The 55,177-nt window shown below is 67.3% G+C and carries 54 protein-coding genes (2 of these 54 only partly in view); 21 read left to right on the top strand and 33 right to left on the bottom strand.

Annotation, left to right across the window (positions count from 1 at the left end; genetic code table 11):
- The 4 genes from AC1DKN_RS01575 to AC1DKN_RS01560 form a co-directional block, all read right to left on the bottom strand.
- Positions 1–847: the beginning of an alpha-galactosidase gene (locus tag AC1DKN_RS01575; RefSeq protein WP_476870287.1), read on the bottom strand. The gene continues 1,319 nt to the left of window position 1, outside the view; only the first 847 of its 2,166 coding nucleotides appear in the window; it begins with the start codon at positions 845–847; its stop codon lies off the left edge, out of view.
- A 126-nt stretch (positions 848–973) separates the two neighbouring features.
- Entirely contained in the window at positions 974–2,317 is a 1,344-nt protein-coding gene (locus AC1DKN_RS01570) for an ABC transporter substrate-binding protein (RefSeq protein WP_476859667.1), read from the bottom strand.
- 71 nt (positions 2,318–2,388) lie between these two features.
- On the bottom strand, positions 2,389–3,321 hold the full coding sequence (locus AC1DKN_RS01565) for a carbohydrate ABC transporter permease (protein ID WP_476870286.1): 933 nt from the start codon (positions 3,319–3,321) through the stop codon (positions 2,389–2,391).
- A gap of 12 nt (positions 3,322–3,333) precedes the next feature.
- Positions 3,334–4,290 (bottom strand): carbohydrate ABC transporter permease, encoded by a 957-nt coding sequence (locus tag AC1DKN_RS01560; RefSeq protein WP_476856738.1) that lies wholly within the window; start codon positions 4,288–4,290, stop codon positions 3,334–3,336.
- Between the two features lie 171 nt (positions 4,291–4,461).
- On the opposite strand from AC1DKN_RS01560, the gene AC1DKN_RS01555 reads away from it, so the two are divergent.
- Positions 4,462–5,712, top strand: coding sequence for a Gfo/Idh/MocA family protein (locus tag AC1DKN_RS01555; RefSeq protein ID WP_230006160.1), 1,251 nt, complete (start codon positions 4,462–4,464; stop codon positions 5,710–5,712).
- 1 nt (position 5,713) lies between these two features.
- Positions 5,714–6,802 carry a LacI family DNA-binding transcriptional regulator gene (locus AC1DKN_RS01550; protein WP_476870285.1) on the top strand — a complete coding sequence of 363 codons (1,089 nt, stop codon included), beginning with the start codon at positions 5,714–5,716 and terminating at the stop codon, positions 6,800–6,802.
- Between the two features lie 88 nt (positions 6,803–6,890).
- Here AC1DKN_RS01550 and AC1DKN_RS01545 read toward each other — a convergent pair whose 3' ends face one another.
- From AC1DKN_RS01545 to AC1DKN_RS01530, 4 genes are all read right to left on the bottom strand, one after another.
- A complete protein-coding gene (locus tag AC1DKN_RS01545) occupies positions 6,891–7,247 on the bottom strand; it encodes a hypothetical protein (RefSeq protein ID WP_476870284.1) in 357 nt (118 codons plus the stop codon).
- A gap of 96 nt (positions 7,248–7,343) precedes the next feature.
- Positions 7,344–8,255, bottom strand: coding sequence for a ribokinase (locus AC1DKN_RS01540; RefSeq protein WP_476870283.1), 912 nt, complete (start codon positions 8,253–8,255; stop codon positions 7,344–7,346).
- Positions 8,256–8,331: 76 nt separating this feature from the next.
- A complete protein-coding gene (locus tag AC1DKN_RS01535; protein ID WP_476870282.1) occupies positions 8,332–9,201 on the bottom strand; it encodes a substrate-binding domain-containing protein in 870 nt (289 codons plus the stop codon).
- A 208-nt stretch (positions 9,202–9,409) separates the two neighbouring features.
- Positions 9,410–10,102 (bottom strand): GntR family transcriptional regulator, encoded by a 693-nt coding sequence (locus tag AC1DKN_RS01530; protein ID WP_476870281.1) that lies wholly within the window; start codon positions 10,100–10,102, stop codon positions 9,410–9,412.
- Between the two features lie 106 nt (positions 10,103–10,208).
- On the opposite strand from AC1DKN_RS01530, the gene AC1DKN_RS01525 reads away from it, so the two are divergent.
- The 4 genes from AC1DKN_RS01525 (at position 10,209) to AC1DKN_RS01510 (ending at position 15,976) form a co-directional block, all read left to right on the top strand.
- A complete protein-coding gene (locus AC1DKN_RS01525) occupies positions 10,209–10,967 on the top strand; it encodes a LamB/YcsF family protein (RefSeq protein WP_223914816.1) in 759 nt (252 codons plus the stop codon).
- A 94-nt stretch (positions 10,968–11,061) separates the two neighbouring features.
- Entirely contained in the window at positions 11,062–12,402 is a 1,341-nt protein-coding gene (locus AC1DKN_RS01520) for an MFS transporter (protein ID WP_476859679.1), read from the top strand.
- 158 nt (positions 12,403–12,560) lie between these two features.
- A complete protein-coding gene (locus tag AC1DKN_RS01515) occupies positions 12,561–14,225 on the top strand; it encodes a 5-oxoprolinase subunit B/C family protein (RefSeq protein ID WP_476870344.1) in 1,665 nt (554 codons plus the stop codon).
- Positions 14,225–15,976 carry an acetyl/propionyl/methylcrotonyl-CoA carboxylase subunit alpha gene (locus tag AC1DKN_RS01510; RefSeq protein ID WP_476870280.1) on the top strand — a complete coding sequence of 584 codons (1,752 nt, stop codon included), beginning with the start codon at positions 14,225–14,227 and terminating at the stop codon, positions 15,974–15,976. The genes AC1DKN_RS01515 and AC1DKN_RS01510 overlap by 1 nt, the downstream gene beginning before the upstream one ends.
- 80 nt (positions 15,977–16,056) lie before the next feature.
- Here AC1DKN_RS01510 and AC1DKN_RS01505 read toward each other — a convergent pair whose 3' ends face one another.
- Entirely contained in the window at positions 16,057–17,328 is a 1,272-nt protein-coding gene (locus AC1DKN_RS01505) for a DUF1479 domain-containing protein (RefSeq protein ID WP_476870279.1), read from the bottom strand.
- A 95-nt stretch (positions 17,329–17,423) separates the two neighbouring features.
- Here AC1DKN_RS01505 and AC1DKN_RS01500 point away from each other — a divergent pair, with 95 nt between their 5' ends.
- The gene (locus tag AC1DKN_RS01500; protein ID WP_476870278.1) at positions 17,424–17,639 is read left to right on the top strand and encodes a hypothetical protein; all 216 of its coding nucleotides are present in this window, start codon (positions 17,424–17,426) and stop codon (positions 17,637–17,639) included.
- Positions 17,640–17,707: 68 nt separating this feature from the next.
- Positions 17,708–18,847, top strand: coding sequence for an ROK family protein (locus AC1DKN_RS01495; protein ID WP_476870277.1), 1,140 nt, complete (start codon positions 17,708–17,710; stop codon positions 18,845–18,847).
- Positions 18,848–18,968: 121 nt separating this feature from the next.
- Here AC1DKN_RS01495 and AC1DKN_RS01490 read toward each other — a convergent pair whose 3' ends face one another.
- The 7 genes from AC1DKN_RS01490 to AC1DKN_RS01460 form a co-directional block, all read right to left on the bottom strand.
- Positions 18,969–19,736: a GntR family transcriptional regulator gene (locus AC1DKN_RS01490; RefSeq protein WP_476870276.1), complete on the bottom strand. Its 768-nt coding sequence runs from the start codon at positions 19,734–19,736 to the stop codon at positions 18,969–18,971.
- A gap of 51 nt (positions 19,737–19,787) precedes the next feature.
- Entirely contained in the window at positions 19,788–20,477 is a 690-nt protein-coding gene (locus AC1DKN_RS01485) for a hypothetical protein (RefSeq protein ID WP_230012466.1), read from the bottom strand.
- 73 nt (positions 20,478–20,550) lie between these two features.
- Positions 20,551–21,372 (bottom strand): HAD-IIA family hydrolase, encoded by an 822-nt coding sequence (locus AC1DKN_RS01480; RefSeq protein ID WP_476870275.1) that lies wholly within the window; start codon positions 21,370–21,372, stop codon positions 20,551–20,553.
- A 226-nt stretch (positions 21,373–21,598) separates the two neighbouring features.
- Positions 21,599–23,008 carry an ethanolamine permease gene (gene eat / locus AC1DKN_RS01475; RefSeq protein WP_028278167.1) on the bottom strand — a complete coding sequence of 470 codons (1,410 nt, stop codon included), beginning with the start codon at positions 23,006–23,008 and terminating at the stop codon, positions 21,599–21,601.
- Between the two features lie 301 nt (positions 23,009–23,309).
- Entirely contained in the window at positions 23,310–25,061 is a 1,752-nt protein-coding gene (locus AC1DKN_RS01470; RefSeq protein WP_476870274.1) for a glycerol-3-phosphate dehydrogenase/oxidase, read from the bottom strand.
- Between the two features lie 131 nt (positions 25,062–25,192).
- Positions 25,193–26,563 (bottom strand): iron-containing alcohol dehydrogenase, encoded by a 1,371-nt coding sequence (locus AC1DKN_RS01465; protein ID WP_476870273.1) that lies wholly within the window; start codon positions 26,561–26,563, stop codon positions 25,193–25,195.
- Positions 26,547–28,049, bottom strand: coding sequence for a xylulokinase (locus AC1DKN_RS01460; protein ID WP_476870272.1), 1,503 nt, complete (start codon positions 28,047–28,049; stop codon positions 26,547–26,549). Before AC1DKN_RS01460 ends, AC1DKN_RS01465 begins: the two co-directional genes overlap by 17 nt.
- Before the next feature lie 434 nt (positions 28,050–28,483).
- Between AC1DKN_RS01460 and AC1DKN_RS01455 the strand changes: the two genes are divergently transcribed.
- Both AC1DKN_RS01455 and AC1DKN_RS01450 read left to right on the top strand, forming a co-directional pair.
- Positions 28,484–29,992 carry a CYTH and CHAD domain-containing protein gene (locus AC1DKN_RS01455; RefSeq protein ID WP_476870271.1) on the top strand — a complete coding sequence of 503 codons (1,509 nt, stop codon included), beginning with the start codon at positions 28,484–28,486 and terminating at the stop codon, positions 29,990–29,992.
- Between the two features lie 179 nt (positions 29,993–30,171).
- Positions 30,172–31,110 (top strand): 5'-3' exonuclease, encoded by a 939-nt coding sequence (locus tag AC1DKN_RS01450; protein ID WP_476870270.1) that lies wholly within the window; start codon positions 30,172–30,174, stop codon positions 31,108–31,110.
- An 80-nt stretch (positions 31,111–31,190) separates the two neighbouring features.
- Here AC1DKN_RS01450 and AC1DKN_RS01445 read toward each other — a convergent pair whose 3' ends face one another.
- From AC1DKN_RS01445 to AC1DKN_RS01400, 10 genes are all read right to left on the bottom strand, one after another.
- Positions 31,191–31,367 (bottom strand): CsbD family protein, encoded by a 177-nt coding sequence (locus AC1DKN_RS01445; protein WP_476870269.1) that lies wholly within the window; start codon positions 31,365–31,367, stop codon positions 31,191–31,193.
- Between the two features lie 237 nt (positions 31,368–31,604).
- A complete protein-coding gene (locus AC1DKN_RS01440; protein WP_476870268.1) occupies positions 31,605–32,210 on the bottom strand; it encodes a PadR family transcriptional regulator in 606 nt (201 codons plus the stop codon).
- A 162-nt stretch (positions 32,211–32,372) separates the two neighbouring features.
- Positions 32,373–33,287, bottom strand: a complete 915-nt coding sequence (locus tag AC1DKN_RS01435) for an alpha/beta fold hydrolase (RefSeq protein ID WP_476870267.1) — start codon at positions 33,285–33,287, stop codon at positions 32,373–32,375.
- 114 nt (positions 33,288–33,401) lie between these two features.
- Entirely contained in the window at positions 33,402–34,478 is a 1,077-nt protein-coding gene (locus AC1DKN_RS01430; protein ID WP_476870266.1) for a cation diffusion facilitator family transporter, read from the bottom strand.
- Complete coding sequence (locus tag AC1DKN_RS01425; protein WP_223914797.1) at positions 34,475–34,852, bottom strand: ArsR/SmtB family transcription factor; 378 nt, start codon at positions 34,850–34,852, stop codon at positions 34,475–34,477. The genes AC1DKN_RS01430 and AC1DKN_RS01425 overlap by 4 nt, the downstream gene beginning before the upstream one ends.
- A gap of 69 nt (positions 34,853–34,921) precedes the next feature.
- On the bottom strand, positions 34,922–35,515 hold the full coding sequence (locus AC1DKN_RS01420) for a DinB family protein (RefSeq protein WP_476870265.1): 594 nt from the start codon (positions 35,513–35,515) through the stop codon (positions 34,922–34,924).
- Positions 35,493–35,915, bottom strand: a complete 423-nt coding sequence (locus tag AC1DKN_RS01415) for an arsenate-mycothiol transferase ArsC (RefSeq protein WP_476870264.1) — start codon at positions 35,913–35,915, stop codon at positions 35,493–35,495. Before AC1DKN_RS01415 ends, AC1DKN_RS01420 begins: the two co-directional genes overlap by 23 nt.
- Positions 35,912–37,342, bottom strand: coding sequence for an FAD-dependent oxidoreductase (locus AC1DKN_RS01410; protein ID WP_476870263.1), 1,431 nt, complete (start codon positions 37,340–37,342; stop codon positions 35,912–35,914). Before AC1DKN_RS01410 ends, AC1DKN_RS01415 begins: the two co-directional genes overlap by 4 nt.
- 183 nt (positions 37,343–37,525) lie before the next feature.
- Complete coding sequence (locus AC1DKN_RS01405; RefSeq protein WP_476870262.1) at positions 37,526–37,948, bottom strand: arsenate reductase ArsC; 423 nt, start codon at positions 37,946–37,948, stop codon at positions 37,526–37,528.
- Between the two features lie 163 nt (positions 37,949–38,111).
- Positions 38,112–38,786, bottom strand: a complete 675-nt coding sequence (locus AC1DKN_RS01400; protein WP_476870261.1) for an arsenate reductase/protein-tyrosine-phosphatase family protein — start codon at positions 38,784–38,786, stop codon at positions 38,112–38,114.
- A gap of 45 nt (positions 38,787–38,831) precedes the next feature.
- On the opposite strand from AC1DKN_RS01400, the gene AC1DKN_RS01395 reads away from it, so the two are divergent.
- The 3 genes from AC1DKN_RS01395 to AC1DKN_RS01385 all read left to right on the top strand — a co-directional run bounded on the left by AC1DKN_RS01395 (position 38,832) and on the right by AC1DKN_RS01385 (position 40,559).
- Positions 38,832–39,572: an aquaporin gene (locus tag AC1DKN_RS01395; RefSeq protein ID WP_476870260.1), complete on the top strand. Its 741-nt coding sequence runs from the start codon at positions 38,832–38,834 to the stop codon at positions 39,570–39,572.
- A gap of 118 nt (positions 39,573–39,690) precedes the next feature.
- On the top strand, positions 39,691–40,041 hold the full coding sequence (locus AC1DKN_RS01390; protein ID WP_459383543.1) for an ArsR/SmtB family transcription factor: 351 nt from the start codon (positions 39,691–39,693) through the stop codon (positions 40,039–40,041).
- Between the two features lie 32 nt (positions 40,042–40,073).
- Entirely contained in the window at positions 40,074–40,559 is a 486-nt protein-coding gene (locus tag AC1DKN_RS01385) for an N-acetyltransferase family protein (RefSeq protein ID WP_476870343.1), read from the top strand.
- Here the strand turns inward: AC1DKN_RS01385 and AC1DKN_RS01380 are convergent.
- Positions 40,556–41,173 (bottom strand): MerR family transcriptional regulator, encoded by a 618-nt coding sequence (locus tag AC1DKN_RS01380; RefSeq protein ID WP_476870259.1) that lies wholly within the window; start codon positions 41,171–41,173, stop codon positions 40,556–40,558. The genes AC1DKN_RS01385 and AC1DKN_RS01380 overlap by 4 nt on opposite strands.
- A 71-nt stretch (positions 41,174–41,244) precedes the next feature.
- Here AC1DKN_RS01380 and AC1DKN_RS01375 point away from each other — a divergent pair, with 71 nt between their 5' ends.
- Positions 41,245–41,721 (top strand): DUF4188 domain-containing protein, encoded by a 477-nt coding sequence (locus AC1DKN_RS01375; RefSeq protein WP_476870258.1) that lies wholly within the window; start codon positions 41,245–41,247, stop codon positions 41,719–41,721.
- 21 nt (positions 41,722–41,742) lie between these two features.
- Here the strand turns inward: AC1DKN_RS01375 and AC1DKN_RS01370 are convergent, their stop codons facing one another.
- Positions 41,743–42,456, bottom strand: coding sequence for a TetR/AcrR family transcriptional regulator C-terminal domain-containing protein (locus AC1DKN_RS01370; protein ID WP_476849988.1), 714 nt, complete (start codon positions 42,454–42,456; stop codon positions 41,743–41,745).
- Positions 42,457–42,730: 274 nt separating this feature from the next.
- Between AC1DKN_RS01370 and AC1DKN_RS01365 the strand changes: the two genes are divergently transcribed.
- The 5 genes from AC1DKN_RS01365 to AC1DKN_RS01345 all read left to right on the top strand — a co-directional run bounded on the left by AC1DKN_RS01365 (position 42,731) and on the right by AC1DKN_RS01345 (position 48,949).
- Complete coding sequence (locus tag AC1DKN_RS01365; RefSeq protein WP_230010808.1) at positions 42,731–42,988, top strand: hypothetical protein; 258 nt, start codon at positions 42,731–42,733, stop codon at positions 42,986–42,988.
- Between the two features lie 745 nt (positions 42,989–43,733).
- Positions 43,734–44,798: an iron-containing redox enzyme family protein gene (locus AC1DKN_RS01360; protein WP_476870257.1), complete on the top strand. Its 1,065-nt coding sequence runs from the start codon at positions 43,734–43,736 to the stop codon at positions 44,796–44,798.
- A 30-nt stretch (positions 44,799–44,828) separates the two neighbouring features.
- Positions 44,829–45,077 (top strand): CDGSH iron-sulfur domain-containing protein, encoded by a 249-nt coding sequence (locus AC1DKN_RS01355; RefSeq protein WP_476870256.1) that lies wholly within the window; start codon positions 44,829–44,831, stop codon positions 45,075–45,077.
- A 520-nt stretch (positions 45,078–45,597) separates the two neighbouring features.
- On the top strand, positions 45,598–47,196 hold the full coding sequence (locus AC1DKN_RS01350) for a glycoside hydrolase family 68 protein (protein ID WP_476870255.1): 1,599 nt from the start codon (positions 45,598–45,600) through the stop codon (positions 47,194–47,196).
- 139 nt (positions 47,197–47,335) lie between these two features.
- The gene (locus AC1DKN_RS01345; RefSeq protein ID WP_476849984.1) at positions 47,336–48,949 is read left to right on the top strand and encodes a glycoside hydrolase family 32 protein; all 1,614 of its coding nucleotides are present in this window, start codon (positions 47,336–47,338) and stop codon (positions 48,947–48,949) included.
- Here the strand turns inward: AC1DKN_RS01345 and AC1DKN_RS01340 are convergent, their stop codons facing one another.
- The gene (locus AC1DKN_RS01340) at positions 48,950–49,825 is read right to left on the bottom strand and encodes a PhzF family phenazine biosynthesis protein (RefSeq protein WP_476870254.1); all 876 of its coding nucleotides are present in this window, start codon (positions 49,823–49,825) and stop codon (positions 48,950–48,952) included.
- 147 nt (positions 49,826–49,972) lie between these two features.
- Between AC1DKN_RS01340 and AC1DKN_RS01335 the strand changes: the two genes are divergently transcribed.
- Positions 49,973–50,773 carry a glycoside hydrolase family 25 domain-containing protein gene (locus tag AC1DKN_RS01335; RefSeq protein WP_476870253.1) on the top strand — a complete coding sequence of 267 codons (801 nt, stop codon included), beginning with the start codon at positions 49,973–49,975 and terminating at the stop codon, positions 50,771–50,773.
- Positions 50,774–50,814: 41 nt separating this feature from the next.
- Here the strand turns inward: AC1DKN_RS01335 and AC1DKN_RS01330 are convergent, their stop codons facing one another.
- A complete protein-coding gene (locus tag AC1DKN_RS01330; RefSeq protein ID WP_459383551.1) occupies positions 50,815–51,276 on the bottom strand; it encodes a hypothetical protein in 462 nt (153 codons plus the stop codon).
- A gap of 489 nt (positions 51,277–51,765) precedes the next feature.
- Between AC1DKN_RS01330 and AC1DKN_RS01325 the strand changes: the two genes are divergently transcribed.
- Positions 51,766–52,584 carry a GAF domain-containing protein gene (locus AC1DKN_RS01325; RefSeq protein WP_476870252.1) on the top strand — a complete coding sequence of 273 codons (819 nt, stop codon included), beginning with the start codon at positions 51,766–51,768 and terminating at the stop codon, positions 52,582–52,584.
- Between the two features lie 56 nt (positions 52,585–52,640).
- On the opposite strand, the gene AC1DKN_RS01320 is transcribed toward AC1DKN_RS01325, so the two are convergent.
- From AC1DKN_RS01320 to purU, 3 genes are all read right to left on the bottom strand, one after another.
- The gene (locus AC1DKN_RS01320) at positions 52,641–53,234 is read right to left on the bottom strand and encodes an NADPH-dependent FMN reductase (protein WP_476870251.1); all 594 of its coding nucleotides are present in this window, start codon (positions 53,232–53,234) and stop codon (positions 52,641–52,643) included.
- Between the two features lie 99 nt (positions 53,235–53,333).
- Entirely contained in the window at positions 53,334–54,599 is a 1,266-nt protein-coding gene (locus AC1DKN_RS01315) for an N-acetylglucosamine-6-phosphate deacetylase (protein WP_476870250.1), read from the bottom strand.
- Positions 54,600–54,609: 10 nt separating this feature from the next.
- On the bottom strand, positions 54,610–55,177 hold the 3' portion of the coding sequence (purU, locus tag AC1DKN_RS01310) for a formyltetrahydrofolate deformylase (RefSeq protein WP_243178245.1). It continues 308 nt past the right edge of the window; 568 of the gene's 876 nt are visible here — the last part of the coding sequence; its start codon lies off the right edge, out of view; its stop codon occupies positions 54,610–54,612.

Genomic DNA, 55,177 nt, shown 5'->3' with positions numbered 1-55,177 from the left:
AGTGGTAGAAGGCCTCGGTGATGCCGTCCAGGCCGCGGCCGGAGTAGGCGGCATAGAGCGACGGCGTCCGGTAGCTGCCGCCGGGGCGCAGCACCACTTCGGCGGAGCCGAGCAGCTCGGCGGCACCGAGCATGCGCCGGCCGTCCGCGAGGCTGTCGAGGTACTGCTCGTGGTTGCCGCTCCAGCCCAGGTGCGTGGCCCAGACCTGGCCTGTGCGGTTGGCGAAGCCGGCGGTCCCGGCTGCCACCAGCAGGGACGAGTCGTGGCCGGTCCGGCCGTGCCGGCCGGTGCGGACCCAGGTGCCCTGCTGGACGGCGTGCCGCTGCGGGTGGTTTTCGCGGCACCAGCGTCCGGTGAGGTCGAGCAGTTCCGTGGCGTCCCGCGGCACCGGCAGCACCGTGGCGAGTTCGTCGAGCTGGTATTCGGCCGTGCCGCTGTTGGTCAGCGTGTGAGCCAGCTCCAGGAGGCCGCCGGGGTGCAGGGTGAGTTCGGAACTGACCTCAAGTCCGGCCTCGGAGTCCCGGTGGATGATCACCACGGTGCGCCCGCCGTCCTGCATCTGGGCGGCAACGACCCGCAGGGCCGGCGAGAAGTCCAGGCCGGGGCCGCCGTCGACGTTCCGGTGTCCGCGCAGGCCCGGCCGCCCGGCCCAGCCGGAGGAGGCCTGCGGGAGCAGTCCGGCGGTGACGGGGAGGTCGAGGGCGGAGTGCTGGACGGCCCCGTGGAGGATCGCCAGATCGGGGAGGTTCTCCCCGAGGTCGGCGCCCCAATGGACGATCTCGGCCTCGCCGGAGTCGAAGGCCAGCAGGACGCTGGTGCCGGCAGAACGCAGGTGCACGGGGTGCATGGGGATTCGCTTTCAGTAGTGCGGAAGTCAGGTGCTGGTGCGCGGGATCCCGGGTTGGGGACCCCGCGCACCGGGCGCCGCCGTTGCGGGCGGCTGTGGCTTCAGGGGCTTACTTGTTGAACAGGCTTACTTGTTGAAAAGTGAGTTGACCTGCTCGTTGGCCTGCGAGAGGGAGCTGGCCGGCTGCTTGCCGGAGAGGACGGCGTCCATAGCCGGCTTCATGATGCCGTCCACCTTGGCCGCCTTGTCCGCGATCGGGAACAGGAACGTGGTTCCTTCCTTGACGTGGGTGGTGAAGGCGGAGACGTCGGTGCCCTTGGCCTTGAACGCTTCGGCTGCCTTCTCGGAGGAGCTGGTGAGAGCCGGGAACACGACGGCCTTGGAAGCTACGACGTCCTGGCAGGCGGTGGAAGCGAGGTATTCAACCCACTTGGTGGCTGCTGCGGGCTTCTTGGTGCCGGCCCAGATGGAGTCGGCCAGGCCGTTGAACATGCTTGCACGCTTGCCGTCCGGTCCTGTCGGGGTGGGTGCGAAGCCGGTCTGGATACCCTTGTATCCGGTGTACTGGCCGATCAGCCAGTCGCCCGAGGTGTTGATGGCGGCCTTGCCGGCGCCGAAGTTGTCCGACATGCTGGCGCCTACCGTGGTTTCAAGCTTGGGCATGTAGCCCTTGTCCGCCAGGCCGGCCCACCAGGCAATGGTCTCCTGGAACTTGGGGTCGTCGTAGTTGAACTTGGTGCCCCAGGGGTTCTTGTCGGTGTGGGTCCAGCCGGTGGTGGCGCTGAGGAAGCTCCACTGCGTCTGGCCCTGGCCCGAGCCGGAGGACTCCAGGCCGAGGCCGTAGACGGCCACGTTGTCCTTGTCGAAGCCGGCCTCGTCGCCGCGCTTGCCGCGCTTGTCCACGGTCAGGTGGGCGATGGCTTTTTCGTAGCTGCCGCCGTCCTGCGGGTTCCAGTCCAGGGTAGCCATCTGCTCGGCGGTGAGACCGGCGGAGTCGGTCATGGCCTTGTTGTAGAAGAGGCCTACAGTGTCCCAGTCCTTGGGCAGCCCGTAGCGCTTCCCGTCCTGGCCGACCCAGAGCTCGGCCAGGCCCTTGGTGTAGCTGTCCAGCTTGATGCCGTCCTTGGCCACGGCGTCATCGAGGGCCAGGAGCTGCTTCTTCGCCGCGTACTCGGGGTACTTGGAGAGGTGGTCGGTGAAGACATCCGGCGCCGTGCCGGCAATGAAGCCGTTGGTCAGGGTGGTCCAGTAGTCGTCCCAGCCGCGCTGGGTGATCTTGACCTTGATATCCGGGTTGGCCTTGGTGAAATCGTCGGCGCACTGCTGGTAGGCCGGGAGCTGGTTGGCGTCCCAGAGCCAGTAGTTGATCTCCCCCTTGGCTTCGGAGGATGCCGGGGCGGACCCGCCGCAGGCGGAGAGGGAGATGGCGATGGCTGCAGCGGCAGCGACGGCGCCGAGGGTCTTCTTCATGGTGGACCTTTCATGGAAGTGCTTCTTTGAGGGGAAGGTTTGTTAACGGGGCACTGCGTGTTGGGCCGGGGTTACTTGATGCCGGAGAAGCCGATGGAGTTGACCACCCGCTTGCCGAAGGCGATGAAGAGCAGGAGGACGGGCAGGGCCGCGATCAGGGTGGCGGCCATCAGGCCGGACCAGTCGGGGGCGCCCTGCGGGGACTGGGACTTGAAGACGCCCAGGCCCACGGTGAGGACGCGGACGCTTTCGTCCTGGCCCACCAGCAGCGGCCAGAAGTACTCGTTCCATTGGCCGATGAAGGTCAGCAGCGCAAGGGTGGCCAGGGGGGCCGCGGCGTTCGGGAGCACGATCTGGAAGAAGATCCGCACGTGCTTGGCGCCGTCGAGCATGGCGGCCTCTTCCACCTCGCGGGACATGGAGAGGAAGAACTGGCGCAGGAAGAAGATGGCGAAGGGGGTCATGAACAGGAACGGCAGGGCCAGACCGGCGAAGGTATTGAGCAGGCCGAGGTTCTTGATCATCAGGAAGTTGGGCAGGGCTGTGAAGATCGGCGGGACCATCATGGTGGCCAGGAACAGGCCGAACACCACGTTCCGGCCCGGCCAGCGGAGCCGGGAGAAGGCGTAGGCGGCCATCGCGCTGAAGAAGACCTGCCCGGCGGTGGTGACGGTGGCGAAGACGACGGAGTTCCGCAGGTACAGCCAGAAGTTGATGGCGGCGCCGGAGCCTCCCTCGGCGATTGCTTCCTCGGGGCTCTGCAGCCCCAGGACCCGCTTGAAGGCGCCGAGGCTGAAATCGGCCGGCAGGAGGTTGCTGGCGTTCGAGGCCAGGGAGGCGTTGCTGGACAGTGCGGTGCGGAGCATCCAGAGGAACGGCGCGATCGTCACGGCGACGGCAATGGCGACGAGGGTCCAGGCGCCGACGCGGCGCCAGTTGACCGGCTTCCTGGGAGCGGGAGCGGAGGTGGCAGGCTTCTTGCGGGAAGGGGCGAGGGTAGTCATGGCTGGGGTTCCTTAGTCCAGATCCGATTCGTTGCCCTTGAGGAACTTCATCTGGACGAAGGCCACGAGAGCGAGAATGACGAAGAGAATGACGGACAGGGCCGAGGCGTAGCCGAAGTCGGATTCACCGAAGGCCTTCTGGTAGATGTACATCTGGATGACGCGGGAGGCATTGATCGGGCCGCCGCCCGTGGTCACTGCCACGGTGTCGAAGACCTGGAAGGAGCCGATGACGGTGACCACCAGGACCAACACCAGCACCGGGCGCAGGAGCGGCATCGTGATGCTCCAGAAGGTCCGGGTCGGGGAGGCGCCGTCGAGCGAGGCGACCTCGTACACGTGGTTGGGGATGGACTGCAGGCCGGCGAAGATCAGCAGGGCGGTGTAGCCCATGTGCCGCCAGACATTGACGCCGGCGATGGTGGGGATGGCCCATTGCTCGCTGCCGAAGAAGGCGATGCGCGGCAGGCCCAGCCAGTTGATGACCTCGTTGACGATTCCCAGCTGGTAGTCGAGCATCCAGAACCAGAGCAGCGCGACGATCACGTTCGCCACCAGGAAGGGCAGCAGCAGGGCGCCGCGGATTAGCGTGGACTTGGCGACGTTGTGCATCAGCAGGGCAAGTCCGAGCGCGATGACGGTCTGGAAGCCGATGTTCAGTGCCACGTACTGGACCGTCACGGCCATGGCGTTCCAGAAGAGATCGTCCGCGAAGATCGCGGTGTAGTTTTTGGTGCCGATCCAGGTGGGATCGCCCAAAACGCTGTACTCGGTGAAGCTGAGGTAGACGCCGCGGATGCTCGGCACCAGGTAGAAGGCAACGAAGCCGAGCAAGGCCGGGGCGATGAAGAGAAGGGCGACCCTCAGGTCGCTGCGGGTTCGGCGCCGGCCGCGGGGGGCAGCATTGCCCGTTCCCGTGCCGGGCGCCTTGCGGGCCGGAACGGCTCCGCGGGCAGTTGTGGTGGTCATTGGTGGGTCCTCCGCAGTTACGTGGATGCTGTGACGTGGATTACAACTGAGGCCTGAATCTACACGAGTAACTTTCTTATGCGCAAGCGTTTCTTTTATGTTTCCGGGAGGAATCTTTCTGCTCATCTTCTGCTATTGACTCGAGTAGAAACTGGTGTAAAACTTGCGTGCATGACTTTCTCACTAGGCATTGTCGGCGCCGGACAGTTCGCAGGCGCCTTCGCCAAACTCTTCGACGCCCATCCCGCGATTTCAGAAGTCCATGTCACGGACGTCCTGCCGGAACGGGCCGAGGCCCTCCGGGAGCGGCTCGGCCTGGCGGGGACCTATCCCAGCTTTGAGGCCATGCTCGACGGCGGCCTCGACGCCGTGGCGATCTTCACCCAGCGCTGGACGCACGGGCCGCTGGTGCTGCAGGCGCTCCGGGCGGGCAAGCATGTGTATTCGGCAGTGCCGATGGCCATCAGCGAGGACGAGATCGCCCGGATCATCGAGGCTGTCCGGGAGACGGGCCTGACCTACATGATGGGCGAGACAAGCTACTACAACCCCGCCACCGTCTATGCCCGCAAGCGCAAGGCTGAAGGCGCCTTTGGCCGCATCTTCTACGCCGAGGGCGACTACGTCCACGACATGGATCTCGGCTTCTACGAGGCCTACCAGTACAGCGGCGGGGAGGACTGGAAACGCACCGCCAGCTACCCGCCCATGCTGTATCCGACTCACTCCACCGGCGGGGTACTGGGCGCAATCGGCGGCCATGCCGTCAGCGTCAGCTGCATTGGCGTCTCCGACGAGCGCGGCGACGGCGTGTTCGATAAGGATGTCAGCATGTTCGGCAACGACTTCTCCAATGCCACCGCGCTGTTCGAACTCTCAACCGGCGGGTCCATGCGCATCAACGAGATGCGCCGCGTCGGCTACCCCTCCCACCTGCGCGAAAGCCGCTTCCGGTACTTCGGCACGGACGCCAGCTTCGAGCAGCTGGCCACGGTCAGTGTGTGGCAGGACAAGGAGTCCGTGACCGACGTCAGCGCGGAACTGGCCACCGGGGCCACGCTGGCTGCCGACGATCCTTCGCTGGCCAGTGTCGCACCGGCACTGCGGGACGCCTTCAGCTCCGGAATGGCACCCGTGCATGACGCCGGCCGGCTTCCGGCCGAGTTCCGCGGACTTCACAACGGGCACGAGGGCAGCCACCACTTCCTGGTGGACGACTTTGCCACGGCCGTCGACACGGGAACGCTCCCGCCCGTCAACGCCTGGGAAGCCGCCCGCTACACGCTGCCGGGGATCGTGGCGCACGAGTCCGCCCTCCGCGGCGGGGAGCGGTTGCCCGTGCCGGACCACGGCGACGCCCCCGTCCTGCTGCCTGCGCAGGGAACCAACGAGGAAGGCTTAGCCGGGGAACTCCGGCGGTAGCATGGTCACTGTGCCACACTCGCCCGCCTCCGCCAGGCCCACGATCACCCGAAAAGACGTGGCCAGGCTGGCGGGCGTCAGCACCGCCGTCGTCAGCTATGTGGTGAACGGCGGCCCCAAGCGGGTCTCCCCGGTGACCGCTGCGAAAGTCCGCGAGGCCATCAGCGCCCTGGGGTACCGTCCGAACGCCGCGGCGAGGGCACTGAAACTTGGCTCCAGCGAGATGCTCGGCATGGTGGTCCCGGACACCACCAACCCCTTCTTCGCCACTTTGGCCCGCGCCGTGGAGGAAGCCGCGGCGGCGCGCGGCTATGCCCTGCTGCTGGCGAACTCGGGCGGATCGGCGGCCAATGAGCGGCGCCAGGTCAGGAACCTCGCGAGCCGCCGCGTTGACGGGGTCTTCCTCTCCAGCGTGCTGTTCGAACCCGACCTGACCGAGCTGGAGCATTCGGAGATCCCCGCCGTGCTGCTCAACCACAGCACCGAGGTGCCGGGCTTCAACTCGGTCGGCGTGGAGCTGCTGGAAGGCTCCCGGCGTGCCGTCGAGCACCTGGTGGGCCACGGCCACCGCAACATCGCACTGGTCATGGGCATGAACGCCGGCAATGATCTCGATGCCCGCGAGGTCGGGTGGCAGCAGGGGCTCGCGGAGGCCGGCCTCCCGGAAGGACCCATTCTGCGCTGTGACTTCGACCGGCAGGGCGGCTACCGGGCCGGGCAGCGGCTGCTCGCGGCCGCGGACCGACCCACCGCCGTGTTCGTCAGTTCCGACCTGCAGGCCGTCGGCCTGCTGCGCGCCATGTCCGAGGCCGGGCTGCGGGTCCCCGAGGACCTGGCGGTCTTCTCCTTCGACGGCTCGGCTGAGGCGGAGTTCAGCTGGCCGCCGTTGAGCACGGTCGCGCAGCCCGTCCAGGCCATGGCCGAGGCCGCCGTCGAAGCGCTCATTGGCTTTGACGGCGTTTCTCCCACCCGGAACAGGATCTTCCCCGTGGAGCTGGTCCTGCGCGCGTCCTGCGGCTGCGCGCCGGTGCCTGCCGCGCCGGTGCCTGCCGCGCCCGGGCCCGCCGCGCCGGTTGCGGCCGGAAAGTAGCACGGGATACTTCAGACTGCTGCGACCGGGGCCGGCCTCCAAGAGGCCGGCCCCGGTCGGACGTTTATTGCGGGTCTTTGCTGTGCGGCTACCGGGCAGCCGATGGCGCCGTCTGGTCCTCCGCGGCGGCGGCCGGCTCGCCGGCGATGATGGCGTCCACTTCAGCCTTTTCCTTGGCGCCCCAGGTTTCGCGGGTGTTCAGCACGCCGATCAGGCCAATGACACCCACCAGGACGTACAGCGAGGCGCCGCTGGCCCACCCGAAGATGGAGGCCAGGAGCACGGCGAGGAAGGGCGCGAATCCGGAAATGGAGGCGGCGACCTGGTATCCGATGGAGGCGCCGGACGTCCTGGTGTTGGTCCGGAACAGCTCCGCGAACCAGGCGCCCTGCGTGCCGGTAAAGGTCGCGTGGATGATGCCGATGCCGATCACGAACGCCAGCACGATCAGGAACGGGTTGCCCGAGTGCGATTTTCATGGGTCTCCTTCGTGTGGGACTTAGTGCGGGACGTTCAGGCCGGGTGTTGCGGGGTTTGGCGGCTATGCCGGTACTTCATCGCGCCATGGAATCGATTCCATAGCGCCGGGGCGCGTCACGGCGACAGCGGAGGCATGGGTGGCGTGGAGCATTGCCGCAGGCATCTCGCGGTCGCTGCCGGCGAGGGATGCGGCGAGGTAGCCCACGAACGTGTCGCCGGCTCCGGTGGTGTCCCTGGCGTCCACTTTCGTTGCCGGCACGTGCACGGGACTGCCGTCGACGACGGTGAAGGATCCTTCCGCGCCGGCGGTGCACACGATGGCGGGCCCCAGGACGGGCGGGAGCGACACGACCAGCTCCCGGTGGTTTCCTTGGATTCCGGCCAGGCCGGTGAGGCCCGCGAGAACCTGGATTTCCTGTTCGTTCACCACCAGGAGGTCGACGTCGTCGAGCAGCGCCTCGATCTGCCGGGGGGCCGGCGCGGCGTTGAGGATGACGAATGCCCCGCGATTCTTCGCGGTCCGCGCGGCCTGCCGGACCAGCGCCGTCGGGATTTCCAGCTGCAGGACCAGGACGTCGCCGGGCTGGACGCCGGCGAGTCCCGCTTCGACGTCGGCGGCGGTAAGCCCGGCGTTCGCGCCCGGACTCACGATGATCTGGTTTTCGCCCTGGTCATCGACCGCGATGACCGCCGTTCCGGTGGCGGCGGTGCCGCTGACCCGAACGTGGCCGGCATCGATGCCGGCCTCGGCGAGGACCTCAAGAATCCGCTGGCCATGGGCGTCGTCGCCGACGGCGCCGGTGAACTTCACTGCGGCGCCGGCCCGGGCGGCCGCGACGGCCTGGTTGCCGCCCTTGCCCCCGGGGCTGTACGTGGCGTCCGAGCCCCGGACGGTTTCGCCCGCCCGGGGCAGGGCGCTGACGCGGATGTTCTGGTCGATATTGAGGCTTCCGACCACAAAAACCGTGCTCATTGGACCTGCTCCTTCGGTGGTGCGGGACGGTGCCCGAAGCCGCAGTACATAGGGGCGGAATTGAGGGGCGCTGCCGTCACGGCCGCCCCAGGCTCGCGTCGGCAGTGCCCGAGGAAGCACGGACAATGAGCTCGCTCGGGAGGACGACTGATGCCGGCTTCTGCCCGTCGATCACCTCAAGCAGCAGCCGGACCGCGGTGCGGCCCATCGCCTCCACGTCATGGCAGATGACGGTCAGCGGCGGATCTAGCAGGGAAAACCATTCGATGTCGTCGAAGGCGATGAGGGCCATGTCGCGGCCGATCCGCAGGCCTTTCCGGTTCAATGTGGCCAGTGCCCCGACGGCCATGGGGCTGTCGGCTGCCAGCAGGGCGGTCGGCGGCTGAGCGAGACCCAGCAGGTGGTGCGCCCCCGCCGAGCCGCTGGCGGACTGGAAGTCGCCGAAATACGTCAGGGCCGGATCGGTGCTGAGCCCGAACTCACCGGCGGCGCGGGCGAAGGACTTGAGCCGGTCCCGCCCGGTGGACGTGGTCTGGGGCCCGGCGATATAGCCGACGCGTTCGTGACCCTGCCGGGCGAGATGCTCCACAGCCTGGCGGATGCCGGAATCACTGTCCGTGGTCACGCTGGGGACGTCGATGCCATCGACGGTCCGGTCGACGAACACCGTGGGGATCTCACGTTCCAGCAGCGCGCGCAGGCTGGAATTGCCTTCGCCCTGTGGTGCGGCGATCACGCCGTCCACGCGCTGCGAAATGAAGGTGTCCAGGTACCGGTCCTGCTGCGGATTGCTCTCGTTGGCGTTTCCCAGCAGGGTCACGAGCCCCTCCGCGAGGGCAGCCTGCTCGGCGGCGTGGGCCAGATCGGCGAAAAAGGGGTTGCGGACATCTGAAACGAGCAGTCCGATGACGTTGGTCCTGGTGGAACGGAGCGCGCGCCTGGGCATTGGGGCGGAAGTCCAGCTCTGTGACGGCGGCGGCCACCCTCTGGCGGGACTCGGCGGAGGTCGCCGGGTTTCCGGAGAGCACCCTGGACGCCGTGGCGGGGGAGACGCCGGCCAATGCCGCCACGTCCTTGATGGTGATGGATGGTCCCGTCACTGCTGCCGCCTCCCGCGCTCAAACCAATTCATGGAATCGATTCCATGGAATCGTTCACTCGCCGTGGACGGCGGCCTGGCGCTCCTCGGACCGGTTCAAATAGGCCAGCAGCAGCGCGCCGGCGCGGTCCAGGTCTCCGGCTTCCAGGGCGGTGCAGATTTCCTCGTTGTCCGGCAGGTAGCCCCGGTAGAAGTGCGCGTCCACGGTGGCCTTGTGGAAGAACAGCCGCATCTCGGCCAGCACCTGGGACATGATCGTGTCCAGCCGCCGGCTGCCCGCCAGGGCCACGATCGCACCATGGAAATGCTGGTTGGCGCTGCCCAGGCCCTCCTCGTCATTGGCGGCGGCGGCGGCTTTGCCCTCTTCAACGGCAGCGCGGACCGCGGCCACGCGCTCCGGGCTGCCGCCGCCGCGGATCGCACTGACTTCAATGGCGCGGCGCACGGTGTAGACGTCGTGGATGTCGCCGGCCTCGAGTCTGGCCACGAAGACGCCGCGGTTGGGGTGCCGGACCACCAGGCGCTCGGCCGCCAGTTCGGCGAAGGCCTCGCGGACCGTGTTGCGGGAGACGCCCAGGTCTTCGGCGATGGTCGACTCCGTGAGCCGGACTCCCGGCAGGAGCAGGCCCTCCGCCAGTTGCAGGCGCAGCTCGGCCGCCACCCGGTCCGCCACGGAGGGGACGGCCACGCGCAGCCGCGCCGCGGCTGCGCCCAGGGCAGAGCCGGCAGCTGCATCGGGAGTGGTCATAGTGCCGAATCTACACGATTGTCCCAATGTTGAATCGTCGGATTGTTGAACAATCCGAAAAATTGATGCATCCTAGTAGGGGGCTATCATGAGACGAGGATCACAAATGGCAACCATTGACCTGAACAGCGACGTTGGCGAGTCCTTCGGCCGCTGGACCCTGGGCGACGACTCGGCGATGTTCCGCTCGGTCTCCAGCGCCAACGTGGCGTGCGGATTCCATGCGGGCGACCCCAGCGTCATCCGCCGGACCTGCCGCGAGGCGGTTGCCGCCGGCGTCGTGATCGGCGCCCACGTCGGCTACCGCGATCTCGCCGGCTTCGGCCGCCGCTTCCTGGACATCGACCCGATCGAACTGGCCGACGACGTCGTCTACCAGATCGGTGCGCTGCAGGCGCTGGCTGCCGTCGAGGGCGGCACGGTCAAGTACGTCAAGCCGCACGGCGGCCTCTACAACGCGATCGTCTCGCACACCGGCCAGGCGAAGGCCGTCGTCGACGCCGTGAAATCCGTTGACCCGAACCTGCCCATCCTGGGCCTGCCGGGCTCGGAAGTGCTGCGCCTGGCCGAGGCCGCCGGCCTCCGCGCGGTGACCGAAGCCTTCGCGGACCGGGCCTACAACCCGGACGGCACCCTCGTGTCCCGTACGCTTCCCGGAGCCGTGCTGGAGGACCCCGCTCTCGTCACTGAGCATGTCCTCCGGATGGCCACCGATTCCGCCATCCGCACCATCGACGGCTCCATCCTGAAAATCCGCGCCGAAAGCATCTGCGTGCACGGTGACTCCCCGGGGGCCGTCGCCATGGCCGCTGCCGTCCGCGAAGCGCTCAACGCCGCAGACATCACCACCGCCGCCTTCGTCTAGGCCGCAGCTTCACGCTTCACACCCCGGTTCTGCCGGGACCACCCGCACCTAAACCCAAGCAACAGGCAGCACCCCGCACACCTGGAGGAAAACCATGACTGCAGCACCGCATCAGGCCACCCCGGCCGCCGGCAAGAGGAGGATCCCGCCTGGTGCCCTCAAGGCCTATGTCGCGAGCCTCACCGGCACTTCGCTGGAGTACTACGACTTCGCGATCTACTCCGTGGCCTCGGCCCTCGTGTTCCCCAAGGTCTTCTTCCCGGGTAACGACGAATACGTCGGGCTGCTGCTGTCCTTCTCGACCTTTGCGGTGGGCTACCTCGCCCGTCCCATCGGCGGCGTGATCTTCGGCCGGCTCGGTGACAAGATCGGCCGCAAGCAGGTCCTCGTGACCACCCTGCTGCTGATCGGCATCGCTACGGTGGTGATCGGCGCGCTCCCGGGCTATGCCACCATCGGTATAGCCGCACCCATCATCCTCGTGTTGCTGCGCCTGGCGCAGGGCATCGGCGTCGGCGGCGAGTGGGGCGGGGCCGTGCTGCTCTCAAGCGAATTCGGCGACGCGAAGCGGCGCGGCTTCTGGTCTTCCGCCGCGCAGATTGGCCCGCCCGCCGGCAACCTGATGGCCAACGGCGTTCTGGCCGTGCTCGCCGCGACGCTCAGCAACGAAGAGTTCCTCTCCTGGGGCTGGCGCGTGGCCTTCCTCGCCTCGGCGGTGTTGGTGGGCTTCGGCCTGCTGATCCGGCTGAAGCTCGAGGAAACTCCTGTCTTCAAGGCCATCCAGGCCCACGGCGAACAGCCCAAGGCCCCCATCAAGGAGGTCTTCACCAAGGAGCCGCGCGCCCTCGTCTCGGCCGCCCTGTCCCGCATCAGCCCGGACGTGCTGTACTCCCTGCTCACCGTCTTTATGGCCGTGTACGCCACCAAGGAACTGGGCATGAGCACCAGCAACGTACTGACCGCCATCCTGATCGGCTCAGCCTTCCAACTGTTCCTGATCCCGGCGGCGGGCGCCCTCACGGACCGCGTCAACCGCCGACTCGTATACGGCATCGCCGCCGTCGGAACCGCCGTCTACATTCCGCTGTTCTTCCTCATGATTCAGGACAAGTCGGTCCTCACGCTGACCATCGGAATCGTGATCGGGCTGGCCTTCCACGCCTTCATGTATGGCCCGCAGGCGGCTTACATCACCGAACAGTTCCCGGCGCGGCTGCGCTACGCCGGCAGTTCGCTGGCTTACACCCTGGCCGGCGTGGTCGGCGGCGCCATCGCACCGCTGGTCTTCACTGCCCTCTTCGCTGTCAGCGGCAACTGGTTCCTGATCGCCGGCTACCTCGCGGTCGCCTCCATCGTGACCGTGATCGGGCTGGCCATCGGGCGCAACCCGCATACTGACGAGGAGGAGCGGCTCCTGCAGGAAGCCCGCGCCTGAGCGGCGCGGATCTTCTTCGGCGGATCCTGTCCGCCGGCATGATTTCACCGGCACAATGATTGAGGCAACCCGTGATTGAGACAGCAGGGGAACCCCTGAAGGTACAAGCCGCCGCAGCAGGCGAAGCCGCAGTTCACAAGGTCCGTTCCGTGCGGGCCGTGGGGACGCGCGCGGTCCTCGCTGAGCTCTCCGGCACGCAGGACGTGCTCGCCCTGCAGGCACTGCTCCTCGAGAAACCGCTGCCGGGCCAGCAGGACATCCTGGCCGCGGCCGAGACCGTTCTGGTCAAGGCCGAATCCCCGGCCTCGGCCCGGCGCATCGCCGCCCGCCTGATGCAGCTCGACCTCACCGCACCCGTGCAACGCGACGGTGAGCTGGTGGTCATCGACACCGTGTACGACGGCGAGGACCTCGCCGAAGTCGGACGGCTCACCGGCCTGGGAACCGACGGCGTGATCGCCGCCCACTCCGGGCAGATCTGGACCGTGGCCTTCGCCGGCTTCGCCCCCGGATTCGGGTACATGATCGGGGAGAACCAGCAGCTGGAAGTGCCGCGCCGCAGCTCGCCCCGCACCGCAGTTCCCGCTGGCTCCGTGGCGCTGGCCGGCAACTACTCGGCCGTGTACCCTCGCCGTTCCCCGGGCGGCTGGCAGCTGATCGGGCGCACCAACGCCAAGATGTGGGACCTGGACCGGGAGCCGCCCGCCCTGGCCGCCCCCGGCCACCGGGTGCAGTTCCGTCCGGTCCGGGATGCACTCGTCCTCGCGGCCGAGCCAGCCACCGAGCCAGCTGTCGAGCCGGCCGCGGCGCCTGCGGCCGAGGGCACCGCGCCGGAACCGGTTGCCGGGCAGGACGTCATGGCCGGGATCCGGATCGTTTCACCGGGCCTTCAGAGCCTGATCCAGGACCTCGGCCGGGACGGCCACTCCGGCCTGGGCGTCTCCGCCGCCGGCGCGCTGGACCGGGCCTCGCTGCGCCGGGCCAACCGCCTCGTCGGCAACGCCCCCGGCGCAGCCGGCATCGAGACCGTCGCGGGCGGACTCAAGGTCCAGGCCGTGGGGGACCAGGTCCTCGCCGTCGCCGGGGCGCCGGCGGAACTGAGCATCGCGTCCGCACCGGACGACGCCGGCGATACGTGGCAGCGCACCGTGCCGGTGGCCACTCCCTTCGCGCTGCTCGACGGCGAAACGCTCAGCATCGGTGCGCCGCACAGCGGCTTCCGCAGCTACCTCGCGGTCCGCGGCGGGGTGGATGCCGCCCCGGTACTGGGCAGCCGCTCCACGGACACCATGTCCGGGATCGGTCCTGCGCCCCTGGCCGCCGGGCAGCAACTGGGCGCCGGCGGAGAAGCCGAGACCGGCGTCGTCGGAAATCCCGAACTGCAGCCGGACTACCCGGGCACCGGGGTGACCGTCCTCGACGTCGTCCCCGGCCCCCGCGCCGACTGGTTCGATCAGGCGGCACTGGATTCCTTCACCGCCCAGGACTGGGCCGTGCTGCCGCAGTCCAACCGCGTCGGCATGCGGCTGGACGGTACGCCGCTGCAGCGCAGCCGCCAGGGCGAACTGCCCAGCGAAGGCACCGTCGCCGGAGCCCTGCAGGTCCCGCCGGAGGGCCTGCCCGTGCTCTTCCTGGCCGACCATCCGATCACCGGCGGCTACCCGGTGATCGCCGTGGTGGTCGACTCCCAGCTGGACCTCGCCGCCCAGGTCCCGATCGGCGGCAGGATCCGCTTCCGCTGGGCCGAATCCGCCACCACCGAACACCCCACCGAACACGGCACTACTGAACACGCCACCACCACAGAAGAAGCGAGTAACTGATGCGCAAGGTCCTGATCGCCAACCGTGGAGAAATCGCGGTCCGCATAGCCCGGGCCTGCGACGACGCGCAGCTGGCGTCCGTCGCTGTCTACGCCGACATCGACGCCGACGCCCTGCACGTCTCGGCCGCGGATGAGGCCTTCAGCCTGGACGGCAACTCGCCCGCGGACACGTACCTGAACATCCCCAAGCTCCTCGCCGTGGCGGCCCAGTCCGGTGCGGACGCCGTCCACCCCGGCTACGGCTTCCTCTCCGAGAACGCCGACTTTGCCCAGGCCGTCCTCGACGCCGGGCTGACCTGGATCGGTCCGACGCCGGACGCGATCCGGCTGCTCGGCAACAAGATCACGGCCCGCGACGCGGCCGTCCGGGCCGGCGCACCCCTGGTGGCCGGCAGCGACGGTCCCGTCGACACGGCGGCCGAGGCCCGCGCCTTCGCCGAAGAGCATGGCCTGCCGATCGCCATCAAGGCCGCCTTCGGCGGCGGTGGCCGCGGCATGAAAGTGGTCCGGGTCATCGACGAGGTCGAGGAAGCCTTCGACTCCGCCGTCCGGGAAGCCGTTGCCGCCTTCGGGCGGGGCGAGTGCTTCGTGGAGCGCTACCTGGACCGTCCGCGCCACGTCGAGGCGCAGGTCCTGGCGGACGCGCACGGCAACGTCGTGGTCGTCGGAACCCGTGACTGCTCCCTGCAGCGCCGGCACCAGAAGCTCCTCGAAGAGGCCCCCGCGCCGTTCCTGACCGACGAGCAGACCACGCTGATCTACGACGCCGCCAAGGCCGTCTGCCGGGAAGCGGGCTACTCCGGCGCCGGCACGGTGGAATTCCTCGTCGCGGCGGACGGCACCGTGGCCTTCCTGGAGGTCAACACCCGGCTCCAGGTGGAGCACCCGATCACCGAGGAAACCACGGGGATCGACCTCGTCCAGGAACAGTTCCGGATCGCCGGGGGGGAGCCGCTGCGCCTGGCCGAAGACCCGGCACCGCACGGACACGCCTTCGAATTCCGGCTTAACGCCGAGGACGTGGGCCGCGGCTTCCTGCCCTCGCCCGGCACCATCGGCGAATTCGCCGGTCCCACCGGCCCGGGCATCCGCCTCGACACCGGCGTCCGCTCCGGGTCCTTCGTCGCGCCGCAGTTCGATTCCCTGCTCGCGAAGCTGATCGTCACCGGCGCGGACCGCCAGCAGGCCCTGCGCCGTGCCCGCCGGGCCCTCGCCGAAATGCGGATCACCGGCGTCGCCACCGTGCTACCCTTCCACCGGGCCGTGCTGGAATCCCCGGACTTCACCTCCGAGGACGGCCTCGGCATCCACACCCGCTGGATCGAAACCGACTTCGCGGACAGCATCCCTGCCGATCCCGACTACAGCACTACCGCGCCCGACGGCGAACGCCGCACCATCACCGTCGACGTGGACGGCAGGCGCCTCGCCGTCGGCCTTCCGGCCGATCTGCTCGACGCCTGGGCCCGCTCGGGCAGCTCAGCGCCCGCCGGGGTGTCGGTAGCGTCCGACGGCGGTGCCGCCGCCGCTGGCGACCCTGGGGAGCTGCGCGCGGACATGGCAGGGACAGTCGTGAAATGGCTCGTCGAGCCGGGAGCCGAAGTCTCGGCCGGGGACCCGGTGGTGGTCCTTGAGGCCATGAAGATGGAAACCCAGGTCTCCGCGCACCGGGACGGCACCGTCACCGACGTCCGCACCAAAGCGGGCGGGGTTGTCACGGCCGGCGCGGTGCTCGCGCTGATCGGGTAGCAGCATTCTGCTGATGTTTGGCGCGTGACTGGGCCGTTTCCGCTGGCGGAAGCGGCCCAGTCACGTTCGAGCGGGCGTGACTATGTCTCCAGCCCGAGTCCGCGCCTGCCGATGGGGTTGAGTTCCTTCTCATGGAACCGGTTATCCCAGTCGGCTTCATAGTGCTCTTCGGGAAAATCCCGGGGTGAGCGTCCGGCTTTGAAGTCCTCTGCCACGACGGCAGCGTAGCGGGTGTTCTTTTCGCACCGGGGGGCTGCCGGGATGTACATGACGTTGCCCCATCCCTGTTGGTCCTGTACGGGCGCGACGGCGTGGATCACGTCGCAGTGCCACCACACAGAGTCTCCCGCCTGCACATCGGGGATGGACGAGAGCGCGCGCATCAGGAGCGGGTGCCACTGCTCGCTGATCGGCAGGACGTGCCGCGGGCTGACGCCGCACAGCTCGTCCTCCGGCACGTCTTCCAGCAGCGGACGGAGCAGGATGTAGGCCATGGCTTCCGGGATCGGGACAGTCTGGAGCACGCCCTGGTCGTTGTCCATGTCCGACAGCGCCGTCCAGCCCTGGAATGTGCGGAAGGCCGAGCACATCGTGGATCCGCCCTCGTACTCGTCGACTTCGGTGCGGTAGGCGGCGTCCCAGGGGTCATATTTCTCGGGTTCGCCGTTGAATACATGCCGGAACGCCTGCTGGTAGGCCGGCAGCAGCCACCTTTCCAGGGCGCCGGAGTCGGTGTGCGGGCCCAGACCGCTGGAGTTGGCGCCCGGCGGGCGGCGGCGGATCCGGTCCGGGTACATCGAGTCCTGGTCCGGGTCGAACCAGGTCTCGCCCTCCGATTCGAAGGTCCAGCGGCGGTTCAGGAACGACTGGACGGCTGCCATGCGCGGGTTCTGCCGTGCCTCCATCTGGGGGCGGGACCAATAGATCGGGTAGATCTCCGGGCGGGAGGCTGACAGGGTGCCGAAGAAGTCGTCTCCCGGGCCGCGGTACTTGGCATAAAAGTCATTGCTCTCGACATAGTCCACGAGCTGCCGGTCCCAGTCCAAGGCGGTCCCGCGGGGGAAGTGCCCGCGTACGACGGCGCAGCCGCGCCGCTTGAGCGCGGCCAACTGGGCCTCGCTGACCTGACCTGACTCGATGTCCGCGTAGTCGATGACGGGCCAGACCTGCTCCCCGCCGGCCCGGATGGCCTCGATTTCCTCGACCTGTACCCGGATGCGGTCCTCGAGCCGGCGGAATACCCCTTCAACGTCACCGATCCGGTGGCGAAGTTGGGCCTTGAGGGCGCGGATCTGGCCCGGGACATCGGCGGGGACCTGTGGGGCTTGGTGGACAGTGTCTTGCTCGCTCATTTTCATCGTTCCTTGCGTCGTCATTCCTAAACTGCGATTGCTTTCATCGGGCACTGCGATGTGCTGGGGAAGCCGCCCGCTCCAGGGCACTGGCCGTGACACATCCCTGGGACGTCGTGATCCCGGACGCCGCGAAGCCCCAGGTCGCGGCGGTGGTTACCGTCGCGAGACTCCTGCGTCCGCCCAACATCACCGACGTCGCCGGGCGCCCCGGGCGTGAATGCCCGGGGCCCGCCGGGGACATCAGCCGGGTTCTGTGGGGTAGCGGGCATCTGATCCACGGCCATTGCTCCTATAGTAAAGAGTCCTAACTAATTCCGATTTCCAGTGTAAGGCACTCCGCTACGATGGGGAAGACCCCTATTGGAGGACCCCCGCTTTGACCCGTTCCCCGCACTCCCTGGCCGCGGCTGCATCGACGCCGCAGGCTTTGGCCACGGTCACCGACCGGCGGTTCTTCGAGCACCTGCGCCGCCACGGGCCAAGCTCCCGGGCAGCCATCGCAGCCGCCACCGGATTGTCGAAGCCCACCGCATCCGAGGCGGCCACGCGGTTGACGGAAGCTGGCCTGATCAGCGAGACGGGCCAGTCGGCGGGGTCGCGCGGCCGCACCGCGGCGATCTACGACATCGCCTCCGGCTACGGACATACTCTTGCCGTCGCGGTGGCCACCGGCCGCGCCCAGCTGCGCGCCACTGACCTGCGCGGCAGCGTCGTGGGTGAGTACCGGGCCTCGTCAGGAACGCCTCAGACCCGGGAACAGCTCGAGTCCGCCCTCTCCGGCCTGTTCGCCGAGTACCGGCGCGAGGTGTCCACACCATGCCTGGCCGCCAGCGTCTCCCAGGCCAACCCCGTGGCGGCCGCCGGGCAGGCCGTGCTGAGTCTGCCGAACGCGCCGTTCCCCGAAGGGCAGTGGAATCTGACCGAGCGGTTTCTCAGCGACTGCCGGGGACCGGTCCGGGTCGACAACGACGTCAACTGGGCGGCACTGGCAGAGCGCGAGTCCGGGGCGATGCGCGGCGTCGACGACTTCCTGGTGGTCTACGTCGGTGCCGGCATCGGCGCAGCCCTCGTCATGGGCGGCGAGGTCCGCCGCGGATCGCACGGCATCGCCGGAGAGATCGCCTACCTGCGGCAGAACGGCCGGACCCTGATGGAGCGCCTGCTTGGTCTCGGGATCACCACGGCCGGCGGGCTTTCCCTCGACATGGACCGATACCGCGGTCTCTTTGCGGAACAGCCTGGCTCCCCGGCGGCCGTAGACTTCCTCGAACTTCTGGGCGAAGCCATCGGCAACACGGCCACCCTGAGCGACCCCGCGGCGGTCGTGCTGAGCGGACCGCTGGTGGACTGCCCGGCGTTTGTCGACCGACTGCGCGCCAGCCTCTTGCCGCACCTGCTGGAACCCTCAACCATGGTGACTGTCAGTGATCTCGGTACAGAAGGGCCCCTGGCCGGGGCCTCATTGCACGCCCGTGAAGCGGCAGTGGAAGGGATCTGGTCCGAATACCGCCGGTGATCTCCAGGTGATCTTCAAGTGATCGGCCGGTTGCGAGCCGAACAACCTCTACAACGGGAACGGCCGGGCACGCTGGCGAGCATGCCCGGCCGTCTGTCCGGTGTTTGTGGTTGTTGCCCGGTCAGGTCCGTGACTCTGAGAGGGCCGGGGCGGCCTGGACCTGCTGGGCGGGTGGCTGGGCGCGGCGGTTGAGCCACATTTCGAAGACGTCGCTGGTGTGCCACTCGAAGGAGGCAAGCACCGGGGTGCCGTTGATGTCGTAGTCGACCTCGTCGAAGTAGAGCAGCGGGACGCCTTCGTTGACCTGGAGCTGCGCGGCCTCAGCGGGTCCGGCGAGGACGGGGAGCAGTTTGGCCCGCCCGTTCCGGACGCCGTGGTTGAGGGTCTCGAGCAGGTCGAACAGGGACGGGCCGAGGTCGGACCCGGCCGCTTCGGGCACGAGGGCCAGAGGGACGCGGTCGAGGCTGTAGACGACGGGCCGGGCATCGGCGAACCGGACCCGTTCGACGATGACGACCTCGGCCCCGCGGTCCAGGCGGAGCCGGGCCCGGTCGCCGTCATCGGCGGGTGCCACGCGCTGGGAGATGATCTTGATGCTGGGGGTGAACCCGGCGGCCTGAATCATCGCGGTGTAGCTGACGTTCAGGTCCAGCGCGTGGCGTTGCGGCACCCTGGTGACGTAGGTGCCTTTGCCATGGAGGCGGGAAAGGTACCCGGCGTCGATCAGTGCCCGGTAGCCTTCGCGGACCGTGGCGCGGCTGACCGCGAACTTGACCGACATTTCGTCTTCGTTGGGGAGCCGGTCGCCGACGTTATACGTGCCGTTGCTGATGAGCTCGGTGAGTTCATCTCGAACCTGTTCTGCAAGATTTGGCCGGCGACCTGACATGGTGTCCTCCCTGGGGCAATAAATCCAGTGTACTGGCGGTGCGGGTTCTGGTTAGACGCGGGCGCCGGCGGCGGCGTCGGCGTAGGACAGGGCGGTGCGGACCTGGGACACGACGTCCTTTTCGCCGGGGAGCTTGCCGTCGAAGATGGCCGCGCCGATGGTGAAGCCCCAGACGCCGGCTTCGGCGAGACCGCGGATCTGGTCCTCGTTGACGACCGAGCCGGCAGCGATGGTGGGCCCATCGACAACGCGGGCGACGGCGGCGGTGAGTTCCAGCGGATCGACGGTGGCGTGGCGGTAGGCGAGCAGGTCCACGCCGTGGACGCCCTCGAGCTTGGAGAGTTCGGCGGCGTGCGCGGTGATCTCCTCGATGGTGCCGAGCAGTGCGCTGGGGTGCCCGGCGACGCGGCCGGGGAAGGGGGCGAACTTGATTCCGGTGCCGGCGAGCTTCTCGACGGCCTCGGCGGCGAACTTGCCGCCCACGATCCAGTCCACGCCGGCGGCGATGGCGGCGTCGATGGAGTCCATCTCATCAGCCTTGTCGACCGAGACCACCTCGAGGTAGACCACCAGGTCCGCGGCGTGCGCGGCGGCGGTCAGCTCACGTGCCTTCTCGGCGGTGGCGCCGACGTCCTTGAAGCCGATGTGGCGCAGCCCGGTGTCCTTGACCTGCTCGAGGACCTCCAGGGCGTTGTCGACGGTGCGGTCGTTGTGGGTGAGCATAAAGATGAATTCAGACATTGTTCTTGTTCTTTCGCTTGTGGTGGGTGGTGCTGGGTGGGTGCTGGTGCTGGTGGGGTGGTGCGTGTGTGGGTCAGGCGGGGAGGAGTCCGCGGACGTCGTCCAGGACGTGGGTCGGCAGGATGCCGGAGGCGGCGAGGTGGTCATCGGTGGTCGCTCCGGACATCACCAGGGCCGAGGCCATGCCGGCATTCAGGCCCATGGCGACGTCGGTCAGGAGCCGGTCCCCGACCATCACGGCCTCGTGGGCCGGGACGCCGAGGCGGTGCAGGAAGGCGTTGGCCATATGGACGCTGGGTTTGCCGACGATCGCTTCGGCGCGTCCGCCGGTGCAGGCCTCGATGGCCGCAAGCATCGCGGCGCAGTCGGGCAGGCCGCCGTCGGGGGTGGGGCAGTACGGGTCGGGATTGGTGGCCACGATCACGGCGCCGGCGTTCACGGCCTGGTAGGCGCGGGTGAGTTTGTCGTAGTCGAAGGTCCGGTCGAAGGAGACCACCACGACGTCGGTCTGGGCCGGGTCATCGGTCAGGGTGAACCCGGCGCCGCGCAGCGATTCGATCAGGACCGGTTCGCCCACGGCCAGGACACGGGCCCCGGGGTGGCGGCCGGCGAGGTACAGGGTGAGCGCGTCGAGCGCGGAGATTACGTCCTGGGCCTGGGCCGGGATGCCGAGCCGGGTCAGCTTCGCGGCGTAGGCCTCGGCGGTCTCGAGCGGCTTGTTGGTCACGAAGACCACCCGGGCCCCGGAGTTGCGCAGCGCCGCCACGACGGTGTCCGCGCCCTCGATCAGGTCATCGCCCAGATACAGCGTGCCGTCCAGGTCGAAGGCGTAGCCCCGGTAGAGCGGGGCCGCTTCGCGGCGGCCGGCTTCTTTGGCCAGTAGTTCAACGGGCATCGTTGCCCTCCTTTCGGCCCCTTGCGGGGCACAATACAAGTCTAACGTTAGACGTCTAACGACTCAAGTCGGTGATGGAATCTCTGGAAGAAAGTTTCGCGGTGTGGTGCCGGTGGTGCTGGTGCCGGGCGGGGGCTGCCGGGTCGCGGCGCCCCCGCCGGGCGGTCGGCCAGATCAGCCTGCCGGGCTGGCCGGGCTGTCGGGCTCTTTGGTGGGGCTGGGTTGGTCAGGCGTCTGCGGTGAGGGCCTGGTCGGTGAGGGCGAGTTCTTCTTCGGCGGTGTAGTTGCCGACGCGCTTGCGGCCGACGGCGAAGTAGTAGGCCATGAACAGGGCCACCATGATCACGGCGATGACGAACGCGAGGGGGAAGCTGACCAGGGCTGCGGGGATCAGGATCCCGGCCAGGATCAGGGCGATCCACATCGTGACGCGTCCACCGCGTGCCTTGTAGGGGCGGTGCAGGTCGGGGCGCTTCTTCCGCAGCACCAGGGCTGCGGCCATCATCAGCATGTAGGACACGGCCGCGACGAGCACGGAGAGAGTGACCAGGACCGGGATGGCGTCCGGGAGGATGGTGGCGCCCAGGATGACGAAGACGAAGCCGATGACGCCGGGCACGATCAGCGAGCCGACCGGGGCGTGATGCTTGTTGAGCTTGGACAGTGATGCCGGCAGGTAGCCTGCACGGGACAGGGCGAAGGTCTGGCGTGAGTAGGCGATCACGATCGCGTGGAACGAGGCGACCAGGGCGGCGAGGCTGAAGATCGCGATCACCGGGACGATCCAGGTCTGGGATCCCACGACGTTGGACAGGGCCACGGTCAGCGGGGCCGCTGCGCCGGGGAAGTCGGACCCGCCGACGCCGGCGGCGACGGTGAGGGTGCCGAGGCCGATCACGGCGAGGGTGATGAAGGCCATGATCAGGGCCTTGGGGATGTCCTTGGCCGGGTTCTTGGTCTCTTCGGCAGCCATGGGGAGGCTTTCGATGGCGAAGAAGAACCATGCGGCGAGCGGCAGGGTGGCCCAGAGGCCGCCGATGCCGTTGGGCAGGATGGCTCCGCCCGAGTAGGCGTTCAGGTTATCCAGTGACATCTTCGGCGCACCGATCACCATGAAGACAATGAGGCCGACGACCGCGACGGCGGTGAACACGAATTCGATCTTCATCGAGTTGCCGGCGCCCAGGAGATGGACCACGGTCGAGCCGATGTAGAGGACTGCGGCGCTGACCAGGACCGGCACGTCGGGGAAGAGGACCTGCACGTAGGCGCCGACGGTCAGCGCCACCGCGACCGGGGCAAACACGAATTCCAGAAGGACGCTGACTCCGGCGAGGTAGCCCCAGACCCGGCCCAGTGCTGTGCGGACGTAGGCGTAGGCTCCACCGGCGTGGGGTACTGCTGCGGACAGTTCGCCGATCACGGTTGAGAGGCCGGCGTAGAGCAGGCCCATGATCGCGATTGCGATCAGGTAACCCCAGTAGCCGGTCAGGCCCAGGCCCGCGTTCCAGCCGTAGTAATCACCGGAGATCACGGCGCCGACGCCGATGCCCCAGAGCAGGACGGGCCCTGCAACCTTGTGAAGATTCTTCTTCTTGTGCTCCGCCTGCACTGGCGAAATTGTGGCTTGTGACACTGACCTGCTCCTTTGCGGGTTGTATCCATCATCGGCGCCACGGGAGGCGGGCCGTCTGATGTTTGACGAGGAAGCTGCGGGATTGCTCCGGTGGCTGGGTGCCGGGCTGAAATCAGCGCTCCGGGACCGGGTGTTTCGAAGGGGTGTTACGAACGGCCGCCGCGGGGGCGGCGGGCCTGGCTTTTCTCTGGCGTCTTCGGCAGGGAAAGTGTCCGGAAGGGGCTTTCGCGACCTTGTTCATCAAGCATACCAAGTCGTTAGACGTCTGACAAGAGAAAGTTTTTGTTGTTTTCCGGGACGGTTAAGCGTGCAGGCCGGCCGCCGCGCGGGCGGCAGGAACTGCCCTTTTCATGACAGCATCGGCAGAGGCGTCATCGGGTACGGAGATCGCTTCCCGCTGGAGGCGCACGAATTCCTGATAGCGCTCCAGTTCGTCGTCGACGTCTTGCGCAGTCCAGTCCAGGGCCGGGGCCACGGCCCTGGCAACCTCGGATGCGGCTTCTTCGCCGAAATCCTTGGATTCAATGGAAATACGCAGGCGGCGCTCAAGGACGTCCTCCAAATGCAGGGCCCCTTCGTGCGTCACTGCGTACAGCGCTTCAGCCAGAAGGGCGCCGCCGCCGCCGCAGATCTCCAGCCCGAGCACCCTGTTCTCGGCCACAGGCTTCAAGACTTCAGTGGCCATGTTTCCGTATCGACCGACCAGGCGTGCTGCGTGGCTGGACGGCAGTCCGAGGGTTTCGAGCATGTAGGCGCAGACGCTTTCAATCTCGGCGGCAACGAAGTTTTCGCCACCGAGGAGGGGCAGGTCCAGTGTTTGCGAGGGGCGGGCAGTGCTTCGCCCCTGTGTCGCGGCGTCCACAGCGTCCTTTGCCATGACCCTGTAGGTGGTGAGTTTGCCGCCGGCGATCACCGCGATGCCCTCGTGGGGCACGTCAACGACGTGTTCCCTGCTCAGCTGCGCGGTCGAGCCTGCCTTGCCTTTCACGAGCGGGCGGAGTCCGGCGTAGACACCGAGGATATCCTCGTGGACGATCGGGACCTCGAGCACCTTGTTGACGTGATCGAGCAGGTACTGGACGTCCGCGGAGGTGGCGGAGGGATTCGTTTTTCCCAGGTCCCATGGCGTGTCGGTGGTGCCGATGATCCAGTAGTTGCCCCAGGGGATGACGAAAAGGACACTTGCCCCTGCCCGCAGGATCAATCCCATGGTGGACGGGAAGCGATCACGGTCAACGAGGATATGAACCCCCTTGGACATGGTGACTTCGACTGCCGAGTCGACGCCGATCATGGTTTGCGATTCTGCGGTCCACACACCCGTTGCGTTGATGATGGAGCGGGCCCGCACCTCGAACCGCTCACCCGTCTCTTCATCCGAGACGAGTACTGTGTGGTCCGCGCTGCCGGTGCCGGGCATGATCTCCACTGCGCCGGCGCGATTCATCGCATGGACGCCCCGCGACACCGCAGTGCGCACGATCGTTGCGACCAGCCTGGCGTCATCGACCTGGGCATCAAAGTAGCTGATGCCCCCACGGCATGCAGCGCGGTTCAGGCCGGGCAGTTCAGCCCTGACGCGCTTGCGGCTGAGGTGGCGGTGCAGGCCGACGCCCGGGTGGCGGCCGCCGGCATAGCTGAACAGGTCATACAGGGCCATCCCGGCCCCCACATAAAACCGCTCGGCCAGCGGCGCGGTGACGGGGTAGAGGAACGAGACAGGCTTGACGAGGTGGGGTGCGATTGCGCGCAGGAGAAGGCCGCGCTCCACAAGAGCCTCCTTGACCAGCTTGAAGTTGAGCTGCTCAAGGTAGCGGATTCCGCCGTGCACCAACTTGGAAGACCGGCTGGAGGTGCCGCTGGCCCAGTCGCTCTTCTCGATAATGCCGACCGTAAGTCCCCGCGATGCCGCATCGAGGGCAGCGCCGGCGCCGACAACGCCGCCGCCAATAACAAGCACGTCGAGTACTTGTGACTTCATCGCAGCGCGGGCTGATTCGCGTTGCGCAGTGTTGAGTCGCCCGGTTCCGGCGGAAGTGGCGGTCTTGCTCATTGTGGCCTCCATGGGTCTGCCTGCCTTTCGTGGCCAGGCGTCATCAGCGTGGGATGTCATTAGACGTCTGACGAATAAAAGTGGGTATTGTTGGTTCGGGAATTGGCTTCGCTTGCGGTGGGGCCCGGCGTTTACAGTCCGGCGCCGATCCGTTCTGCCTCGGCGAGGGCGGCCAGGACGTCGGTCTTGGTCCAGGCTCCGGTGAGGTAGGCGAGATCGGCGATGTTGAAGCGGTTGCGCATGAGGTGGCAGTTCGTGAGCGCCCAGATGACGTCGTCTTCCTTGCTGGGGTTTTCCAGTTCGGAGAAGCGGGTCGGCGCGCCGGCGGCGCGGAGTGCCGCGACGATGGCTTCCGGTTCGCCCAGCAGGCCCGAGAGCACCTCGGCGTGGGCCGGCCAGGCTGCGGCGGCGTCGCGGATTTTGGCCCCGGCATCGACAGCGCGGAGGTGTTCGAGTTTCTTGGAGTAGTCGGACCAGCACTCGTTGCTCGTGGAACCGGCCTCGTCCATCCAGTCGAAGGCCTCCCGGACGGTGCGTTCGGCGTCGTCCGGCTCGGGGAGCCGGAGGGCGCCGAGGCTTCCGGTGCGGAGCTTCTCGTTCATGTTCCGCCAGAGGATCGCGACGATGACGGTCGCGACGCCCACCTGGGCGCCGTGGTGGGCGGTGTCTGTGCCGCGGGCCGTGCTGGCCATGTCCAGGAGGTGGCTGATGACATGTTCCATGCCGGAGGACGGGGAGGTTTGTCCCGCGACGCCCATTGAAATGCCCGACAGGGTCACGAACTTGGCCAGCGTCGACAAGGACTCCGGGTCAGAGGTCCCCACGCCGGGGGCAAGGCCCAGGAGTTCGGCGCCGTGGCGGCGGGTCATGGTCGCGGCCTCGGCGGAGTAGCCGCGGTCCATCTCGACGAGGGAGGACAGGTACCAGTCCGCGGGGGCGGTGAACATCGAGATCATGTCGCCGAGTCCGGAGCGGTTCAGCAGTGCCGGCGCCCCTTCCAGGACGTTGCTGTCGACCACCAGTGCGTTGGGCCAGCCGGAGTGGGCGGTGCGCTTGACGCCGTTGATCAGCAGCACGGACTGGTCATCGGCGAAGCCGTTGACGGAGGCGGCGCTTTGCACGACGACGTGCGGCCGGGTCCCGGCGGCGACCTTGCCGATGTCGCACAGGGTGCCGGAGCCGATGGTGACGATGACGTCCGCGCCGGCACAGCCGGCGGTCGCAGCGCTCACGGTGGTCTCGTCGGCGTGGACGTGGCCCGGGAGGGCCACGGTGGTGACCGTGCCCAGGGTTTCCAGGAGGGCCGTGACGGCGGGCTTGAGGTGGGTACCCGAGCCGGTGGTGTAGACGTCCTCGTCGGTGAGGACGGCGATGCTGTTATGGGCCGGGAGGGCGGCGACGATGTCGTGGACGGAGTCCAGCACGTCGGCGCCGATGACGACCTGGTCGAGGCCGACCAGGGGGTGGGAGAGGTAGCGGTCGAGGTCAGACGAGAGCGTCATGGCGTGTTTCTTTCTGCGGGATGGATTCGACGGCGTCGAAGAGGGAGCGGTAGTCCTGGTAGGCCATTTCAAGGGCCTCGGCATGGGCAGGGTCGGGGTCGATGCTGACCGGGTCGAGTTCGACGACGGCATCGACGGCGGATTCGAGGCTGGCGAAGGTGCCGGCGGCGACGGCGGCGAGCAGGGCCCCGCCGGTGGCGCTGGTCTCCTCGGTGAGCACCTTCTGGATCGGGGTGTTGCAGAGCGTGGCCTTCGCCGAGAGCCACAGCGCGGAGCGGGCCCCGCCGCCGACGACCCGGACTGACTGGGCCAGGCCCATGGCGTCGATCCGGTCGTAGATGTCGCGGAACGCGAAGCAGTTCGCCTCGATGATCGCCCGGGCCATGTCGGTGGAGTCGTGGTTCATCGACAGCCCGGCGAACGTCCCGCGCAGGGAGTCGTTCCACCGGGGCGCCATGGAGCCGGTCAGTGCCGGGATGAAGCGGACCCCGCGGGCGCCGGGTTCTGAGCGGGCGGCGCGGTCGAAGAACTCCTGCTGGCTGACGCCGAGGACGTTCTGGGCAAACCACAGCGTGTTGCCGCCCGAGACAAACCCGGGGTTCTCGATCAGGTAGGTGCCGTCCACGGCGTGCGCGTGGGTCTCGACGAGTTTGGTCTCGTCGAAGACCGGGAAGGCGCTGGAGACCCCGACCGGTTCGGCCGTGCCGAGGATATCGACGACCACCCCGGGCCGGACTCCGCCGGCGCCCAGGCATGCGGCGTGGTCGTCGCCGGTGCTGACCACGACGGCGCAGCCCGTGGTCAGCCCCAGCGCCGCAGCCGCCTCCGCGGTCAGGGTCCCGGCGACGTCGGTGGCGCGGCCGATCTCCGGGAGCTTGGCCCGGTCCAGCCCGGCGGCGTCGATGAGTTCATCGCTCCAGTCCCGGGCCACCACGTCATAGAGCAGCGAGGAGGAGGAATTCGCGTGGTCCTGGATTGAACGGCCGGTCATCCACGCGACGGCGTAGCCCCCGACCGAGGGCAGCGACGCGGCCCTCCGGTACACCTCGGGCTCGTTGTCGGCCAGCCACATGAGCTTTGGTCCGGTGTGGCTGGCGTCCAGGTTCAGCCCCGTCCGGGCGAACAGCCGGTCCGGATCGATTGCGTTCCCGAGCCGGGCAACCTGCTCGGTAGCGCGCCGGTCCAGCCAGATAATGGCCGGCCGCAGCGGACGCATGTCGGCGTCCACCGGCACGACGCCGTCCACCTGGCTCGAGAGCCCGATATGGGTCACCTCGGCCGGCTTTACACCGGTCCGGGCCAGCACGGCACGGACGCTGGAGGCAATCCCGTGCCGGTAGTGCGCCGGATCCTGCTCTGCCCAGCCGCTGTGCGGGTGCGCCATCGCATACCCGCTGCTTGCGGTCGCGACGATCACGCCCTCCGGCGACATCAGCACCGCCTTCGCGCTCTGCGAGCCAAGATCACAGCCAATTACATATCCCAATGAAATACTCCTTTGTATCCCAGCGGCCTTCCCCCGAAGCCATCACCATCTGCGTAAGTCGTCAGACGTCTAATAACTAGATTACGGGTGCGGCTCCCGGCCGTCAACCCCCGCCAATGTCCTTCCGGCACGAGCACCCCCGTCGAGGTCCCCGGTCTCGCTGGTGTTGCGAGCCTCTGGCCCTAGGTGAAGCCGCCACGGACGTTGTCAACGGCCGGCACGCCATAGGCGGTCTGGTCGCCGATTCGAGCAGAGCCTAGAATCGGGCTAGGCGCACCGGGCCAAGGCACCGGCCGGACACGCCCGCCGGAGATCACGTCCATGTTCCAGCGGTGCCGATAGGGGAGGCCCGCCATGGCAGTCATCAACAGGACCATCAGTTCGCTGCCGCGGGAACGCGCGTCCCGCGGGGAGTCCTGACCGCCATGGACACCATGGGAAAACTTGAAACGGAACAAAAGTACGACGCCGGGACCTCTGCGGCGCTGCCGGATCTGCAGGAAATCGAGGGTGTGGACCACGTCGCGGAGCCTGTGACGGATCAGCTAGAGGCTGTGTACTTCGATACTCCGGCCCTGGTCCTCGCGGCACGGCGCATTACCCTGCGGCGCCGCACGGGCGGGGCGGACGAGGGCTGGCACCTCAAGCTTCCCGCCGGGGCGGACCAGCGGGAGGAGATCCATGCGCCGCTGGGGCAGCCGGAGACCGTTCCGGAAGAACTGTCCGACCATCTGCAGGTCCTCATGCGGGGCGACGAACTCGTGCCCGTCGCCCGGCTGAGTACGCGGCGCACCACCTACCGGATTTACGGGCCGGGCGGTGAGCATTTGGCCGACTTCGCCGACGACCACGTTCACGCCGAGGCCCTGCGGCCGCCGGGGCCGGCCGTCGACTGGCGTGAATGGGAGCTCGAACTCGTCCACGGTACAGCGGGGCTCTTTGAGGCTGCCGCCGCAACTCTGACGTCTACCGGAGCCAGCCACTCCGCTTATCCTTCCAAGATCGCCCGTGCCCTGGGCGATGCCTGGCCGGCCGAGTTCAGTCCCCGGACTCCAAAGCCCCGGAAGAAGGGACCGGCGGTCGACGTCGTGACCGCCTATTTAGACGCGCGGATTGGCGACTTCATCGCCAATGATCCGGGTGTGCGGATGGGCACACCGGATTCCGTCCACAAGATGCGGTCCGCGACCCGCCGGGCGCGCTCCGCCCTGGCCACCTACCGCAAACTCTTCAAACGCTCAGCGGTGCGGGAACTCCAGGCTGAACTGAAGTGGCTGGGCCAGATCCTGGGTCCGGCCCGCGATGCCGAAGTCATGCTGGAGCGGCTTCGCCAGCACATCCTGGAGCTCCCGGAAGAACAGAGGTCCGGCCTCTTGGCCCAGATGATCGATCAGGAGCTGGTCGCAGCCCACGACGCAGGCTACAGAAACGTCCTGGAGACCCTCCGGACCGGCCGCTACTTCCGTCTCCTGGGCTCCCTGGAGGACTTCCGGGACCACCCGCCTGCCAAGCCACGCGCCTTCCGGCCCGCGCGCAAGGTGACGGCCAAGCTGGTCAACAAGGCGGCAAAGCGGGTGGAGCGTGCCCGGAAGGCCGTCAAAGGCTCGGCCGACACGGCCGCGCGCGACACAGCGCTGCACGAGGTCCGAAAAGACGCCAAGCGCCTCCGCCACGCGGGTGAGTCGGTCTTGGAGATCCACGGCAAGCGCGCCGCCAAACTCACCAAAGCGGCCGGACGGCTCCAGACAGTACTCGGCGACCATCAGGACAGCGTCATGGCGACCGCCCTCCTGCGCAGACTCGCGGCCACCCCGGACCGGCCCGCCGATACCGACCTCGGCTTCGAGGGTTTGCTGGAGATGGAAGAACGCATTGCCCGGAAGACGGAGAACAAAGCCCGCAAGGCAGGGAAGAAGCTTCGCCGCTTGCGGCTGCGACCCTGACCCTGGACGCGTCAAGCGTCGAGTGCTGCATCGCCGTCGATGAAGCTGAGGACCTCGCGGCCGTGTTCGTCCATGCCCGGTGCCTGGGGGACCTCAGCGACGCCAGCATTACTTTGTGCCCTCCGAAGATGGACCGTGACGTTCCACCGCCAGCGGGCGCATCCGTGTCAGGATCAGTCATGACCGACCGCCTGATGCTCCTCGACACCGCGTCGCTGTACTTTCGCGCGTTCTACGGCGTGCCCGATACGATCCGCCGCGCCGACGGCACCCCGGTGAACGCTGTTCGCGGCTTGCTCGACATGATCGCACGGCTCACCACCGACTACGGTGCGACGCATCTCGTCGCGTGCTGGGACGACGATTGGCGCCCGCAGTGGCGGGTAGACCTCATCCCGAGCTACAAATCGCATCGGGTCGCCGAGGAGGTGGCAGGCGCCCCGGATGTGGAGGTGGTGCCGGACGCGCTCGAGGCGCAGATTCCGATGATCCGCCGCGTGCTCGAGCTCGCCGGCATCGCCGTCGTCGGGGCTGCCGACCACGAGGCCGACGACGTCATCGGCACCTACGCCAGCCACGCCGAGCTTCCGGTCGACGTGGTGACGGGCGACCGCGACCTCTTCCAGATCGTCGACGACGCCCGTCAGGTGCGGGTGGTCTACACCGCGCGCGGCATGAAGAACCTCGAAGTCCTGACCGACGCCGACGTCGTCGGCAAGTACCGTGTGCTGCCCGTGCAGTATGCCGACTACGCGACCCTGCGCGGCGACACCTCCGACGGGCTGCCAGGCGTCGCCGGCATCGGGGAGAAGACCGCCGCGTCGCTGCTCGGCGAGTACGGCACGCTCGACGGGCTGCTCGCGGCTGCCGCGGACGCAGCGAGTGGGCTGTCCACCGCAGTGCGGTCCAAACTCGCCGCGGCGGCGGACTACCTCACGGTCGCGCCCACCGTCGTGAAGATCGTGCGAGACCTGGAACTGCCGACGCTTGAGGACGCAGGCGCGCAGTTGCACCCTGTCTCCGGCGGTTCGCGGGCCGAGCTTGAGCGTCTCGCCACAGAATGGAACCTCGGCGGTTCGGTCAGCCGGCTCCTTGAGGCATTCGACCTGCGTCGCTAGGGAAGTCCCTGGGGCGTGTGGGCAAATGCCGGGGCGAAGGCGCGATCCGGGCCGCACCTCCGCCCTCCGGCGGCCTGTTTTCAGTGTTTCTTGAAAGCGTCCTTGACCTTTTCGCCGGCCTGCTTCAGGTCTGCTTTGACCTGATGGCTCCTGCCCTCGGCCTTCATCTTGTCGTCGCCGGTGGCTTTGCCGGCCGCCTCTTTGCCTTTGCCGTGGAGTTTCTCGGCGGCATTGTGGATCTTGTCACTCAGGCCCATGATGAACCTCCTTATTTATGTCGCCCCCGCGACGTGAATGCCATGGAGGCCACACTTAATTGTAGGGACGGAACCGTGGAAAGCGGGGGCCATTTGGTGCGGTCCGGGCCATTCCCGGCTCCGGGACAACAATCCAGGTCAGGCGATCACGGTTCCAGAGTACAAATGCCGCCATCCGGAGTTATTCGGGCAGGGACCATTGGCAGCGGTGGCAGTGCGCCGGCAGAAGCGGCGGTGTTAGTCGGCAAGAATGCGGTAGAGCGCGCGGCGGGTGTCATCGATTACCGTCATTGCGGCATTGCGTTGTTCCTCCGTTGCCGAGAAGCGGAATTGGTGGATGACTCCCATGAGTTTTCCGACGCTTTGGTGAAACGCCGGCCCGGATCCCTCCGGGTCGGTGTTCCAGGCGTTCCCCAGATCCTCGGCGTGATCGGCCACGTAGGCCTTGCCCGCATCGGTGAGGGTGAACTCGGTGCGCCGGCCATCACCTACGGGCGCAATGAGCTCTTCATCAACGAGCTGCTGGAGCGTCGGGTAGACGGAGCCCGGGCTCGGACGCCAGGCGCCCGAGGTCTTTTCCGCAATGGTCTTGATCAGCCCGTAGCCGTTGGACGGTGATTCGGCCAAGAGGGACAGAATCGCCGAACGAACATCGCCCCTGCTGGCCCGCCGCGACCCGCCGGGGCCAAAACCTGGCCCGAAGCCCGGTCCGAAACCCGGTCCAAACCCGCGGCCCGGTCCGAAACCACCGTGTCCGTGGGGGCCGCGGCGGCTCCTGCCGCGCCCGAAGCGTGCCTGGGCGGGTCCGCCCTCCGTGAATTTATCGTCATGCATGCCTTTCATAGCGGCATCGACCTTCCCAATCAGTTGAAATCAATAATGGTCGCCGATTGTTCGGCGATAATTAACGATATATCGGTGAGTATCGGCGGTCAAGAGTCGATTCACCCCGGCGTCCGTTGACGCCCGGACGCTGCCAGCCGCTGCCAGCCGCTGCCGTACAGGTCACGGATACAGCAGGTCATCGAGCAGCCGTTGCACATGCTCGGGCCGTTCGATGTTCGCGAAGTGGCCGCAATGCGGGAGTGTCACCATCTGGACGCGTGGGATTATCGCGGCCAGCCGGAGCAGGTCAGAGGGTGGAGTGAACACATCGCTGTCCCCGCGGGTCGCGAGCACTGGACACAAAATGCCCCGCCACTGGCCAAAATCGTAGTGCGCCGCGGCCCGGGCTGCCGCGGAGAAACCGGCCGGCCGGGCGTCCTCGCCAAGCCCTCGAAGCACCCCCGCGGAGATGGATGCGGGTTCTGCGAAAAACGGGGACAACAGCGGCCGCATCACGGCGGTGGACCCGATTGCACGGACCAGTGCGGGCCCTGCCGGGCCGAGGGCTGCCGCGGCGCGCATGGCCAGCAGCATGCCCAGAAACATCGGGAACCGGAACAGGCTGCGCAGTGGCTTGCCGGCCGCTTCGGACACGCCGAACGTGGTCGCCGAAATCGCGGTCACGCTGGCGGTCCGCCCGGGCCACGCCGCGGCGATGTGCAATGCCAGGAAGCCTCCCATGGAGTGGCCCACCAGGTTCCACCGCCGGTAGCCGAGCGAGGTCAAAGTACCGGTGACGGCGCGTGCCATGGCTTCGATGCTCAAATTCGCCATCCGGGCGTCCTGCGTGGACTCGCCCCAGCCCGGCAGGTCTATCAGCACCCGGTCATGTGCCACTGCCGGGTGAAGAAGCTCCCGGAAGGACGTCCAGGAGCCCGCGGCGCCGTGGAGGTAGACATCCGCCGTCCCGGATACGGCGTGCGGGCCCCCGGTGCCTTCCTGGACATGCACCGTGCAGGGGCCCAGCTCGGTGGCAAGGGTGCGCCGCCGCAGCGTGGCAGCCCCCGTACTTGCGGTTTCCTGCTGAACACCCATGGTCACCTTCTGTTCGTGGTCTTTGAAGGTGATTCGGAGCGGCGGGGGTGCAGGACCGGACGCGAGGCTCGAGGCGGTGGAGGCCGGTGCGGATCAGGGCCTCCGAGGCCGCCGTTATCCGTGGCTCGGGGGAGGCGGTGGTCCGGCCGTCGCGGCCTGGCCGAACGTGGGGACCGTTGTCACGGATCCCAAGTTCGGGAGTGCGTGGCGGGTGGCGTGCTCGATTTCGTCGTGGATTGTGGCAAGTTCGCCCAGGTCGGTGATCGTGGTCAGGGGGATGGAGACCTCGACGTGAAGCCGGTGGCCGGACCAGCGCAGCCGGGATGTTGCGCCCGCGGGGGCGTGGGCAGTGACAACCGCCGCCAGGCGTTCCGTAAGGTTCGGGTCCACGCCGTCCATGAGCCTGCGCCCGATGTCGCGAATGGTTCCCCAGAGGAGCACGGCGATGGCTGCGGAGATGAGCAGGCCCACGATCGGATCTGCAAGCGGAAATCCGAGCCATATGCCGATGACTCCGGCGACGACGGCCAGCGAGGTGAAGCCGTCGGTGCGGGCATGAATGCCATCGGCGACGAGCGCGGCGGACCCGATCCGCCGTCCCACGCGGATCCTGTAGATCGCGACCAGTTCGTTGCCGGCAAAGCCCACGAGGCCGGCGGCGAGCACCCAGCCCAGGTTCTGGACGGGTTGGGGTTCGAAGAAGCGCCGGATGGATTCGACGGCGGCCACCACGGCGGAGAGCGCGATCATCGCCACAATGAACAGCCCTGCGAGGTCCTCGGCGCGGCCGAAACCGTAGGTGTACGTCCGGGTCGCGCGGCGGCGTCCGAGCAGAAAGGCGATCCACAGCGGAACGGCGGTCAGGGCATCGGAAAAATTGTGGACCGTGTCCGCCAGCAACGCCACGGAGCCACTGATGAGGACGATGACCAGCTGGAACAGCGACGTGGCCCCCAGTCCGAGCAGGGAGACCTTGACGGCGCGAATGCCCTGGGAACTTGTCTCCAGGACGGAGTCGATCGAGTCGGCCGAGTCATGGGAGTGGGGCACGAAGAGCTCCTGCAGCCACCCCCTGAAACCGGTCGCGTGGACATGGCCGTGCGGGCCGTGGTCGTGGTGATGGCCGTCGTCGTGGGCATGTCCGTGCGGGTGCGGGTGGACATCGTGGCCGGGGTGCGGGGGCCGGTTCATGCGCCGGCCTCCCTTGTGGGGCTGTGCGGGGCTGTGCTGTGATGCGGGGCCGTGCCGAGGGTGTGTTCGGCCTGGTGGATGGCGTCGGCCACGAGCTGCCAGGCGTGCCCGTCCTGCAGGCGGTAGTAGACCTTGGTGCCTTCCTGGCGGGTGGCTACCATGCGCGCCAGCCGCATCTTGGCCAGATGCTGGGAGACCGCAGCCGCCGATTTCCCGGCCTTTTCGGCCAGCACGTTGACGGGCAGTTCACCGTGGCGCAGAGCCAGGATGAGCCTGACCCGGGTGGCGTCGGCCAGCATGGCAAACACCTCCACGGCCAGCTCGACGTACTGGCTGTCCGCGGTGAGCGCGCAAGCCTTATTATCTGCATTCATACGCAGATACTTACATATAACCCCGCTCCACTCAAGACGATCGAATCAACGGGATACCGTTAGTGGCCATCAGGACGATTCCGGCGCGTCCGGATGCCGAAGGCTCAACTGCTTGGCGTGGAAGTCGAAATGAAGCGTGGGGTAGGCGTAAACATCGTTGAGCGTCATCAGCGGCGTGAAGAACGGGTCCCACCTGTCGGGGAACGGCATCGACCTGGCGAGGGACTGCGGGTTCTCATGGTCGAGCCGGCGGGAGAGCGCGGCGATGGTTTTATCCAGTTTCCGGCTCATCCTGCGCCTGTTGTAGACGAGGGCGGCGGCCCGGGAGCCCCAGTAGTTCACCACATCAAAAGGACCGGTGCCCGCGTTGAGGACAGCAGCGAATGCCCGGCCCGCCGGGCGGGGGAGCCGGCTGACGACGTGGACCAGCGGAAGCAGGGCACGGACCACCATGTAGCCGAAGACCATGTGGAAGAGCAGTTCCTCGTTGGTCCAGCGGGTGCCCGTACTTTTGCGGCCGAGGTCCTTGGGCGCCGGGTCCTGCAGCAGGGCGTCGAGGTGGCGGCGGGCGCGGCTGTACCCGGACAGGATCTCTTCCTTCGTCGGGTCCACGATGTGCACTCCGGTGTCGCGGGCCCGGTCAGTTTCCAGCCAGCTCCGCATGCAGCTTCCGGACCCGGGCCATGATGTCGTCCCGGACCAGGCGCATGCGCTCCATGCCTTCGATGCCGCGTTCGGAGGGCTCGTCCGTATCCCAGAACTCGAGCCGCTGGCCCTCGCGGGGCTCGACCTTAGCCTGGTTGCCCAAGACGATGACGACGTCGGCCGCGTCCAGGACCTCGTCGGTGACGGGCTTGGGGTATTCGCCGGTGATGCCGATGCCGAGTTCATTCAGAGACTCCACGGCCTCGGGGTTCAGCGACTGACCGGGCTTGGTCCCGGCGGAGTGCACCGTGACGCTCCCATCGGCCAGATGGTTCATCAAACCTGCGGCGAGCTGGGACTTTCCGCCGTTCTTGCTGCAAACGAACAGGACGGTGGGCGTTTTCGTGGTCTCGGTCATGCGTTTGATTCTTCCTTCTCTGAGCTGGGTTCGTGGAGCAGTGATGCGGCCGGTCGGTCTTCGCCGGAGCGTCCGTGGGACAGTCCGGTGGGGAAGCCGACGAGCACCGGCTCGGGAGCGGCGCAGCACGAGGACTCTGATGCGGTGGCGGCGGCCGCCGGAACGTCGCAGCTGGTGCCGGCGTCGGAGGAGCAGACGCCGGTTTCGGGGAGTTCGAGCTGGACGGTGTCCGCGGCCTCGCGGTCGCCGGCCAGGGCCGCGGCGACGGAGCGGACCTGTTCGTAGCCGGTGGCGAGCAGGAATGTTGGCGCACGGCCGTAGGACTTCATGCCGACGATGTAGAAGTCCTTGTCCGGGTGGGCCAGGAGCCTGGCGCCGTGCGGTGCAACAGTGCCGCAGGAGTGGAACTCCGGATCGATGAGCGGGCCGAGCTCCACGGGTGCTTCGACGGCCGGGTCGAGGTTCAGGCGGAGTTCGCGCAGGATGTCCAGGTCCGGGCGGAAGCCGGTGCAGGGGACGATGACGTCGGCCTCGAGGGTGCGTCCGTCGACGGATTCCACGGTCACGCCGGAATCCAGGGCTTTGAGGGAAGCAATGCCGAAACCGCTGTGCAGTTCGATGGTCCCGGCCTCGACGAGGCGGCGCAGGCGGGCACCGAGCTGGCCGCGGGCGGGCAGCCCGTCAGCGTCGCCGCCGCCGTAGACTTTCTCGGCGGACGCGCCGCGGACCGCCCAGAGGATCCGGGTGCCCGGTTCGTCCTTGGCCAGGTCCGCGAGGCTGATCAGGGTGTTGGCGGCGGAGTGGCCGGCGCCGACGACCAGGACACGGCGTCCGGCGAAAGCGCCACGGTCACGGCCCGTCACGTCAGGGAGCGGCGAGGAGATCCGGTCCGCGGCGGAGTCCTCGCCGATGGCGGTAAGCCCGGAGGTCCCCAGCGGGTTGCGGGTGGACCAGGTGCCCGAGGCGTCAATGACCCCGGCCACGGTGTGGTCGCGGGTTCCCCCGTCCTGGTGCTGGACGCGGACGACGAACGGTGTGATCTCGCGGTTACGGGTGTGGGTCTTGTCCATGCCTGTGCGGGTGACGGCGATGACTCTGGCGCCGGTCTGCAGCCGGGAGCTGATGGCCGGGAGCGCGGCCAGCGGGGCCAGGTACCGATCGATGAGTTCCCCGCCGTAGGGCAGCGCGGTGGGCCGGGGCGCCTCCCAGCCAGCGGCTTCGAGCAGGCGAACGGCGGCGGCATCGATGTTGAACCGCCACGGTGAGAACAGCCGGATGTGGCGCCACTGCTCGATCGCGGCGCCGGCGGAGGGGCCGGCTTCGAAGATCAGCGGTTCGAGTCCGCGTTCGATCAGGTGGGCCGCGGCGGCCAGTCCCACGGGGCCGGCGCCGATCACGGCAACGGGAAGGTTCTTCGTCAAATCCATGGGTGTCCTCTTTCATCCGTTGTGGTGTTGCGGTTGTTTTCGGTTGGCCCTGCCGGCCGGGGTTGGGCCGGCAGGCGCCGGTGTTGGGTTAGCAGCAGTCCTGATCCTCGTCGTCGCTGCAGCATCCGGTGTTCATTCAGCTCACCCCCTCTCCGTCCTCTGTCAGACGTGTGGTGCTGGCCCTTACTTGGCGGCAGGGGTCAGGGACTCGATCAGGTCCTCGATGCGGCCCTTGATCTCGTCGCGGATCGGGCGTACGGCTTCCACGCCCTGGCCTGCCGGATCCTCCAGGACCCAGTCCTCGTAGCGCTTGCCGGGGAAGTAGGGGCATTCGTCGCCGCAGCCCATGGTGATCACGACGTCGGATTCCTTCACGGCCTCCGTGGTGAGGATCTTCGGGATTTCGGCGGACATGTCGATGCCGAGCTCCGCCATGGCCGCCACGGCTGCCGGGTTGACCTTGTCCGCGGGCTGGGATCCGGCGGAGCGGACCTCGATCCGGCCCTCGCCGAGGGTGGTGAGGAAGGCGGCGGCCATCTGGGAGCGGCCGGCGTTGTGGACGCAGACGAAGAGGACGGAGGGCTTCTTGGCGGTTTCTGTGCTCACGGGGTTTCTCCTGGAATCAATGAGGTGAGTGGGCGATACAGTCTGGAGTCTTGCGCCCGGTTTGAAACTCTCAACCGAACATTGATGATGATCGATATAGAGAGTATCGGGCTATAGATTGATGAATGTCAATATTTGTTCCCGGCGGATTTCTGCGACGGACCTAGGCGGCGGTTACGCGGGGTGCAAGGTCATTGATGCGGCGGGTGATGTCGTTGAACGCCATGTCGAAAGCTTCTTTGGTGCCCGGGCGCAGCGGGTCCGGCACCGACCAGTGGATTCCAGCCAATCCGGGCAGTTCCTCGTGGGCCTTGTCGCAGACGGTCACGATGAAGTCGCCCTCGTCTGCCACCTGGATCAGGGTGCGCGGGGGAAGGTCCGCAAGGTCCAGGCCATGACGGCGGGCGACGTCGATAGCGCCTTGGGCGATGCGGTCTGCGGGACGCGTTCCCGCCGACGTCGAGGGAATTTCACTGACCTGCTGCCAGAGAGCGGCGGCCAGTTGGGACCTGGCGCTGTTTCGTGTGCAGACAAACAGGACGCGGCGCGCCCCGTGTTCGGCCCCCGGCACCAGGCCCTCCAGAGCGCCGGCAGCAAGCCGGATATAGCTGCGGCGCCGGTCGGCTTCGGAGCGGTGGCGGGTTGCCAGTCCGGCATCTTCCAGCGTGCGCAGATGGTGGGACAGCAGATTCGACGGCATCCCCAGCTCGGCCTGCAGCTCCGTCGGGGAGAAGTCCCCGAGGGTCAGCAGATCAACGATGCGCAGCCGCGCAGGATCGCCGAGGGCTGCGTGCTTGGCTGCCCGCGCCCGAAAGTCCTCTGCTGCCTCAATATTCATTGATTCAATTTTGACTGAATTAGTTCCTTGGATCAAGCTGTTGCCATGACTTCAAACCAGCCGCCGCTGTGGCGCCGCGCCATCGCCGAACTGCTCGGTACCAGCCTGCTCGTGGCCATCGTCGTCGGCTCCGGGATCGCCGCGCAGCAGCTCTCACCCAGTGACGTTGGCCTGCAGCTGCTGCAGAACAGCACCGCCACAGTGCTGGGCCTGACGGTGCTGATCCTGGTGCTCGGGCCTGTGAGCGGCGCGCATTTCAACCCCGTGGTCTCCCTCGCCGACTGGATCCTGGGCCGACGCGCCGGTACCGGCCTGACCCTGCCGGAGCTGGGCACCTATGTGGTTGCCCAGACCGTGGGTGCGGTCAGCGGCAGTATGGTCGCGAACGCCATGTTTGAGGTGGGCACCTCCATCTCGTCCAAGGAGCGGGCAACACCGGGGCATCTCCTGGGTGAAGTTGTCGCCACTGCGGGACTGGTCCTGCTGATCTTCGCCTTGGCTGCCACCTCCCGCGGCGCCCTTGCCGCGCCGGCGGTGGGCGCCTACATCGGAGCCGCGTACTGGTTCACGTCCTCGACCTCGTTCGCGAATCCGGCAGTGACGGTGGGCCGCATCTTCAGCGACACCTTCGCCGGCATCGCACCGGCCTCAGTTCCCGGCTACGTTCTGGCGCAGCTGATCGGCGCAGCAATCGGATTTGGCCTTCTCCTCATCCTGTTCCCCTCCGCGGCCCGCACCGCGGACGGCGTCGTCCTGGCGCACAGTGCCGAAACGGCCCGCTCCTAGCCTTGGCCGGCGGCCGAACAATGCCGCCCCCACCCAAAGCGGATCTGCGCCGGGTCGACCGACCCGAGCTCCCGCGCCCATACATTGATGTATATCAATATCAGGGCATAATGGGTACATGAAGTTGTTGCCTGTACTCGAGCCCGCCACGGATGAATCCTGCTGCACCCCGGCAGGGCCCCCTGCCCTGGGTGCCGAGGAAGCCCAGCAGAGGGCCCTGGTTTTCAAGGCGCTGGCCGACCCGAACCGGCTCCGGCTGCTCTCCATCGTCAAGGCTGGCGAGTCAGGGGAGGCATGCGTCTGCGACCTAACCGAGCCGCTGGACCTGGGCCAGCCCACGGTCTCTCACCACCTGAAGGTCCTGGTCGAGGCCGGGCTGCTGCACCGTGAAAAGCGCGGCACGTGGGCCTACTACTCCCTGGTGCCCGGCGCGCTCGAGCAGACGGCCGGGCTCCTGGCGACGCTGTGACCGCGCAACAGTCCGCGGTGACGATCCGCTCCATGCGCGAGGACGACTGGGCGGCCGTCCGGGGAATCTACCGCGAAGGAATCGCCACCGGCCACGCCACCTTTGAGGCGGAAGTGCCGGACTGGGAACGCTTCACCAGTTCCCGGCTTCCCGCGCACCGCCTCGTCGCCGAGGCTCCCGGGGGCGGGATCCTTGGCTGGGCGACTGTCTCCGCGGTGTCAGCGCGGCCCGTTTATGCCGGCGTGGTCGAGCACTCCGTCTACGTCGCCGCGGAAGCCCGCGGCAAGGGAGTCGGGGCCGCGCTGCTTCAAGCCTTGGCCGCATCGACCGAACGGTGCGGGATCTGGACGATCCAGGCCAGTGTCTTCCCCGAAAACGAAGCAAGCCTGAAGCTCCACCTCGCGAACGGATTTGCCGTCGTCGGCCGGCGGAACCGCATTGCCCGCATGAGCTACGGCCCCAGCGAAGGGCAATGGCGGGACACGGTGCTGATCGAGCGGCGCTCCCCGGTCGTCTAGGACCCCGCCCCACCAAACCGCTGGAAGGATGCGCTTTGCTGGGCAAGCCGGCGCATGGCCAGGAGTACCGGTTCCATCAGGAGTGTCCCAAGAACCACGTGCCTCATTGCGGCCTCGGCCGAATCGGTGGGGACACTTTCGACGTCGGCCGCCGCGATGTCCCGCATTGCCGCGGCGTAGCGGTCCAGGAGCGCGGCCGGCGCATCGAACCCGGCATCTGAGAGCCCGCGCAGGGCCTCCACCAGGGCGGCCTGCGTATCGCGGTCGCATGTCTCTGCGCCCCATCCCCAGCGGTCCAGGAGCCGCTGTGCCGAGGAAAGGTCGACGTCGTCCGGTGCGGACCGGGTGACCGCGCGGTGCGCAATTCCGAGCAGATCGTGGCCTGACTCCGGCGGGCTCTCCAGGCCAAGCAGCACCTGGCGGGTGGCGCTGATGCTGAGCCCGGCGGTTCCAATGAGTGCCCGGATGAGCTTCAGCCGCCGAACATGCGAGTCGTCGTAGCGGGCCTGCGTCGCGGACGTCAGGACGCCCTCGTGAAGCAATTTCTCCCGAAGGTAGTACTTGATGGTGGCCACCGGAATCCCTGTAGCGGCGGCCAGCTGTGAGATGCGCAAAGATTCTCCTTGACTTGGATAGTCGCACTCGCCAATATTGGGGAGTAGCGGTATCCAGTTAGGAGAAAAGTATGGCACGCATCAATGCTGGACGTTTCACTCACCGCCATTCCGGTGATTTGGTGGTCTTCCTCATCGGCATGCGCATCAACAGTCCCTGGCGTCCGGATCTCTGGCTGCCGGTGTTCCTTGCGATGCCCCGGATGCTGACCGAACTCTTCCGGGAGCCGGGGTCCGGCCTCCTTGGTTGCCGGTTTGCCCTCGGAGCCGGCGGGCCGGTCATTGTGCAGTACTGGGACTCGGTGGACAAGCTGTATGCCTACGCAAGTGCGCCCCAATCCGAGCACAGGCCCGCGTGGGCTGCCTTCAACCGCCAGGCAAGGAAGGCCCCAAAAGCTGTCGGCATCTGGCATGAGACCTTCCAGGTAAGCAGGGCCGAGAGCATGTATGTCTCTATGCCTACCGAGGGTCTCGCGCAGGCCACAGAGCTTCTGCCCGTGGGGCCCGGAAGCCAGCAGGCGAAGGACCGGCTGTCCAGCCCGGGCTGAGATGACCGGTGCCTTTCCGGATCATGGTTTGGTCGGGGAATCCGGCATCCGGCAGCGGGCCGCGAGCCCCGAGAGCAGGATGGTGATTCCCTCATCCAGTTCGGCCATCCCGTCGTAGTCGGCGAGGACCGGGGCGAGGGCGCGGAGGCGGGGGAATTCCTTCGGTGGCAGGCGGTGCAGCCCCAGCCGGAGAAGGGCCTCATTTTCCTCGGGGTCGACGACGAATTCCTGCAGTTCGTTGAGGATGTGCCCGTAGAGGTATCCGTAGTAGGCGCGGTAGACGTGCAATGCGTCAACGGGGGCGAATCCGGCGTCGATCAGCAGGGACAGGATCTGCTCCAGCGGACGCAATGTTCCCAGCGGCCGCAGGCCCAGGGGTGTTGACAGGGGGCGGGTCACGAGGAGGGGCACGACGTTGGGGTGCCGGAGCGCCAGGAGCCGCAGGTCGTGGGCAATGCGCCGGAGCTGCGACTGCCAGTCGGGATCGTCGGGAATGATGGCCAGTTCATTCAGCACGAGTTCTGAGACGCCGTCCAGCAGGGCTGCGCGGTTGGCGGCGTAGCGGTACAGGCTCATGGGATCCCGCCCGAGTTCCTGCCCGAGCCTGCGCATGGTGAGGGCGTCGAGTCCCTCGGCGTCCACCAGTGCCAGTGCCGTCGACAGGACAATCTCCCGGCTGAGGCGAGCCTTCTTGCCGGGAGCCGCAGGGGGCGCCGGGTGCTCTTCGGGCGACATGGTTTTCCGTTCGGGTCGATACAGAGTGGTTACAGTTCCGGGATGAAAAGCCGGTTGCTTAATGTGTAGTCTACGCCTAAAGTCTACATCGTAGAGAAGTTGCATTGGCTGGTTTCCGCAGGATGTGGACCGCCAGCCCAGTAACGCTTTATTCCCGGATCTGCGGTGACGCAGCAGTGCGGGATCTTGCGTCATCGCCCCGTGCATGGCCTTGACGCTCAGCTGCTGTAGCCACACGGCGGCACACAATGCACCGCGAAGAAACGAGCCACTCATGGCAACTTCCCAATACGACCAATTCCTGCAGGAAGCCACCACCCGGGACCCTGCATCCGACCACGCCCTGGGCCGGGACTGCCTCTACGGGCTCTACACCAGCTGGTGCTTCCTGAGCCAGACCGCGCCCCGCCCCGAAGATGCCTTCTGGGCGGCCATGAAAGAAAAGCAGATCCATCCCAAGCGCAACGGCCTCCGCATGAAAGGACCAGCCGCGGCGGACTACATCCTGGCCAGCTACCCGGGCCTGGTCTGACCCGGATGACAATCACGTCAAGCACGTACTTGCCACGGGATGCCCACCAGCCCCGAGGGCGCCGGCCTTGGTGTGCGACATGTGAGACGGACCGGCACCTGCTCCTGGACTCTGTCGCCACCTTGAATCCGCAGCAAGAAACCCTCGCGGCCGCCATCAGCTGCACCAACTGCGGCAGCTCGCACGTGGTAGCTACGACTGCGGCGTTTCTCGCAATCATCCCGGTGCGGAACGGGAACAGCGGCGGTGCCATGCACCGGGAGGACGCCTACCGCCACTGCCAGGAGCCGATGTCCGCAGTGGACCCCGAGCGGCGAAGTGCCCACCGGGCGGTTTCCACACACGCCGGGAGCCCGGATGTTCTGGGCGACTATCTCCGGACGCGCGTTCTCCGGTGCCGGTGCGGGTTCCAGATGGAAATACCCCGCCCGTGACAGAGGGCACCCTCCGGGGTCTGTAACCAACGAAGAATTAGGGGCACACCGTTTCCAACCACAGCACTGCCACCACCGGAGCCTCCGCGGCCCACAATCAACGACCCGCGCTGATGGACATGGATCTGTCCCCGCAGGGACTCGCGGATGCCCCGGCGAACGAAGTCGACCCGGACAGCCTCGTCTACACCGGCAACAGCTAAGGGCGCCGCACCCTTGGGGCCCCTCCGGCCGTAACCCCGGGGCGGGCTCACTTCGACGCACTTTCACCGGCCGCAGCCAAAACCGCTGAGGCCCACGTAGGAGAAAACATGAAGATCCCTGACTCGCGCGGACCCATAAGCGGTGGCCTTTTCCGGCTTCTGGCCGACGGGACCGGAGATGATTCCGCAGCCCAGGGCACGCTGCGCGATCTCACCGAACTCATCAACGGGCAGCTGGCACTCGCCGATGACATCATCGACGACGGCGATGTGCAATTGACCCTGTTCTGCCTCTACGAGCTGCACTACGGCGGCTTGGATGGGGTGGACGACCGCTGGGAATGGAACCCCGGGCTGATCGCACTCCGGCAGCTGCTGGAGGGACCGTTCGAGCTGGAGCTGCGGTCCGTGGCCCGCTCGTCCGCCGGATCAGTCCAGCCTGCTCCTGCCGCCGGCCTGGACAGCGACGCGGTGGCGGACATTCTGTTCGGGCTCGCGGGCCAGGACGGTGGACCGGGCATGTCCCGCCATGTGGCGAAGCTGGCCACCCTCGGGCAGCTCCGTGAATTCCTGGTCCACAAATCGATCTATCGGCTCAAGGAAGCCGATCCGCACACCTGGGCGATCCCGAGGCTGACCGGGCGGGCCAAGGCTGCGCTGGTGGAGATACAGGCTGACGAGTACGGCGGAGGCCGCCCGGACCGCATGCACAGCGCACTTTTCGCCCGGACCATGCGAGGGCTGGGGCTGAACGATGTCTACGGCGGCTATGTGGATGCCGTCCCGGCCATCTCTCTCGCCGCCGTCAACATGATGTCCCTTTTCGGCCTGAACCGCAGACTGCGGGGAGCCATCGCAGGGCATCTGGCGATCTATGAGATGACCTCCTCCCGGCCGAATCAGCTGTACGGCAACGGTTTCCGGCGTCTCGGATTCGGGGCCGATGTGACCGCGTACTTCGACGAGCACGTCGAAGCGGACGCCGTCCACGAACAGATCGCGGGCCGGGATCTCGCCGGAGGGCTCGTGGAGGCAGAACCGGATCTCCTTCCGGACGTCCTGTTCGGCGCGACGGCGGTGCTCGCCATCGACGCCCGACTCACCGCGCACATCATGGGGGCGTGGGAGAGCGGCACGTCGTCGCTGAAGCCGCCTGTCTCCGCCGGGGTCTGACCCGGGCACGAACCCAGTCAGGGAGCATTTATGAACCAGAACCCGCAGGAATCGTCCAACGACGCCGCCATTGTTATTTGTCCCGATGGACCGATCCTGGTCCGCGGCGAGTTTGAGATCGTCACCCCGTCCGGGGGAGCAGTGCCGCGGTCGCGCAAAACAGTCGCCCTGTGCCGCTGCGGCGCGTCCGCGATCAAACCCTACTGCGACGGCACCCAGAAATTGATCGGGTTCCGAACCGAATTCCCTGCCACCCCGGGGACGAGAGAAGCGACGTGAGGCACCCCGGGAATGGTTGGGGATCTGTGGCACTTATCGCCGGATTCGTGGCCTCCGGTGACCGGAGTACGAACGCTTTGGACACCCGGCGCCTCACTCAAGGCGCCGGCGTCGTGCTCCGCAGTGTGGGCTGGGTGAAGGACGGCTGCGGGGCAACGAACGGGCAAACAGCGGGCGACTTGAAAAAGAAAGCATATTTTTTAGGAAATATTTGACTCAATCTTAGAGTCGTGGCACGCGCGCGGAGAGTTTGTGCAAGCGCTTACATCGACCGGGGTATGAGCCGTTTTGGTGTTTGAAATGTGGTTTTGAATCCTCGCCGGCACTGTCTACGGTGATGAACGTCCAGGAGGTCAGCACCCTCCCGGGCCACCGACGGGGCCCTACCGAGGCCCCGTCCCCTCGACACGATGGCGTCCTCGATGACGCCTGCGGTGTCATCGGGGCTGCCGGAGTTTCGGGGAATGAGGGCATATGCCCGTCTTCCACGAATGGTCTCAACTCCGCGAGAAGAGCAAAAATGCACGAGCACCCCAATACACACCGGAAGCTGCGGTGGCGTTCTGTCGCCGCGGCACTGGCGGCGGCCGTGGCGGCCTCCGTCTTCCTTGCCGTTCCGTCAGCCCAGGCAAACACGCCCTCGGATCCGCCGAGCGGCGGGCAGATGCCGGCTCCGACACCCGGCTTCCCCCTGCCCACGAAGCACACCCAGCAGGCGTTCGATCCGGCCGCGGCCTTCACCTCCAAGTGGACGCGTGCCGATGCCAAGCAGATTATGGCCCAAAGCAGCACAAGCGTAACCCCGGGCCAGAACTCCATGAGCCCGAACGTCACCATGCCGGAAATCCCCCAGGACTTCCCGGCCATGAACGACGACGTCTGGGTTTGGGACACGTGGTCCCTGACCGACGAGAACGCAAACCAGATCAGCTACAAGGGCTGGGACGTGATCTTCTCACTCGTTGCCGACCGCCACGCCGGCTACGGCTTCGACCAGCGGCACTGGAACGCCCGGATCGGCTATTTCTTCCGCAAGACCAACGCCGATCCGGCCAAGGACAAGTGGAACTACGGCGGACACCTGTTCCTGGACAACACCTCCGTCGGCAACACCGAATGGTCCGGTTCCACCCGCCTCATGCAGGGGAACCACGTCAACGTCTTCTACACCGCAACGACGTTCTACGACGTTGCCGAGCGCAACGCCGGCGGCGGCGGAATCGCCCCGGATGCCGTGATCGCCAAGGCACTGGGCAACATCCACGCTGACAAGAACGGCGTGAGCTTCGACGGCTTCGAGCACACCAAACTCCTTGAGCCGGACGGCGTCATGTACCAGAACAAGGCCCAGAACCCAGGGTTCGCCTTCCGGGACCCCTACACGTTCGTAGACCCGGCGCACCCGGGCAAGACCTTCATGGTCTTCGAAGGCAACACCGGCGGCCAGCGGGGCGACTACAAGTGCACGGAGCAGGACCTGGGCTACCAGCCCGGGGACCCCCGCGCCGAATCCGCGAACACCGTCAACGCCACCACCGGTGCATGGTTCCAGACGGCCAACGTGGGCCTGGCCGTGGCGGACAACAAAGACCTGACCAAATGGCACTTCCTGCCGCCGATCCTGTCCGCCAACTGCGTCAACGACCAGACCGAGCGTCCGCAGATCTTCATCCAGAGCGAGGGCGGCAAGAACAAGTACTACCTGTTCACCATCAGCCACCAGTTCACCTATGCGGATGGAATGCGCGGCCCCGACGGAGTTTACGGCTTTGTAGGCGACGGCGTCCGTTCCGACTACCAGCCCATGAACAACAGCGGCCTGACGCTGGCATCCCCCACGGACCTGAATATGCCAGCCAATGCGCCCGAAGGGCCGGATCCCCGGCAGAACGGCCGCCAGTTCCAGGCCTACTCGCACTACGTGCAGCCGGGCGGGCTGGTGCAGTCCTTTATCGACAACGTGGACGGCGTCCGCGGCGGGTCCCTCTCGCCCACCGTGAAGATCAACTTCCGCAACGGAGTTTCGGCCGTTGACCGCAGCTTCGGCCAGAACGGCCTGGGCCCGTTCGGGTACCTGCCCACGAACCTCAACGTCGGCGGTGCCGGGCTGTACAAGTAGTGCAGTAGGCAGTCATGAGGCGGAAGCGCCCGGATTTCCGGGTGCTTCCGTCCCCCCGCAGGCCCTGGACCGACAGGGCCTAGACCGACGGGCCATAGATGGGCGGGATGGCTTCCACCAAGACCAGGAATGTTAAATCATGAAAAACCATTGGACGATCTGGATGGTGGCCGCCGTGGCCGCCGCCGCGGCCGTTCTGATCGCGGTGGCGCTGGTCCCTTCGCCGGGATCCAGCCCGGGTTCCCAGAGCCACGCCGGGCAGGCGCAGCCAGCTTTCGACCGGCCCGAGGGGGCATCCGAGTTCCGGCCGAGCTATCACATAACGCCCGGGAAGAACTGGATGAATGATCCGCAGCGTCCCATCCTGCTCGACGGCGTGTGGCACTACTACTACCTCTACAACGCCGGGTACCCGAAGGAGAACGGCACCGAGTGGTACCACCTGACCAGCACGGACCTTGTGCACTGGAAGGAGGAGGGAGTGGCGATCACCAAGTACAAAAACGGGCTGGGCGACATCGAAACCGGAAGCGCCGTGGTGGACCAGGACAATTCGGCCGGCTTTGGCAAGGGGGCTGTCATTGCGGTCATGACGCAGCAGGACCAGGGAATCCAGCGGCAGTCCCTGTTCTATTCCACTGACCACGGATACTCCTTCACCGCCTATGCGCAGAACCCGGTCATGGAAAACCCGGGCGAACCGGACTGGCGGGATCCCAAAATCATTCGGGATGCGGCCCACGGCCAATGGGTGATGGCCCTGGCCGAAGGCGACAAGATCGGCATGTATACGTCGTCGAACCTGTTGGACTGGCACTACGCCTCAGGCATCGAACGCAAAGGTCTGGGCGTCCTAGAGTGCCCGGACCTCTTCCAGTTGGATCTCGACGGTGATCCATCCAAACGGACCTGGGTCCTGGCCGCCAGCGCCAACGGGAGCGAAGAGGGCTTCACCACGGGCGTTGCCTACTGGACTGGCGAATGGGACGGAACCCGATTCACCCCGTCTGACGGGCCGCACCAGTGGCTCGACGCCGGCTCCGACTTCTACGCCGCCGTGACGTGGGATGATCCCAGGCTCACCGAAAGCCAGCGGATGTCCTCGCGGCACGCCATCGGGTGGATGAACAACTGGCAGTACGCCCGGCAGCTGCCCACTCAGGACTGGCACGGCGGCGCCGACTCCATAGTGAGGGACATACGGCTGCAAACAATCGCCGGAAAGCCAACGCTGGTGTCGAGCCCCACGACTGCCATGAAGTCCCTTGAAGGCCCGGCGGCAACCACCGGGGAACGTCGACTGACACCGGATGGCGCAGGACAACTGCCGGTCCCGGAAGGCGGGGCGTACCGGCTCGATGTAACTCTAGAGCGGACAGCGCAGGACGACGGTTCCGTTGCCAGGATCGAACTCGAAAGCGGCGGGGGCACGTTTGCCACCGTCGGATACGACTTCGCCACCGAGTCAGCATTCATCTCCCGGGAGTCCGATGTTGCCGCCACCGGCAAGGCAGAACTCAGCCCCGACTATCGGGCATCGCGGCGCGCAGCCAGCCCAGCGCGGAACGGGACGGTGGAGCTAACGATTTTCGTCGACTATTGCTCGGTGGAGGTTTTCATCAACGGCGGGGAAAAGACCATGACGTCACTCGTTTTCCCCGCTGCGGGGACGCCGGGGGTCAAAGCCGTCACGGCAGGGGGCACGCTGACGCTGAAGTCCTTCAGCTACCGGCGCTTAGCCTCCACCCAGTGATCAGCTGTTGCCCGCAGCGGCGGGGATCCGGACGGCCCTGCCGCTGACCACTATTCCGCCGGCAGCGGGAATGTCCACGGTGAGCAGGCCCGGACGGCCGACGTGCCGTCCCTGGTGGATGAGGACTCTCGACGGGGGATCGACCAGGCCCAGGATGCGCAGGTAGGCGCCAACGGCCGCCGCGGCCGCCCCGGTTGCGGGGTCCTCCGTGATGGCACCCACCGGGAACAGGTTCCGGGCTTCGAATTCGCCATCTGCAATCGGGTGCAGGACGGTCACCGTCGCAGCCCAGCCCTGTGCGTCCATCAGCCGGCGCACGGCCTCCGGATCGAAGGAAAAGGAGTCGAAAAGATAGCGGTCCGCGACGACCAGCACCGGATGCCAGTTCCCCGAATACGCGATCCGCGGCGGATAGGCCGGATCGAGATCGTCCAGACCGAAACCGAGCAATCCAAGAAGTTCAGCCAGGACGTCGTCGTCGAAGGCGGCCAGTTGCGGTTCAACGCCCGTGAACGATGCCGTGATCTCGGCACCGTCCCCCGCCGTTTCAATGCGGACGGGGCCGACGGGGGTCTCGAAGGTGAAGGCGCCCGCCCCGTCGCGTGCGCTCAGCGCAACGGCCAGCGCAATCGTCGCATGCCCGCAGAATGGCACCTCGGCGATCGGCGAGAAGTACCGAACCCGGCTCCGGCGCGGGTCGCCGTCGACACCCGGCTCCGTCACGAAAGCCGTCTCTGCGTACCCGATGGCGGCCGCCACCGCCAGCATCCCGGCATCATCCAGATCACGGGCATCCAGCACCAGGCCTGCAGGATTTCCGCCGTTGGGCGTCGTGGAAAAGGCCGCATAGCGCAGGACCTCCGGGGTGGTTTCCATACACCGATCCTCCCATGCCGTGCCACCGCGTCTGTGGGAGCCGCCGGCGGACCGGCCCATGAACTCACTACCGAAAGCCTTGACCGGGCAAACCTGCGGCGGCCATGCTGTGCTAACTGCTCAGCAGCATCGACGGGAAGGCCCACCATGTCCCTTGCACCCTTTTCCTCGCGTTGCCGGGTGATCCTTGCGGCCGCCGCAAGCTTCGCGCTGATGCTGGCCGGAACGCCGGCCCACGCAGCCGGGGCTGCGGGCCCGGGCAACGATGTGTCGTGGCCCCAATGCGGCAAAACGCTGCCCCGGGGCCAGACGTTCGCCGTCGTCGGCGTGAACAATGGGCTGGCCAACACCACCAACCCGTGTCTGGCGACGCAGCTGTCCTGGGCCGGGACGTCCACCGGCGGAACTGGCCAGCCCCTGGTCGCGCTCTACGTGAACACCGCCAACCCCGGTACTTCAGGATCCTGGTGGCCTACCAGCAACAACTACGGAGGAACCACCGTCGCCAACCCCTACGGACAGTGCACCGAGGGTTCAGTCGAGGAAGCCTGCTCCTACATGTACGGCTATGCCAAGGCCTACGACGATGCCAACATCCGGGGGATAAGCAACGCGGCGGCCTACACGTGGTGGCTCGATGTCGAGACCGGCAACAGCTGGTCAACCCGCCCGGCGGCGAACCGTGCCGATCTGGAGGGGATGGCGGCCTTCTTCGCGAGTGTCGGAGCCCGAACGGGCCTTTACTCCGCCAAGACGCAGTGGACCCAAATTGTGGGAACGGTGCCGTCCTCGAGCAACCTTTACACGCTGCCCAGCTGGCTGGCCGGGGCGAAGTCACTCGCCGTGGCAAAACGCAAATGCTCCGAGGCGCCACTGACGGCCGGCGGGAAAGTCACCATTGCCCAGTACGTGTCGGGAGGATTCGACTACGACCATTCCTGTATCTGAGGGCCCAACGGGCACCGATTGGGACGAGACATGTCAGACCGCTAACACTTGACCTCAGTCCGGAGGTCGCGGATCGCGGCCTCGACGTTGGAGGCTTCGTCCCGGAGGGAATCAGCTGCTTGAGTCAACGTGGCATTGTCAGGCACCGCGGCGACTGCGGCATTGAACTTGGCTTCGGCGGCCATAACCGCCTCCGCCCGTTGCTGGGCGAGGTTCTCGCTTGCCTTGGCCAGCTCTTCATAGGTCTTGGAGACTTGGTCTTGGGCCGCGCGCACCTGCTCGATGGTGGCGTCCGGCTTGAGCGTGGCCTTGAAATTCGCCAGGGCCGCGGCATGGGCATCGGCAGCAGCGCAGATTTCCGACACGCTCGCGGGCGGGCTCGAGATGGCCGCGGTGGGGCTTGGGGTGGCAGCCGGCGGACTCGTGGGGCTGCATCCGGTGAGCAGTACGACGGCGGTCGCAAGTGCGATGGATCCCACGGTGATTGCGTGCGGTCTTGACATTTGGAGGCTCCTCTCCCAGCTGGGATCGCCCCCGAGCAGTGGGGCATCGAAGGGCATATCCATCGTCTGCCCGGGCGCGCGTGCGGACCTCATCCGCCGGGGGTGAAATGGGCGGTAGTGCGCTGCCGGCCGGCACGGGCCCAATGGCCCTTTTGGGACCTGCGGAACGCGGGTATTAATGGTTGTGCCACGGCGGGACGGGTCCTCCGCGACTGGTGTTGAAGCCGGGGCGGGCGGTCCAGGGCGGATGTTAAAAGCCTCCCTGGGCCGCCGCGGCGCTGAAGCAGATTTCCCGCTGTCACGGGAACAGCTCAGCGGAACAGCTGAGGAACAGTTCATCGAAACAGGTCGCCGGGACAGCCCGGAACCATACCAAAACGACAGAGGCCCTGGCTCTGACAAATGGGAGGCGCGGCGGTGTCCGCCCGGACGTATGCTGTTTTCATCGGTTCAGCAGTGAGCTGCGTGCTTTGATCTCGAGCGTGGAACATGACCCAAGGAATTGCAGGAGACGGCCGGCAGGATCGTTATGCCTCCTTCTGGGAGCTGCACTTCAACGACCCGGATGTCGGTGCCTTCCTCAGCGAAGCCGTGAGCGAGTTTGTTGACGACATCGGTGGTCCCGGCCGTGGGATCAGCTGGGCAGTGACACTGGTCGGGTCCGCGGAGGCCCTCACGCTGACTGCGGGCAGCGCACCGGCACGGGCCGCCGACGAGGCGCAGCGTTCCTTCGATGACGGGCCCGCCCGCACGGCGGTCCGAACCGGCGAATATGTGTTCGTGGGCGACACTTCCCTGGAGCGGCGCTGGCCCGGGTACGCCAGCGCTGCCGCAGCCTTCGGGGTCCGGTCCCTCGTATCCGTTCCACTGGCACCACAAGCGGTCTTCCATGCCGCCGTGAACCTGTACGCCGCGTGGCCGCACGTCTTCACCAGCGCAGACATCATCGCAGCGGCTCGGCTGGCCCGCTACATCTCCCGTGCACTGCGTTTGGTCCAGGAGTTGGCGCTGAGGTCCGGGGGCGGCGCAGATCTCTCCTCGGCGCAGCTCTCCCGGGCACTGGCAGGGCTGGCGCTGCGGACGCTGGTGCGGGAGTACGGGTTCAACGAAGAAGGGGCGCTTGACTACCTGCGCAGCGTCGCGGGCGGAGCCGCGCGGGAATCATCCGGCGCCACGGTCCACGTCCTGGTCCCCGATTCCGTTCCGGACCAGAACGTGCCCCTGCCCAGTCCCTATGCCGCGGCGCCACACGGCGGAGACACGCCCCCTGTCCGGCGGCGGCGGCGCAGGACGGGGACTCCGGCGTAGGCGGACACCGGCGCGCGCCCCGCGGGACGGCTAACCGGGCTAAGCCAGGGCAGCGGTCAGGCCGCGCTGGCGTCTTCTGTTCCGTGGGCATGGCCTGGCCGGAGGACCTTCAGCGCGCCGGACCACGCGATCACCTGGTCAAACAGCATCTGCAGGCTCTTTTCCGCGGCCGCCGTCGGGATGAAAGTGCGGTAATTCGCGAACTCCGTGGCCAGGGGCAGCGCCACTTGGGCCCGGACGTCGGCCATCTGCAGCTCCGCGGACACTCCGCGGAAGTGTTCGACGGCGCGGATGCCGCCGCTGCTTCCGTAGCTGACAAACCCGGCCGCCTTGTTGTTCCACTCCTTGTAGAGGTAGTCCACAGCGTTTTTCAGTGCGCCGGGAATCGAGTGGTTGTACTCGCCCGTGACGAAGATGTAGCCGTCGAATCCGTCGACAGCTTCGGACCAGGCCTTGGTGTAGGGCTGGCTGTACCGGCCGAGGGAGGGTGGCAGCGGCTCGTCCAGTAGCGGAAGATCAAAATCGGCGACGTCGAGGACGTCAAAAATGGCATCGCCGCGTTCTGATGCCCGGGCACTTACCCAGTCGGCGACGGCCTTTCCGAGGCGACCGGGCCGGGTGCTCCCGAGCACGATAGCGATGCGGATCATGGCGGGCTCCTTTCCGGAAGTAATGTTTGCCCACACTCAGAACAACAAAACGAGGGGCTCGAAACTTCCGCACCGCCGTGGGCCCCGCGGGTTCAGGGGCTAACGCGCGGCACGTCGATGGTCCGGCAGGATCCGTCCGCCGCGCAGCACGGCCACGAGGTCGAAACCCGGGTCGACGGCGATGATATCCGCGCGCATTCCAGCCCGGAGGGCGCCGATCTCGGCCTCCAGGCCCAGGACACGGGCCGGGACCAGGGTGGCCGCCGCGACGGCGTCGGCCGGACTCACTCCCGCCGCGATGGTGGCGCGGACAACCTCCAACAGGGTCGCCGTTCCCCCGGCAAGGGCGCCGTTGCTCCGCAGGGTGGCCACGCCGTCGTGCACCACCACATCCGCGGGGCCGAGTTCGTAGTCGCCGTCGGGCAGCCCGGTCGCCGCCATGGAGTCCGTCACCAGCGCGATGCCCCCGGCTCCGACCAGGTCAAAGACCATCCGGACCGTCTCCGGGTCGAGGTGCACGCCGTCGCCGACGAGCTCGACGACGACCGTGCCCGCGGCCGCCAGCCGCAGGCACGCGGCCGCCGGTCCGGGACTCCGGTGATGCAGGGGTGGCATGCCGTTGAACAGATGGGTCACCGTGGGCCGGGCGCGCGGCCCGAAGGCCCCGGAAGCCGCGCCCCCGCGGATGAGGTCCGCGGCCTCCGCCAGTGAGGCCGCGGCCACGGGGGCAGCGGCATCGGTATGGCCCAGCGAGGGGATCACCCCGTGGTCCGTGAGGATCCGGAGGAGCTCACCCGCGCCGGGCAGTTCGGGGGCGTACGTCATGGTCCGCAGGGCTCCGCCGGCCGCCGCCACCAGCCGCCGGAGCAGCGCAGGGTCGGGGGCGCGGAGCCAGTGCGGGTCCTGCGCGCCGGAGCGGGCGGCGGAGAGGAAGGGCCCCTCGCAGTGCACGCCGGCGATCAAGCCCTCGGCCGCCAGGACCTTGAGTACGCCGAGCGACCCCACCAGCTCATCTTCCGGGGCCGTGACGAGGCTGGCCAGGAGGCTGGTGGTCCCGTTGCGGTGCAGGAAGTCCACGGCCGCCCGGCAGGCCCGGTCGTTGCCGGCCGGGAATCCGCCGCCCGCGGCGCCGTGGCAATGGAGGTCGACAAGCCCGGGAAGCAGGGAGCTGCCGGGCGGCAGCGGGAGCTCCTCCGCACCCGGGAAATGTGCGGCGTCAAAGCCGTCGCCAGGTCCCGCGTAGGCGATCAGGCCGCCGTTCACCGCCACCACGCAGCCCGGTGTGCAGTCGCCGTCCGTGATGAGGGCACCCCGCAGGATGTAGGCAGGGGCGGCGGCTTCGCGGTCCTCGATGGGCAGGATCATGCTGCCAAACCTAGCGCAGCACGACCGTCCTGTTGCCCTGGAGGATGACGCGTCCCTCGCAGTGCCAGCGGACGGCGTTGGAGAGCGCCTTACACTCGGTGTCGCGTCCGGCGGCCACGAGGTCCTCGGGCCCGAAGGTGTGGTCTACTTCCACCACCTGCTGGGCGATGATCGGCCCCTCGTCCAGTTCGGCGTTGACATAGTGGGCTGTGGCGCCGACCGTCTTCACGCCCCGGGCGTGCGCCTGGTGGTAGGGCTTCGCGCCCTTGAAGCTGGGCAGGAAAGAGTGGTGGATGTTGATGGCGCGGCCATCCAGCTGGCGGGTGAGGTTGTCGCTGAGGACCTGCATGTAACGGGCCAGGACCACCAGTTCAACGTCCATCCGGTCGATCAGTTCCAGGAGCCGCTGCTCGGCCGCGGGCTTGGTGTCCGGCGTGATCGGCACATGGAAGAACGGGATTCCGTGCCATTCGACGGTCCGCCGGTGATCGGGATGGTTCGAGACGACGCCGACGATCTCGATGGGCAGTTCACCGGTGCGGGCCCGGTACAGCAGATCGTTGAGGCAGTGCTCGAAC

The organism is Arthrobacter sp. 01N444, assembly GCF_056399305.1.
This window is presented reverse-complemented; position numbering and strand designations above follow the sequence as displayed.

Bases quoted from the DNA above. Each gene is read 5' to 3' on its own strand.
- AC1DKN_RS01570 (WP_476859667.1), bottom strand. From the start codon at position 2,317: ATGAAGAAGACCCTCGGCGCCGTCGCTGCCGCTGCAGCCATCGCCATC.
- AC1DKN_RS01565 (WP_476870286.1), bottom strand. From the start codon at position 3,321: ATGACTACCCTCGCCCCTTCCCGCAAGAAGCCTGCCACCTCCGCTCCC.
- AC1DKN_RS01560 (WP_476856738.1), bottom strand. From the start codon at position 4,290: ATGACCACCACAACTGCCCGCGGAGCCGTTCCGGCCCGCAAGGCGCCC.
- AC1DKN_RS01555 (WP_230006160.1), top strand. From the start codon at position 4,462: ATGACTTTCTCACTAGGCATTGTCGGCGCCGGACAGTTCGCAGGCGCC.
- AC1DKN_RS01550 (WP_476870285.1), top strand. From the start codon at position 5,714: ATGGTCACTGTGCCACACTCGCCCGCCTCCGCCAGGCCCACGATCACC.
- AC1DKN_RS01540 (WP_476870283.1), bottom strand. From the start codon at position 8,255: ATGAGCACGGTTTTTGTGGTCGGAAGCCTCAATATCGACCAGAACATC.
- AC1DKN_RS01535 (WP_476870282.1), bottom strand. From the start codon at position 9,201: ATGCCCAGGCGCGCGCTCCGTTCCACCAGGACCAACGTCATCGGACTG.
- AC1DKN_RS01530 (WP_476870281.1), bottom strand. From the start codon at position 10,102: ATGACCACTCCCGATGCAGCTGCCGGCTCTGCCCTGGGCGCAGCCGCG.
- AC1DKN_RS01525 (WP_223914816.1), top strand. From the start codon at position 10,209: ATGGCAACCATTGACCTGAACAGCGACGTTGGCGAGTCCTTCGGCCGC.
- AC1DKN_RS01520 (WP_476859679.1), top strand. From the start codon at position 11,062: ATGACTGCAGCACCGCATCAGGCCACCCCGGCCGCCGGCAAGAGGAGG.
- AC1DKN_RS01510 (WP_476870280.1), top strand. From the start codon at position 14,225: ATGCGCAAGGTCCTGATCGCCAACCGTGGAGAAATCGCGGTCCGCATA.
- AC1DKN_RS01505 (WP_476870279.1), bottom strand. From the start codon at position 17,328: ATGAGCGAGCAAGACACTGTCCACCAAGCCCCACAGGTCCCCGCCGAT.
- AC1DKN_RS01490 (WP_476870276.1), bottom strand. From the start codon at position 19,736: ATGTCAGGTCGCCGGCCAAATCTTGCAGAACAGGTTCGAGATGAACTC.
- AC1DKN_RS01485 (WP_230012466.1), bottom strand. From the start codon at position 20,477: ATGTCTGAATTCATCTTTATGCTCACCCACAACGACCGCACCGTCGAC.
- AC1DKN_RS01480 (WP_476870275.1), bottom strand. From the start codon at position 21,372: ATGCCCGTTGAACTACTGGCCAAAGAAGCCGGCCGCCGCGAAGCGGCC.
- AC1DKN_RS01470 (WP_476870274.1), bottom strand. From the start codon at position 25,061: ATGAGCAAGACCGCCACTTCCGCCGGAACCGGGCGACTCAACACTGCG.
- AC1DKN_RS01465 (WP_476870273.1), bottom strand. From the start codon at position 26,563: ATGACGCTCTCGTCTGACCTCGACCGCTACCTCTCCCACCCCCTGGTC.
- AC1DKN_RS01455 (WP_476870271.1), top strand. From the start codon at position 28,484: ATGGGAAAACTTGAAACGGAACAAAAGTACGACGCCGGGACCTCTGCG.
- AC1DKN_RS01450 (WP_476870270.1), top strand. From the start codon at position 30,172: ATGACCGACCGCCTGATGCTCCTCGACACCGCGTCGCTGTACTTTCGC.
- AC1DKN_RS01445 (WP_476870269.1), bottom strand. From the start codon at position 31,367: ATGGGCCTGAGTGACAAGATCCACAATGCCGCCGAGAAACTCCACGGC.
- AC1DKN_RS01440 (WP_476870268.1), bottom strand. From the start codon at position 32,210: ATGAAAGGCATGCATGACGATAAATTCACGGAGGGCGGACCCGCCCAG.
- AC1DKN_RS01435 (WP_476870267.1), bottom strand. From the start codon at position 33,287: ATGGGTGTTCAGCAGGAAACCGCAAGTACGGGGGCTGCCACGCTGCGG.
- AC1DKN_RS01430 (WP_476870266.1), bottom strand. From the start codon at position 34,478: ATGAACCGGCCCCCGCACCCCGGCCACGATGTCCACCCGCACCCGCAC.
- AC1DKN_RS01425 (WP_223914797.1), bottom strand. From the start codon at position 34,852: ATGAATGCAGATAATAAGGCTTGCGCGCTCACCGCGGACAGCCAGTAC.
- AC1DKN_RS01420 (WP_476870265.1), bottom strand. From the start codon at position 35,515: ATGCGGAGCTGGCTGGAAACTGACCGGGCCCGCGACACCGGAGTGCAC.
- AC1DKN_RS01415 (WP_476870264.1), bottom strand. From the start codon at position 35,915: ATGACCGAGACCACGAAAACGCCCACCGTCCTGTTCGTTTGCAGCAAG.
- AC1DKN_RS01410 (WP_476870263.1), bottom strand. From the start codon at position 37,342: ATGGATTTGACGAAGAACCTTCCCGTTGCCGTGATCGGCGCCGGCCCC.
- AC1DKN_RS01400 (WP_476870261.1), bottom strand. From the start codon at position 38,786: ATGAATATTGAGGCAGCAGAGGACTTTCGGGCGCGGGCAGCCAAGCAC.
- AC1DKN_RS01395 (WP_476870260.1), top strand. From the start codon at position 38,832: ATGACTTCAAACCAGCCGCCGCTGTGGCGCCGCGCCATCGCCGAACTG.
- AC1DKN_RS01390 (WP_459383543.1), top strand. From the start codon at position 39,691: ATGAAGTTGTTGCCTGTACTCGAGCCCGCCACGGATGAATCCTGCTGC.
- AC1DKN_RS01385 (WP_476870343.1), top strand. From the start codon at position 40,074: ATGCGCGAGGACGACTGGGCGGCCGTCCGGGGAATCTACCGCGAAGGA.
- AC1DKN_RS01375 (WP_476870258.1), top strand. From the start codon at position 41,245: ATGGCACGCATCAATGCTGGACGTTTCACTCACCGCCATTCCGGTGAT.
- AC1DKN_RS01370 (WP_476849988.1), bottom strand. From the start codon at position 42,456: ATGTCGCCCGAAGAGCACCCGGCGCCCCCTGCGGCTCCCGGCAAGAAG.
- AC1DKN_RS01365 (WP_230010808.1), top strand. From the start codon at position 42,731: ATGGCAACTTCCCAATACGACCAATTCCTGCAGGAAGCCACCACCCGG.
- AC1DKN_RS01360 (WP_476870257.1), top strand. From the start codon at position 43,734: ATGAAGATCCCTGACTCGCGCGGACCCATAAGCGGTGGCCTTTTCCGG.
- AC1DKN_RS01355 (WP_476870256.1), top strand. From the start codon at position 44,829: ATGAACCAGAACCCGCAGGAATCGTCCAACGACGCCGCCATTGTTATT.
- AC1DKN_RS01350 (WP_476870255.1), top strand. From the start codon at position 45,598: ATGCACGAGCACCCCAATACACACCGGAAGCTGCGGTGGCGTTCTGTC.
- AC1DKN_RS01345 (WP_476849984.1), top strand. From the start codon at position 47,336: ATGAAAAACCATTGGACGATCTGGATGGTGGCCGCCGTGGCCGCCGCC.
- AC1DKN_RS01340 (WP_476870254.1), bottom strand. From the start codon at position 49,825: ATGGAAACCACCCCGGAGGTCCTGCGCTATGCGGCCTTTTCCACGACG.
- AC1DKN_RS01335 (WP_476870253.1), top strand. From the start codon at position 49,973: ATGTCCCTTGCACCCTTTTCCTCGCGTTGCCGGGTGATCCTTGCGGCC.
- AC1DKN_RS01330 (WP_459383551.1), bottom strand. From the start codon at position 51,276: ATGTCAAGACCGCACGCAATCACCGTGGGATCCATCGCACTTGCGACC.
- AC1DKN_RS01325 (WP_476870252.1), top strand. From the start codon at position 51,766: ATGACCCAAGGAATTGCAGGAGACGGCCGGCAGGATCGTTATGCCTCC.
- AC1DKN_RS01320 (WP_476870251.1), bottom strand. From the start codon at position 53,234: ATGATCCGCATCGCTATCGTGCTCGGGAGCACCCGGCCCGGTCGCCTC.
- AC1DKN_RS01315 (WP_476870250.1), bottom strand. From the start codon at position 54,599: ATGATCCTGCCCATCGAGGACCGCGAAGCCGCCGCCCCTGCCTACATC.